This is a genomic window from Allochromatium vinosum DSM 180, assembly GCF_000025485.1.
Classification (GTDB): Bacteria; Pseudomonadota; Gammaproteobacteria; order Chromatiales; family Chromatiaceae; genus Thermochromatium; species Thermochromatium vinosum.
The window spans coordinates 55,023-102,242 of the sequence record NC_013852.1 but is presented as its reverse complement, the minus strand read 5'-3'; the positions used below and the strand labels follow the sequence as shown (position 1 = coordinate 102,242).

Sequence of the window (47,220 nt, the reverse complement as noted above, 5' to 3'; positions counted from 1 at the left end):
ACGATGGAAGCACTGGGCGATGTCTGGTAAGCATGATCGCCGAAGCGGGCCGATCAGGCCGCCGTCACAAGCTTGTCGTCGGCGACGGCGATCCGGTATTCCCCCAACCCAAAGGCCGTGCCCTGCCCGACATGCGTCCACTGCCCGAACCAGAGTGCCGGCCACAGCGCGGCGAGCGCCGGGCCGGTGAGGCTGACTTCACCGATCAGGCCGCCAAGCTGCATCAGTGCATCCTGACGCGAGGAATAGCGCGTCCAGTCGTGCCAGCGCAGCCAGTCGACCTCCAACTGAAGGGCGTCGGGATCGGTCGGCAACCGGCGATGATCGAAGGTATCGGGATCACCGCCATGCGCGGCGGCCAGGGTGCGCAGTCGGCGATAGAGGGCGTGGGCGATGTCGAGCGCCGTCAATTCGCGCGCACCGATCCGCCGACCCTCGCGCTTGAGCCGCCAGGGGGTGAGCAGATGCAGCTGGGCGCGCGCCGGGACCGGCGGCACCACGGGCGCGGCAGTCTCCAGCGGCTCATAGCGGCCGAGCGTGGCGTCATAGACCGTCTGCCAGTCCTCAGAGCCCAGCGTCAATTCGCGTTCGACGGCGGTCAGGGTGAAGCGTCCGCCCGAGCGCCCGAATCCGCGCTGGCCGGCCAGTCCGAAGGCGTGGATCAGATAGGGCATCTGCTGGATGGCCGTGCCCAGCAACTGGAGATCAAGACTGAAGACGGCGTCCGGTTCCAGCGCACGCGGGGCGCGCGGATCGATGGCGAGGATGAAGGGATGCGGTGCTCCGCCCGGTGTTCCCTGGGCGTCCGGGGTCTCGAACAGGGTCGAGTAGACGCAGTGGTGGATGAGCAGACAGCCGGTGCAGGTCGGCTGACGGGTGACACAGGCGGTGCGGCGCAGTCCGTGGCCGAGCAGTCCCCGCCAGGCCGAGCCGCTGTACTCGGGCAACCGGATCGGCTCCTGAGCCATGAAATGAACGCGGAAGCGGGCCAGTGGCGGAACTGACTCGCCCATCCGTGCCTCGGTCAACGGCTCCGGGTCGGAGTGTTCCGACCTGTCCGCCCTCCCGAGATTCGCTGTCATGGCCTGCAACGGCTCGGCCTCGACCGGCGCTCTCCAACCCATGCTCTCACTCTCCTCAAAGCTTCGATCCAATGAACGCTGTGCGCCGTGGCCTCCATGCCTCCCTAGCTTCGGACGAGCCACCGGCGCGGAGCGCATCGTCTCAGCTTCGGCGGATCATCGTCGGGGCTGCAAGCTTGTGGCCGTTTCCGTCGCGCTCCGGTGGGGACATGAGCCCCATTGTTTTCATGACGTTTAAATGGTTCGAGAGTATCGCCGCCATGGAGCGCGTGGCAAATGATCCACGTCAAGTTGTATGGCAATGTGCATTACCGCAACCACTCAGCCCGTTCCAAGCCCACCAAGCGCCGCGCCTCACCAACCGCCTCTCGCCGATACCTCCAGCCGGCTCCAAGATTTAACACTAATCGACTGAAACCGAAACGCCAATCCGAACCCGTGAGTTACTTTAAGTCAAATTGACTTGCTTTGACTTAAAATGACTTAATCTCAGTCATTTTAAACTAACTTAAGTCAAGTCGCAGTTACTTAAGTCACTGTGACTCATCGCCGCATATCCTCATAATATCAGTCATTTAGGACTACATACCCCTCCCCGCTCCTGCTTCCCGCAAGCCGTCGATCGCCTTCAGGAATCGGGTTCGAGCCGCCTTGTCGGTCAGTCCCAGCTTGTAGAGCACCTGCCCGACCTCGTTGGCCGAATACCCGCTGCCCGGCTGTAGCTTGCACTGCGCGCGCACCTGAGCGAGTAGTTTCGTGTGCGATGGAGTCGGCTGAACGGCTGGAGTTGCCGCTGTGGGCTTGGCCGTCGGTACGCTCGTCGAGGGTGTGAGCGTGGGAGCCGAGACCGTCGGCCTCATGCTTTCAGTCGGCGTCTCGGGGGCGACTGTTGCCGCCTTGCCCGTGGCCTGGTTGCGCTGGACGGCCGGCAGCAGCAACGTCGGTAGAGAGGTCTGAGCCGGCACCGCATCGTTCTCGGCATAGGCAACCCAAACCCGACAGCCCCGCGCCCGCACCGCCTCAGCCGCTCCGATCAGCCACTCGTCGCGCGAGACGACCACCACCAGATCCGGTCCCTGACGATGCCGCTCCATGTTCGCTCCCAGCTCCAGGATCACGGCCAGATCCGCCGCCTCGGGCTTTCGGGGTACGCGCAGCGCCAGAATCCGATCCTCGGCCAATCCCTCCTTGGCCAGCGCCGCCTGCCAGCGTGGCACGGTGTGACCATGATCGTTGCCGGCCAGCACCACGCGCGAGACGTCCAGACCCAAATCCTGCCGAACGCTCGCCAGAAGATCGCGCGCGATGGCGGGGTATTGGTTGTCGCCGTCGATGTAGAGGGCAACGGATCGGGGCGGCTGAAGCGGGGTGATGGGCAGGACGGGCGGGGCGAGCGCATCGGGTCGCTCGGTGAGTTCGTCCGCCGGCACTGACTCGTCGGCCACGACAGGCGCGGATGATGCGCGCTCATCCGTGGGCGATCCCTCGTCTTCGATGCTGGGTGAAGGTTCAGGTTCAGGCTCGGTCTCGACGTCGAGCACTTCGACGGGTAACAGCGCACTCTCCATCAATGTCTCCTCATGCCTCAAATTCCTCGAACCGACCCCGCGCCATCCGCCACACCAGCGGCACGCCCAACAGCGCACTGAGCGCCGCCGTCTCCGGTGTCTGCTCCAGCCGGAGCAGATGCGCCGGACAGTCGCAGTCGCTCGACCCGAAGCGCGCCAGTGGCCAGGAGGCGCCCGGCAATGTGCCGAGCAAGCGTGCCCAGACATGCTCGCGCCGCGCCAGTCCGCGTGCGACCCAGCATCCCGGAACACGACAGTGCGGGCGCAGATAATCCAGATGCCAATGCGGACGTGCGGCCTCGCGCCCATGATGACGACAGCGCGCCGCCAGTCCGCCCGGCCCCAGCGCACTGCCGACATAGAGCAGCTCCCCGCCGGCCAGCGTCAGGATGCCGAGCCGACCGATGCGCACCGGCCCCGAGTGCTCGGGGATCAGCCGCACCAGATAGGTGCCCCGATCATCGCTCATCATGCCTGGATCCAGCCGACAGGCGTTCCAGCGTCAACCGATCAGGCTGCCCTCCACAATACCGTTCCAGCAACCGATGGAACGCCGACCCCGGCGGCGAGACCTGGGCAAAGAGCGTGGCACTGGAGCACAGCTTCAGGTCGTCCGGCGATCCCAGAATCTCCCGTGCCGATCGCTCCTTGATGGCCAATAGCGCCTCGGCACAGTCGCGCAACCGCGCCCCAAGGATTGGATGGTTCAGATAGGCCCGCGCCTCGTCCAGGTCGCGGATGGCATAGCGGCACGCCATTGCGCTCGATCCGAGTCCGGCGATCTGCGGGAAGACGAACCACATCCAGTGCGAGCGTTTGCGGCCGGCACGCAGTTCGGCCAGCGCCTGGGCGTAGATGTCGCGCTGGGCCTCGACGAAGCGGTTCAGGTCATGGGCGGCGTCGTTCATCCAGCATTCTCCTGCTCCAGCTTGCGACGACAGCGCTCCCAGGCTTCCTCCCAGCTTTCTCCAGGCTGGGCGTGCCGTTCGACATAGGCGCGCGTGAGCTTGGGCTTGGCGGGTTTTGAGTTGGCCGGGGAGGCAGGCCGGCTTTCAGTCTCGGGCTTCTGCTCGGCCTTGGGGCCGAAGGTGAAGGTCAGGGCATGAACCACGCGACCACGTTTGTGCTGTTCCCATTTCACCCAGAGGTCGCTGTGGGTGTTGATCTGGTCGATGGCAATCTGGAGGACGTACCGCTTGAAATCACGAATGCTGGCGTATTTCTGACCCAGAAGAAACCGCTCGCGCAGCCAATCCAACTCGACTCGACGGGTGCCGGCATCGCGCCACTGGATCAAAAGCTCATAGAGCCGCACGGCATAGACCGAAGACATCGGCACGATGTTGGCAAGATGGTACTGACAGAACCGAGCCTTCAGTTGGCTGATGAAGGGCATGATGGGTTGCGCGAAGAACAGTTCGATTGCGCCTGTGCCCGGCTTGTAGTTGACGGCGGCGACCCAGCGCGTGACCAGTCGATCTGACTTGGGTTGGCGGGGGTCGGGCTCGTGGATCGTCACTGATCGGGTGTAGAGCCGCTCGGCGGCCTCTTCCAGGATCTGGTAAGCACGTGACTCACCGACCTGAAAGACCGTCATCACCTCGGCGGCGGTGATTGTGTGAGGAATCCTGGAATCCAGTTCAACGCGACTATCCAGCCTGGAGATGACCAGGAGAAGCAGGCGCTGCTCGGCCAAAGTGAGGTGATAAGTAGCCTCCACAAGGGAGTTCGCCTTCGTCACTGTGAGTTGGCGGCTAGACATTTGTGGAATCTCTTTGGAGGAATTCACATTATACCCAGGATTCCTCCGCTTTTGCTCCAGGATTCCTCCCACAAAGTCCAGGATTCCTCCGCTTTTGTTCCAGGATTCCTCCCCACAAAACCCAGGATTCCTCCGCTTCAGCTCCAGGATTCCTCCCTAAATATGCTTGTATGCATTTGATTTTTAAGTGATTTAGTTGCTCTAAAACTCTTAAAAGTTGAAATATATAAAAATGCGCCCCCTCGCTATACAAGCCCGGCACCTCTCGACCAGACGAGAAAAAGCAGAAAGACCGGATCACCGACAGCGATCAGGACGACGGAACATCCGTTCCACTGTCCGCTCAAGGCTCGCGGCGAAGCTGGCCTTGGCGGTAACGAATCAGGCCCGTGGTCGGAAACAGGATGGTCTCGATCTCGCCCTGACTGATCGTGCGGACCAAAGCGAAACAGCGGATGGGTACATCAGGAAAGGCAGCAACCAGATGGGGCGTAACGCCGATGAACGAGGAACCGCGCGTTACGATGTCATCAACGATCGCGATCGCTCGCGGTCGATCGACACCGTCAACCTCAACACACGTCGTCCGGCAGTGATCCTGTGGTTCAGGGCGCTCACCCTGAGCTGCTGTAGCTGCCTTGCGGATAGCGACGACACGATGCAGGCAGGGCAACACTTCGGCTCCAGCGCCATGCCGGTACAGCGCCTCGCAGATGACCAGAGCAGGCCACAGCGCCCCCGAACGCAACAGGCCGCTGCGCGGCATTGGTACGAGGGCGACGTCCGGCCCCAGACACTTTGCAAGGCAGCCTTGCTCCTGAAGGTTTTCGGCTACCCGACGTGCGGCGTGTTCGATCACGCGCGTCTGACCGATGAAGCCGTCCGTCTTGATCGCGGTTCGCACATCGCGAGACCGGCGCGACAGCTCATCCTGACCGCGAACGGAGTATTGCAGCAACGAACAGAAGGGGAGTTCAGAAGGGAACGGCGGCATCGAGTACCGGAGTCAGCCGAGACGGCAGAGCTTCCAGGAAATCGGGCAGCGTCGCATCGCTCAGGATCTGAGCGCCATGATCGAGCATCTTCGACGGCCAGCGAAGCGCCGGATCATCGGCCAGAGCGCGTGTGATGTAGAGCAGCCGCCCCAGACGAAGCGCCTCCCAACCCTGGGACAGTGAGCCGCTGGTTTCACCGGCCTCAATGATCACCGTGGCATCCGAGATCAGGGCCATCGTGCGGTTGCGCTGCGGGAAGTGGAAGCGCTGGGTCTTGGTGCCAGGCGTAAACTGTGAGATCAGCAGATGCTCGGTGGCAATGCGTGCCTGGAGCAATTCGTTCTCGCGCGGATAGGAACGATCCAGCGGTGTGCCGATCACGCCGACGGTCCGACCACCCGCCGCGATGGTGGCGGTGTGAGCCGCCGTGTCGATCCCAAGCGCAAGCCCCGAGACCACGACGATCCCCTCACCGGCCAGACGACGCGCAAGCTTGCGGGCACGGGCCAAACCTTCGGGCGACGCCTGCCGCGAGCCGACGATCGACACCCGTGCGCCCGTCTCCAGGATGGCGGGATCGCCCGCAACATAGAACCGTTCGGGCGCGTACTGGCGTTCGATCGGGTTGAGCGGGCCGAGCAGTTGGGGCGGGGTCAGGGTCTTCATCACAGGCTAGCGTATTCCAGGATCTCCTGCCCCATCAAAACACAGGAGTCCTCGAAGCGATAGTAGATCAGGCGCATCCGGTACTGGCCTTTCAGGATCATGCCTCGCACCTCCAGCACCTGGAACGACTGTTTCGGATTGGCTGGGTTGCGCAAGGGCGCTTTCTCGACGACCTCGGGGTCGATGAAGATTCGGTCATCACCGCCGACGTGGAAGTCGAGCAGACGTTGGGCCTGTTCGCGGGCCTCTTGAGCGCAGACGGGTGAGTCGGTCTGGGCGAGTGCGCTCGCCATCCCGCCAAGCATCAGGATCGAGAGGGCCAGCGGCCAACGGACAGACTGAATCATCCTGGACATGCTCAAACGCTCGCGCTGTGGTTTGCAGATGGAACCGAGTCTATCCCGTCGTCTTCACCCGCTCCAGGCGCAACGTCCCGCGCGTCTCGGGCCGTCCGCGCACATGGCGGTGCGGCAGCGAGTCGAGAAAGGCGCGCGACGGGCGTCGGTGATAGTGGCAGATCACCTGCTCCTGCCCATCGACGATGGCCACCAGCACATAGCGCGCCGGCAGGGGTTCGGCCTCGGGTGAGGCCGCGCGCGTGCTCGCAATGTGCGTGCAGCCGACCCGCTCGGCCCAGACCCGCCAGCGGGGTCCATGCCCGGCACGGGGACCGGCGAGCGCATGAGCGATCTCATGGCGGATGGTGTTGAGTATGAGCGCGGAATCCGGCTCGCGCGCGGTCAGCAGCGCCGAGAGCTCGATCCGGCACCGATCGTAACGGCACAGCCCATGCGCCCGGCGGCGACGGTTCCAGCCGAAGGACCAGTCGGCCAGCTGGGGGAAGCGGCGCAGTTCACGCTGGGCCAAGGCTTCAGCAACGCTGAGATCCATCGTTCTCCAACCGGAAGTGTCCGAGCTGGGATTGCAGCCGCCTCGCCTGATCGGCGATCTCGACGGCGACTGCGGCGGTTTGACCGGCCCCGTCGGCCGTCGTGCGTACCCCATCGGAGATCTGTTGCAGCGTGCGGTTGACCTCGGTGGTGGTCGCCGTCTGTTGCTCGGCAGCGGCGGCAATGTGCTCGACCTGGGCGCTGACGGTGTCGATCTGCTCCAGGATGGTGTCCAAGGCGCTGATCGAGGCTTGGGCCTCAGCGGTTCCGGCATCGACCTCGCCGACACTGGCATGCATCGCGTCGATGAGTCCCCGGATGTCGTGCTGCACGGCGGCGATGCGTTCGGCGATCTCCTGCGTGGCACGGGTGGTTCGCACCGCGAGCGCGCGCACTTCATCGGCGACCACGGCAAAGCCGCGTCCCTGCTCACCAGCCCGCGCCGCCTCGATGGCGGCATTGAGGGCCAGCAGATTGGTTTGCCGGGCGATGGTCTCGATGGTGCCGACGATCTGCCCGATCTCCTGCGAGCGTTGCCCGAGTTCGCCCATGGCGCCGGCCATGCCCTTGACCCGCTCACCCATTTGCCCAAGCGCGGCCATGGATTCGCGCACCACGCCCGCCCCAGTGTTGGCCGAACGGTTGGCGTGGCGCGTGCCCTCGGCGGCCTCGATGCAGTTGCGCGCGATCTCGGCGGCGGTCTGGTTCAGCGCTTCACTGGCGGCCTGGACCTGTTCGACCTGTTGGGCCACGCGCACGGCCCAGGCGGCGATGGTGTGGGCCGTGCTCGACAGCTGGGTCGAGTCTCGACCGAACTGCCCGCTCGCCTGCTGGATCTCGCCGATGAGGGCGCGCAACTGATGCGCCATGCGGTTGATGGTCCCGGCCAGTCGTCCGAGTTCATCCTTCGTGGTCTGGGGGATGCGGACGTCAAGCTCGCCCTCGGCAATGCGGTCGACCTCACGCGCCAGAACCGCGACCTCACGCCGCAGGGCGCGCACCAGAATCCACGACAGCCCGAGCATACCGACGAACATCAGCCCGGCCATCAGCAGGCAGTCCCACAGGGTTTGTCGCAACTGCCTTGCGATGTCGGCGAGCGCGATATCGGCGCCGATCACATACTCACCCCCGGCCGGCGAGCGTGCTGGGATGAAGATCGAACGGAAAGTACCCCATTCGTCGGTGTATTGATCGTACTGGATCCGGTCCTCAGTGAAAGCGGCCAACAAACCCGCACTGGGATCAGGATAAAGATCGTGGAGGGTGTTGAAGTCACCCTCGGCGGCCTCTTCGGCGGTGTAGCTCGACAGTGTGAACCCGAGACCGCCGTCATGCCGTGCCACGGTGTAGAGATATTCGATCCCGGCCTGAGCCGCCAGCGTCGACAGGGCATCGAGCCAGGCCCGATAGGTGTCTGGCGGAATCTCGGACTGGCGGGTCAGCCGATCATGGGTCTCATCGGCGATCAGACGCACGGCCTGAGCGCCGGCCTGCAAGGTCCGGTCGATCCCATCCATGATCGCCTGTTTCTGGCGGCTGTAGGTGTAGAGCGTGAAACTCAGGGTGGTGGCCAGATTCATGACCAGCATCGCCAGCAGCAGCTTGGTCGAGAGGCCGGGACGTTTTCCAGACAGGAAACTCATGCAGCACTCCAGTCAGCGGCCGCTGTGGCGAAGAATTCCATAGGCGTTTCCAGGGTGGTTGGGGTCGGAAATCATGGATGATAGCCCGAAGCCGACCCAACCCCGCGCACTGTCCGTCAGGAGATCCGTCATGCCCATCGATCAGGATGCCCTCGAACGCGCCCGCAAGCCGGTGGCTACCATGGCGGCTGGATCACCGCAGAGATCATCGGGCCGTTCAAGGGTTGGCGTCGCTTCGATGTGCTGAAGTCAGGGCTGTGTCGATGAGATGACCGACACGCCGGAGTCCATAGAGCGAATTTTGGGTCATGTGAAACATAATATTAAAATATGCTAATATAATGATTATATTACTTGAAGGGAGGATCCTCCCATGTGTACTGGCATCGACTGGCGCTTACTGACCTTGGTTCTGGCGTTCGGGCTGGCCGGCTGCAACATGAGCGCGACTGTGCTCAAGGAGAAACCCAGTCCATATGCCTTTGACGCCACCGTGACCGCCATCACCGAGAAGGCGCAGGCTCAGGGCTGGGAGGTGGCGAAGGTGTTCGACTTTCAAACCGCCCTGGTGGCTCACCAACGCCCCGATCCAGGACGCATCAAGGTGCTGAAACTCTGTTCGCCTGAATATGCCTCGCGGATGTTTTCACGTGATGAAACCAAACTCGTCGCGGTGATGGCCCCTTGCTCGATCGCGGTCTATGAGAAAGCCGATGGCCGGACCTATGTCTCAACGATGAATATGGCCCTCATGTGGCGGCTGATGGGTGATGACATTGGGCCGATCCTGGCGGATATCGCTGAAGAGGATGCGCGGATTCTCGATTTGACCTCCAGAGCACCCTGACACCCTATCGGGCGTCATGTTGAAGCCGTTCCCGGAGCTTGGTCAGCCGCCCGGCCCCGGTCTGCTTGACCGCCATCGCCAGCGCGCGCGGCTGGGCGATGAGCACTACCAGCCGCCGGCCGCGTGTGACCGCTGTGTAGAGCAGATTGCGCTGCAACAGCGTGTAGTGCTGCGTGGCCAGCGGAATGACCACCGCCGGATACTCCGACCCCTGGGACTTGTGGATGCTGGTGGCATAGGCCAAGGCCAGCGCATCGAGTTCGCCGGTCTCATAAACCACCGTCCTGCCCTCGAAGTCGATGACCACCTCGCCCTCTTCCAGGTCGATGGAGACCACACGCCCGATGTCGCCGTTGAACACCTCCTTGTCGTAGTCGTTGACCAGCTGAATCACCTTGTCGCCCGGCGCATAGGTCCAGCCGAAGCGCTCCAGGCGCGGCTGGGTCGTCGGATTGAGCGCCGCTTGCAGTGCGCCGTTGAGGGCGCGCGCCCCGAGTCCGCCCCGGTTCATCGGGGTCAGCACCTGGATGTCGGCGACCGGATCGAGACCGAAGCGCTCGGGGTCGGGATCTTCCGGGAACTGGCCGGCATTGATCCGGTGGGCATTGACCACGATGCGCGAGGCTTCGGCCTGACGGAAGATATCGGTCAGACGCGCCGTGACCACAGCCCCGGACGCGATCAGATCGGCGAGCACCGCACCCGGACCGACCGATGGCAACTGATCGACATCGCCGACCAGCAGCACCCCGGCGTGATCGGGCACGGCGCGCAGCAACTGGTTCATCAGGCTCACATCGACCATCGACACCTCATCGACCACCAGCAGATCTAGGTCGAGCGGGTTGTCGGCCGTGTGCTTGAAGCCGAAGGTCTCGGGATCGAATTCCAGCAGCCGGTGAATCGTGCGCGCCTCACGCCCGGTCGATTCGCTCAACCGCTTGGCCGCGCGTCCGGTCGGGGCACAGAGACGCACCCGCGTGTGCTTGGCCTGAAGCAGGAGCAGGAGGCTGTTGACCACCGTGGTCTTGCCGACGCCGGGGCCGCCGGTGAGGATCGCGACCTTGGCCGCGAGCACACGGGCGATGGCCGCGCGCTGGGAATCCGAGAGCTGCAATCCGGTGCGTTCTTCGACCCAGGGCCACGCTCGGTCGGTCTGGATCCGGCCCCAGGGCGGATCGCCGGGCTGGAGTCGGGCCACATGCCGGGCCACACCCAGTTCGGCGCGCTGGAGCGGTGTGAGAAACAGCGCCGCACGCGCGGTGATCGACTCGGCGATCAGACGCTCCGCATCCAATTCGGCGTCGATGGCCTGCTCGATCAGCGGTGCCGGGATCTCCAGCAGCGCCGTGGCCTGCTCGATCAGCGTCTCACGCCACGCGGCGCAGTGACCATTGCCGGCGATCTCCTGGAGCGCATGGCGCACCCCGGCCTGAGCGCGCATCAGCGAATCGCGCGGGATGCCGAGCCGTTCGGCCAGACTGTCGGCGGTCTTGAAACCGATGCCGTGGATGTCGAGGGCGAGCCGGTAGGGATTCTCGCGCACCCGCTCGACCGAGTCCTCGCCATAGGTCTTGTAGATGCGCACCGCCCGCGCCGTGCCGATCCCATGCGATTGCAGGAACACCATGATCGCGCGGATCACCTTTTGCTCGGCCCACGCCCGCGTGACCCGCTCCTGACGCTTCGGCCCGATGCCGGGCAGCGTGCGCAACCGCTCGGGCTGCTGCTCGATGACCTCGAATACCGCCTCGCCGAAGGCCCGCACCAGAGTCTTGGCGAAATGCGGCCCGATCCCCTTGACCATCCCCGACCCGAGATACTTCTCGATCCCCTCCAGCGTGCTGGGCGGGACGATCCGCAACTGCTGGGCCTTGAACTGCAAGCCGTACTGGCGATCGGTGATCCACTGGCCTTCGGCCTCCAGATACTCACCGGCCGTGACACTGGCCGCCGAGCCGACCACGGTCATCAGCTCGCGCTCGCCGCGCACCTTCACCCGCAGCACGCAAAAGCCGCTCTCGGCGCTGTGGAAGGTCACGCGCTCGACGGCGCCGGTCAGGCGCTCGGGCGCGAGGGTGGCGGGCATCATCATTCTCGGGTGTCGCTGGAAACCAGCGTCAATGGTAGCCTGAAGTGTGCTGTGATCCGATGCCCCGGAGTCCTGAACCATGCCCGCCAAACATCACCTCGCCCGACTCTCCCCCGCCCGCGATGATGTGCTGGTCATCGTCATCAGTCGCGAGTCCGTCATCGCCGGCGACATCGCCCCCATGCTCGAACAGCTGACGCCGCTCTCGGCCAGTCGCGAAGCCGCCTTGCAGTGGGAAGGTACACTCACCTTCATCTTCGAGGGCTGGGACGACGACCCGCGCGAACTCTCCGAGATCCCCGAGTTGCGAACCTATTTCCGCGCACTCACCGACGCCTGGCCCTACTGGTGGCACTATATCGAGAAGGTCGGCGAGACCTTTTCGATGGTGCTCTGCCTGCTGTGTCGCGGCACGGCCGTGCCCGGACAGGCCGGGATGGTCGGGTGGCGGTTTGCCGATCTGGGCGAGGTCCAGCGCGAGACGCTCTATCTGTTCAACGGCATGAACGGACTCTATGAGCGGCTCGGACTGCCGGAGTCCAACAACGAGCGGGTGTCGCAGGAGATCGCCGAGCTGCTGGGCTGTACGCTTCAGGCTGGATAAGCGTAACAGGCGATCGGGAATGATCCGGATTGCTCATGGGCGCTGGGCCGTGTTCACAGCCATTCTTTACGTTTGAAGAGATAGAGCATCCCAACCGCGATGGCGATCATCACCCCCCAGACCATGGGATACCCATAGTCCCAGCGCAGCTCGGGCATGGCCCAGGCACCATGGGTGTTATTGCCGAAGTTCATACCATAGACGCCCGCTACGAAGGTCAGGGGAATGAACAGCGTGGCGATGATGGTGAGCAACCGCATGGATTCATTCAGGCGGTGGCTGACACTCGACAGATAGACGTCCAGCAGGCTGGCGATCATCTCGCGATCGCTTTCCACCAGATCCAGGATCTGCGCTGTATGGTCATGGCTGTCGCGTAGAAAGAGCCGTGTTTCCGGAGTGATGCAGGCGCAGTCGCCACGCAACAGTTGGCTCAAGACCTCCCGCTGTGGCCACGCCAGACGTCGTAGCCACAGGAGTTCACGGCGGAGCCGATGCATGCCGGCCAGCGTCTGTTGGGTCGGTTGCGCCAAGATTTCATCCTCAAGCGCGTCGAGTCGTTCGCCGTAGTGTTCGAGGACAGGAAAGCCGTGGTCGACGACGAGGTCGAGCAGCCGATAGAGCAGATAATCGCTGCCGCGCCGGCGTAGGCGACCGTGATGGCGGCGCAACCGCTCACGGACTGGCTCGAAGAGGTCTTGCGCCTGGCCGTAGACGCTGACCAGCACCCCCGGAGCGAGGAAAAAGCTCACCTGATCGAGTTGGAGCGCTCCCGAGGCGTCCAGTGAGGGACAGTGCATGACCACGAACAGCTGTTCATCGTAGTCCTCCAGCTTCGCCTGCTGGCCGGTGTTGAGCACGTCCTCAAGAGCCAGATCGTGCAGGTTGAGCCGCTGTCCGAGTTGTTGCAGGACGTCCGGCGGGACATTGCCCTGAACATTGATCCAGCTCGTTGCCTCGACGTCGAGCCAGGGAACCGCATCGATCGGGTCGCTGAGTGTTCTTTCGGCGTAGTGCGTATCCGTGTAAGTGATGAGGCGGATGCTCAGCGGTACCGCCGAATCGGAAGCCACCAGCGTACCCGGTGCCGTTCCGGGCGGATGATAGCGTTTCGTAAAGGTGCTCATAAGGCGCGTGGGATCGCGCGCACGTTCCACAGCAGCCCGAGTGCGGCGGTGCCGAGACCAAGCGCGTATTCAGGACGTGCGCCCATCAGGACGGCCACCAGTCCGAGCACGATCGGGATCTCGCACAGGGCCAGCGCGATGAGATAGGTACCGAGTCCAACCGAACGGGGCGCGGGCGTCGCATTGTCCAACGGATCGTAGCGCTTCTCCAGCGGCTTGGCGCTCGGCACCAACCGGCGTGTGACGATGAGAATCAGCGGAATGGCCACCAGGCCAGCGATCAGCACAGGGACATGGATCTGCGGCAGGTCGTCGATGGCGATCAGCTCGGGCAGGAACCAGGCCAGCGCCGTCATGATGACGACGGATCCGATCTGGGCCAGCCAATAGACGCCGCGCAGACGGTCAGCATGGAGAGGCGTGTTGGATGTCATCGCAAAACCTCGGTGTGTGCTCAAAAGCCCATCGGGTGGATGCCGTATGCACGTATTCTAGAGCCAGGTCGACGCCTCCGGCGTCTATTTTGATGGAGCCGATCCGGGAGGCCGGCATGAGCCGATTCGAGCCGATGCGACGCTGGGTGAAGCGCCTTGTTCTCGGGCTGATGATGGTGCCGCTGGTGTGGCCGTTGCGGCTGATGGGCGAGCCGACCGAGAGCGACAGACCGCCCTATCAAGTCACACCCATCGGCCGGGTGCGCGTGATCGATGGACGGCCGCATCTGGACATCGATCCCCGATATCAGCCGGCCCTGCTGGGCCTGGAATCCGGCGCCCGGATCTGGGTGCTCTACTGGCTCGATCGCAACGATGCCCCGGAGCCGCGTTCGCGATTGCAGGTCCATCCGCGCGGTAATCCGGCCAATCCGCTCCAGGGCGTCTTCGCCACTCGCGCCCCGCTACGCCCCAACCCGATCGGCCTCAGTCAGTGCCGCATCCTCGCCATCGAAGGCGCCTCCATCACGGTCGACAGACTCGACGCCTGGAACGAGACTCCGATTCTGGACATCAAGCCAGTGCTCGCCGACGAATGAGACTTGCCTCTGCTCGGTGTAGATTGCAGACTTCGAACGATGCGAACACGATCGGGGACGAACACATGGATCATGCAACCTCTCAGAAACCCGCCAATCCTTACACCAACCCTATATGGCGCCAGTGGATACTGGGCGGACACCACAGCGGAGCACGCCTTCTGCAGGATCTGGCGCTCAATCTCTACAATGCGCGCGCATGGCCCAAGGTCGACATGGCTGACATCGCTCGACTCTCCAGCGATCACTGGGAGTGTGCGCAAGCCATGCTGCTCGACTATCGGCAACATGGCGAGAACAACCGACAGTTCATCGCCCTGTGCGAGAAGGTGGCTGAAGCCCGAGAACAAGAACTGAAGTGAAGTTGGTCGCCTCACAAGAACCCATCGACTGAACCATGCCCGATTCATCGTGTCCCTGCGGCTCCGGTCGCCCCTTCGAGGACTGCTGTGGTCCCCATCTGTCCGGCCAGACCATCCCGCCGACGGCCGAAGCCCTGATGCGCTCGCGTTACAGCGCTTTCGCCGTCGGGCAGGCCGACTATCTGCTCGCCACCTGGCATCCGGCGACCCGCCCGGCCAAGCTGCCCCTAGAGCCGGGACTGCGCTGGCTCGGCCTCAAGATCCTGAGCACCGAGGCCGGGCGCGCGACCGATCATGAAGGTTGGGTGACGTTCGTCGCGCGCTCCAAATTCCAGGGCCGTGCTCAGCGTCTCCAGGAGCGCAGTCGCTTCGTGCGCGAGCACGGGCGCTGGTTCTATGTCGAGGGCGAGTTGAGTTGATACGCCCAGATCAGCCGACGCTGCACGCTCCCTCCCGGCACCGCTGCCGCAAGCGCCGCCGCGCAAACCAGACGTAACCCTGTTCCAGCCACCCGGCCAGGTGTAACAGGCGCACCATCCGGCCCAGGTGACGCCAACCCGGCAACGCCGACCAGAGCAACAGAAAAGCGTGCGCGCCCGTCTGGACGTCCTCGCCATCCAACACATGGAACCGCGCCATGACTTGCTCGCGCGTGAGACCCAGCGGGAGCGGCTGATCACGGTCGGCGTCGATATCGATCCAATGAATCGCGCGCCGGGGAGAGAGGCGTTGATAGTGGGCGATCTCGCGTCGGCAGAGTGGACAACCGCCGTCGTAGAGCACCCTGAGTGGTGCTGGTGTTGAGGTCTCTGTTGGCATAGCGCTTCACGAGTAACTGGGCGTGAAGCGTTAGATGGGGGCAAATCCGCCCCCTGCACCGGACGCGATTCAATCCGCTTTGATCGGCGGTGAGTTGAGCGGGTCAGCGCGGACAGCGCACCAGATCGTGCTTCCCGCCTGATGCGAATGACAGCGTCACGCGATCGGGCGCGTTCAGCTCGAAGACCGCCCGATCCGTCCAGGTCTCCCCTTCCCCGCTACAGGCTGCATCGAAGATGAGCGTGGCTCCCACCGTCTGACCATGGCTGAGTTCGCACGAGGATTCATAGAAGCCGATCTGCTGCTCCGCGACCTTCCCGAACACCATATCGTCCGTCGACTCATCCCACGACCAACGTCCAACTGCAACCCGTGCTTGGTTGTCCTCGTCCGCACACCCGTCTTTCTGCTCGGCGAATCGCCACCAGCCCTCGAGTCCGCTCAGTTTCAACAGTGCCTCTCCCGCGACGTCTGCTGTGCCGATGGTCGGTGCCAGCGCCATGAGTAGCGCCAAACCGGCCGCGCGGCCGGCTGATCCGGGAGGCCGTCGTTCGTATCGATCGCGCATGGTGGGGATCTCCGAAGTGGGTGAGCTTCGATTATCGCAACGAAATGGAGGCCCGCGACTCAATTCGCACTGGACTTTGATAACATTTCATAACATAGTTATGTTGCTACGTTATTCATGTTATTGAAACCAGTGGAGGTCGCCATGGCCCGTCCCGGCATCACCCGTGAGCAAGTCTTCGAAGCCGCTGAAGCTCTGGCGGCTGAGGGCATCAATCCCACGGTCATCGCAGTACGCGCGCATCTGGGCAGCGGCAGCCCGAACAACATCACCCGCCATCTGAGCGACTGGCGGGCACAGCGGGAGACGGCGACGGTCGAGTCGGTGCCGGCTCCCCCAGAAGGCTTCGAGCAGGCGATACGGCAGGTGTGGGCACACGCCTGGAAAGCGGCTCAGGCGCAGCTGGTCGGCGAGCGGGAAGCGCTCAACGAGGCGCGCCGTGCCATCGAGCAGGAACGCGCCTCGATGCTCGCCGAAATCGAGCGGCTGGATGCCGCACTGGAAGCGGCTCAGGAGCGCGCGATGGCTGAAGCGCAAGCGCTCGAAACCGAGCGGCGCGCTCATGCGCAGACGCGCGAAGCATTACGCGAGGCGACGGTTCTGGCTGAGGAACGCGCGCGTCAGATCGAGCGGATGGATGTCGAGCGCCGGGAGAATCAGGTGCAGCTGACAGCACTCAGCGGGCGTATCGGCACGCTGGAAGCTGAGAATCAGCGGGCCAATGCCGATTTGGAACTGGCACGGCAGCGGCTTTCCGAATGGCGCGCACAGGCGAGCCAATCCCCCGGAACCAACGGCGCGCTGGCCAAAGAACTGGACAGCGCCCGCAACCATGCACGCGAAGCCAGACAGATCGCGGATTTGGCCGGAAAGAAGGTGGCGCAGTTGGAGAGAGATATTGAAGTCGAGCGGCGCGCGCGCGAAGAAGCCGAACGGAAGCTGGAGGTTCAGGAGCGTGAGTTGGCGGAATTGCGCAGTCGAGCATCCGACTGACGCGACGAATCAGCATCCGTCGGTCGGGTTGGTCGGTGATGAGTGCTGCGCCGCCCACCACTGAGCCATCCCACCCTCCAGTGCCGAGAGCTGCCGCAGATAGCGCTTGATCATGCGCACGTCCTTCCAGCCGCCGGCTTGCAGGATCGCCGCCGTCTCCACACCCAACGCCGCCATGTCCTGAGCCGCGCCCACGCGCAAGGAGTGCCCCGACCAAGCGGCGGCCTGGGCGCGCCGGAGCGCCGAGCGCTCGGACTCGGGTACCTCGGGCGGGATCGCCAGTTCACCACGCGACTCAGCCAGCCGCCCCACGGCGTCCTTGAGGATATCGTTGACGGCCGACACCCCGAGCCGTTGTCCGTGGGATCGACCCTGCAACCGCGCCTGACCGTTGCGTTGCATCCGCGTAAACAGCGGCCCCTCCTCCAGTCCCGACCGCTCCAGCCAGCCGCGCACCAGGGCGGTGGCGGGCGGACTCAGATAGCGCACGTCCACGCACGCCTCCAGGTCGGTCTTGGTCGGACGTAGCGCCACGGTCGCCACCCCGTCATCGAACCAGGTGAGGTCGGCGACATCAAGGGCCACGAGTTCGGCCCGGCGCGCGAGTGTGTTGTGCCCCACGGCCAGCAGCGCCCGATCCCGCCAACCGGCGAGCGTGTCGGGCAGGAGCGGCAGAATGGCCGTGATCTGGCTCCAGCGCAGCGGCGCGGCCTGTCCGGCTCCACCGCTCCCGCGCGCCTGCGCCTTGACGGTGTTCGTCACCAGCGGATGCTTGGTTGGGTCAGGAAGCTCCAGCAGACGATGCAGGGTGGCGAGCGTGCTCAGATAGCGCCGCAGCGTCGTCAGGCGCCGTGGGCGGCCGTCAACTGTGCCTGCACCGGTGGTCTGATCGCGGACGAAATGAGCCAGCAGTTCGGGTGAGACTGGCAGGGTGACGCGCGCGTGACGCTCAGGGACGTACCGCGTCGCCGGTCCCAGACACCAGTCGCGGAACACGCCCCAGTCAGCGGCCCAAGCGTGGCAGGTATTGGGCGCGGCGGCGGCTAGGGCGCTCGCGATCAAAGGCGATGGAGCCTGCATCCAGCCGTCGGCAAACAGCGGCTCAACCAGACTCGACGGCAGACGCGCGCCCACGGGGAACCGGGTGCTGTCGGTCAGCGCGTGCGGAGTGCTCATCGCTCCGGCTCCCGATCCGGGTTGATCGGCGGCGGTGCGCTCCGGCGGCGGATCTCTTCGAGCAGCGCCGTGCGTTCCTGATTCCAGCGCCGCTCGCGCTCACGGGCTTCGGACAACGCCTGCCGCTGGTCGTCGATCTGAAGCAGCCAATGCGCGGATTCGGCCTCATGCGTGGCCTGCGTGCGCTCCAGGAGATCGGTCAGGGTCGTGATCCGGGTCTCGCGCTCGGCCAGTGCCGCGCGTCCGGTTTCCAGATTCGACCGACTCTGAGCCAGCGCCTCGGCGAGTCGGGCGCGTTCGCGCTCGCTGTCCTCCCGCGCCTGCTCCAGCCGGGCGACGCTCTGCTCGGCGGTACGCGCCTGAACCTGCCACTGATCGCACTCGCGCTCACTGCGCTCCAGGGCTTCACTCAGACGCTGCTCGCTGTGCTCCAGCGCGCGGACCCGCGCGGCCAGTTCCGCGCCGCTCTGCTCCAGCTGCTCGGTGCGCGCTTCGGCATCGGCCAGGCGCTGCGCCAGATCCGCGCGCTCGGTCTCCAGGGCACGGGTGTGCTGGTGAGCGACGAACAGTTCGCCCTGGGCCTGCTCGAGCGCCTGGGTACGCTCATCACGCTCGCGCTCCAGGGCATCGCGCTCCTGCGTGCGCTCGGCCAGCTGCTGATCGCGGCCCTCCAGCTGGCTAAGGAGCGCCGCGCGTTCCCCATCCCACTGCGTCTTGGCCGTCTGACAAGCCACGTCCCAGAACGCGATCACGGCCATTTGCAGGGATTCCGGCAAGCCTGGCAGTTGAAAGCGTTTCGCCGCCTCGGCGATCCAGTCATTCAATCCAGCCTGGACCGCGTTTTGGCCACCTTTGCCGCCGAGCTTCGCGCGCACGGCCACGACGGTCGGACGCTCGCCGGCGGCGGCCAGTTGGCAGGCGGCTTCAAACGCGGCTGTTCGGGTATCGCCGTGGGCACCCATGCTGGACCTCGCTGCTGGATGGGCTGGAAGGCCATTCTAGCATCGATCTTGGGATGAGTATATTTTTCGCGTAAACCGTTTTATGTAAATTTTAAGACGGTTTTAGGGTGCTGAGATCACTCACGATAATGGCAATTATCGTGAGTGATCGCAGGCGAGGGACCGATCCGCTGGGGAGGTCGGCGGCGACGCAACGGCCGTGGAACAGCATCGGTGCGGGGCGGCGGAACGGGTTGGACGGCTGGCCGGGAAATAGCAGTTAAGCGCCTCGGGAGGCGGATCCAGACAGGATGGGCGCAGGCGCGTGGAACATCGTGGAACGCTGGAAAGACGGATGGACCGTGCTAGACTTAGTCCATTAACTCAACCTATGTGCGAGCATCACAGTGACCCTGACCGTCAATGTTCATGAAGCCAAGACCCATTTTTCCCGCTTGCTGGAACAGGCCCATGCCGGACAGGAGATCATCCTCGCCAAGGCCGGCAAGCCCTATGCCCGGCTCATGCCGCTCTCCCCGCGCGAGACAAGCCGCCAACCCGGACGTCTGAACGCACGCCTGAGCGATGCCTTCTTCGACCCGCTCCCGGAGGATGAATTGACCGCGTGGGAGGACGGCCAGTGAGGCTGCTACTCGACACCCATGCCTTTCTGTGGTGGGTCACTGACGATCCGCGTCTCTCTGATCGGGCGCGGGAGGCCATATCCGATGACGGCAACCCGGTGTTTGTGAGCGCGGCCAGCGCTTGGGAGATGGCCACCAAGCATCGCCTGGGTAAGCTCGGGGAGGCTGAGGGGGCGATCGAACGCTTTGCCGAGCTCGTCGCGGCCGATGGATTCACGCATCTGGCGATCAACTATTTCCATGCACTCAAGGCCGGACGCTATGCGGTAGAACACCGCGATCCCTTCGACCGGATGCTGGCGGCGCAAAGCGAGTTGGAAGGACTCGTTCTGGTGACACGCGATCCGGCATTCGAGACCTTTGCGACCAAAACTCTATGGTGATACTGGCAAGGGTGTGCGGTCTTGTACTCCACGGCTAAAGCCGCGGGCTTCTCGCGCCAAGTTGGCGAGCTTGGTCCTTTGTCTTTTCAAAATGTCGGTAAAAATTGATCCCGATACTGAAGAATACTGGGACGCGAAGATCGAGGCGCTTGAAGCTGCGCAGAAGGAACGCGAGGCCATCATGCAGTTCGACGGCGGACTCGGCGAAGAGGCGGCCTACCGTGCAGCGGATCGGCTCTACTGGCCGCGCATCCGCTTTTGTGAATGCCGGATCCGTCGGCTCTGGGCGATCGGCCGCGGACGGACGCCAGAGGACTGCGAGGCGATCAAGCCCGATCCGTATCTGTAGCACCACTACCACACCGATAGAGACACCCCGTGATCGCCGAGATCGATAGCCTTGTCCTGGAGCACCTGCGCCATATCCACGCCCGCGTTGACCAGATCGCTGAGGATGCGGTGCCTATAGCCACACACGCATACAAGGTCTTTCTCACCGCCATTGCTCAATGCTGCAACGCGCCGACGGCTATTCCACTCAACACCAAAGGAGGAGGAGGACGCGAGACGGGCGGCCTGACGGCGCTGCGTGCCGTGCGCTGTCCCTCCCCGTCCTTCAGGACGGGGTTTCTCGCGCAAGACTGATGATGCCCCCCGCACCCCGGTGAACTGCTGCGCGAAGATGTCTTGGCCGAGCTGGGTTTACCCATCAAGGACGCAGCCGAACGACTCGGGATCTCGCGCATGACGCTCTCGCGCGTCCTGCACGGGCAGGCTGCCATCAGCCCAAGCCTCGCGCTGAGACTGGAGCGGGCCGGTGTCGGTACGGCGCGCGCCTGGCTGGCCATGCAGGCCAATTACGATCTCGCACACGACCTCCAGCAAGAACAGCCTCCGGTCCGGGCCTTGAACTATGGGCACAAGCACAAGCGCGCTCCCATAGCCTGATGCCCCGAAGTTTTTTCCAAAATTAGCGTTCGATAATCACAAGCTCCTTATCATCGCGGTGCTTGATAGCCAGACGCGGCGAATTTTCGCCATCGATAAAAACCAGTCCAATGATCCACTGGGCATCGGTTCCCCAAAAACGTACAAATTCAGTGTTTGTATTCAAAAGCAGAGAATATTTTTCGTCGGCCTTTTCACCATGTAACACTTCGATTTTCATGTCACGTCACCCATGCTTTTGGAGTTTGGATGCGTCCGGTTCGGACGATAAGCCCACGCTCGATGACACCCTCACTTAGCTCCAATGCGAGGTCTGCTCGCTGCCCGTTTTAGATCGCCGTCACGACGATGACATTCTCGGCTATAACGCGCGTGCATGGCTACTATAATTGATCTGACCGTCGACACTAGGCGCTGACCAGGATCAATCTGGTGATGTAGTTTGTGGTGGACCCAAATCCTTGGACCACTGAGGACTTGAGAGAAGTAAAGTCAGAGCTATCCATCGGGTTTCATGGATCCGGCCTGCAAGCCCAGTGGACCTCGGCCGGGGTTTGTCGGTCAAGAGCGCTATGAGGGTGCTGTTCGTTGTAGAAATGGAAGTAGCGCTGGAGGCCGTGTTGGAGCTGAGGCGGTGTTTCGTAGGCGTGCAGGTAGATGTCCTCGTATTTGAGGGTGCGCCAGAGTCGCTCGACGAAGACATTGTCGAGGGCACGCCCGCGCCCATCCATGCTGATGAGTACCCCGGCGTGCTGGAGTCGGGTCGTCCACTCGCGGCTGGAGAATTGAGCGCCCTGATCGGTATTAAATCAACTCTCGAGCCGCGATTTACTCGCATTGTGAGCCAGAACTAGTAATTGGTAAAAGCCGCTACGCGCCAACTGCCATGCGCACCGGCTTACGCGCTGTACCGATGGGCCGAAGGTGCTGTATATTCATGCTTTGAAAGACTTTAGGAGCGATGATGGCAGACAGGTTACTCTCGAAGGATGCACGATTTTTACGACGACGAAAGCGCACAACAATGGGCCATACCTTGAGTCTCGAATCTTGAAGGCCAGCTGTAGCTCGGTAACCGTGTTCATTTTTAATTGCCGAGCGAACAGCGTCCGCGAGAATTTTGAACTGCTTTCCGTCTGAACCGCGAAGATCGAGTTGCAGGCTACACTTGTAGGACTGTGGCATAATAATAAACCTCATCATCTGATGAATGCGTAATCGTAGGGGCGCTGCTCTTTCGACCCTTAAGAAGCAACTCAGCTTGGTGCAAATCCGCTTGGCGCAGACGCCAAGAATGCTACTCGTCGTCCTCCCAAAAAATCTCGTCGGTCGCTTTCACGAGGAGGATGTCATCCCCCACCTCGCCAATCTTGAGTGTTGTATCGGCGATAAAAGTCAGTTCTCCTGACAGTTCGTCCCACCTTTCGCGTAAGTCGCGGCGAATATTCACTGAAAACCTGTCCTGCGTGTACCAACGAGTCAGCTTCCAGCGGGGAATAATGCACCAGCCCCGGTAAGCAACATTCTCCAAAGACTCAGCTAGGTCATTTGCGTGACGTCTTAACATCATTGTCTCCTGGGGTAGATCCAACAGCTCTGTCACAAGCCGCCACTTCCCGTCTGAAAACCATGTCAGACATGGTTTCAGGTCACATCGGGTTTCCGACAGTGTTTTCTGGCTATGTTTGAGGTCGCTTTCTCGGCATTTTTGAGGTCATTTCGGTGATGTCGGAAATCATCTGTTTTCCGACAAGCCGCGCCGTTACTGGCCTTGCGCGAAATGGCGGCTCATGACACGACTGCTGGGTCTAGCCCCCCCTGCAGTTTGCGACGCGCATTGCACTAATCTAGCGCGTACTAAGATTTTAGTAGGCGCTAAATATTTTGCAAGCACAAGTTGGTTTGCAGTTCCTATCCTTGAGAGAGTGCTTTAGGTTGGGAGCGCAAGACCGTGCTGCTCTCACTCGAAGCGATGGCCGTCATTGAGCGCGAGAAAGCCCGCTATGGCCGGATCTCGAATGTCATCATCGAAGCCCTGATGCGCCTGGCCGGGCGATCACCCGACCCGACCGACACAAGGCGCGACGACAACCGCGATGGAGGTTCTTGATGTCGACTCCGGCCCCGAGCCACGTCCCGAACGCGCTCGACCAGCAACAGATACCCGCCGGCGATGCACTGCGTCTGACCGTGATGATCAGCCGTGGATCGGTCGAGGCGTGCGACATCAAACTCGTGCTGGCACGGCTTGCACCGTTGGCTGATAGCCGCAAGGTGGCGCTGTACTGGCAGGGAACGCTGAGCTTCTACTTCGAGGGATGGGAGCAGGATCCGCGCGAACTCTACGAGATCCCCGAATTTCGCGCCTATTTCCGCGCACTCACCGACGCTTGGCCCTACTGGTGGCATTACATCGAGAAGGACGGTCAAGCTTTCTCACTGGTGCTGGGCCTACTGTGCCGGGGGCACATCGAGTTCACCGGCGATGTGTCGATCGGCTGGCGATTCGCGGACCCGGACGAGATACGACGCACGATCCGGGCGCTGCACGAAGGTGTAAGCCGACTCTATGCCTGGCTGAAGCTCTCGGAAGAGGACAGCCGGCAGATCGAGCAGCAGATCGATACTCTGGCGCGCTATCGCTAGGCACGCGCTTCAGTGACAACGCAGGCTGTTCAGAAGAAACACCGCCAAGGATAGGATCCGCGTTCGACGAGCAGGGATCACGCGATTGCGCTCAATGGCCATGCGGTTGGAATAACGGACGTGGATGCGAGAGCAAGAAACCGGCGACATCCCACGCCTCATCATCGCTGAGCGAATCATCGGCACCGAACGGCATCTTGTGTTTGATGAACCCGGCAACCGTGCTCTGACGGCTCATCCCCGCACCGCTGTTGAATGACTGCGGTCCCCACAGCGGAGGGAACATATAGCGTCCATCGCTATCCAGCGTGCCGCTCCCGTCGGCTCCATGACAGGCCAGACACTTGGCCTGATAAAGCGTTTCCCCGTGCGCCACATCCGGCTCGCGCTCCAAGGGCAGCGCCGGGATACCGTGTCCCTGAACGACCGTGCCCACGGGCACTCCCTGAGACAGCCAGCGCATGTAGGCCAGGATGTCGATCAGGGCCGGATGATCGAGCGGAAGCGCTTACCGTTGAGGCTGCGCTCGAAACAGTCGTCGATGCGCTTTTCCAGGGTGATGAGACCGCCATGCCGGGCACTGTACTGCGGAAAGCGCCCGACGACGCCGACGAAGGGAGCGGCATTGACCTCTGTGCCGACCTCACCGTCCTGACCGGCATGACAGTGTCGGCAGGCCGGCCCATTGCCGACGAACTCGGGTAGCTGCGCCGGAGTGTCCGACAGGAAGCGCCGGCCACGGGCGATGCGCTCACCGAGTGGTCCATCGGAAAGCATTGCGGCCGTGGGAACCGTCAAGGCCACGCTCGGCGACGCTTCGGCGTTGGCCACCAAGCCGATAGCCGGCAGACAGGCCATAGCTATCAGACGTGCGCCGTGCACCTCACATCACCGCGCGCTCGCGCTTCTTGGTCTGCTTGATCTGACGCCGTTCCTTCGGGTTCAGCGCGGGTTTCTTTTTCGCTTCTTTGTGGGCTTCGTGTTCTTTGGACATGACTATGCTCCTCATATGACGAGGGTTCGCGCGTCAGCGCCGATGCCGTGTCGGCGACCGACACCCCCGCCTCCAGGCACCGTTGAACCGGTGCGGAGGCGGCTTGCACTCAGAAGTATAGATCTCAGCGGTTGCCCGAGTGATGGGGGCGGTGGCTGATCGTTCGGCTCAGGCCGCACGTTGCAGCTGGGCGCGACCGGAAAGGCGTGGCCGGTGTTCGCGTTCGGCGCCCGGCTCGCGGAAATAGCACCGCTCGGCGTGCTCGGCCTGCTTGCCGACGTTGAAGCTGTCGATGGGCCGGTGATAGCCCATGACGCGCGTCCAGACCTCGCATCGTGTGCGTTCGGTGTCATCCAGCGGGATAGTGGATCGGCTCATGCCCTGACTCCTCGTCTCCGGATGTCGAATCTTTTCGTATCGGATCAGCGCACCGCCATTGACTCGGCGAGCGGATAGACCCAACCGGCGATGAATCCGCCATCGGGATTATCGACCCGATCCGGGGCAACGTCGAGCAGGCTGTAGCGTTCGCCGATTCGTGCAATCCGGATACGCCGTGCATGGCGCTCGGGATCGCTCCAGGGACGGTTGTCGTAGTTCTGCTCGGCCAGTGCGACCCAGCCCTGTTCGAGATCGGTGTCGACCACAACGGCGACATGCCCGGCGCGCCACTCCGGGTCGTTGGGATCGGCGGCATAGATCACCAGATCACCGCGTTCGGGGGCGCGGCGGGCGTGTCCGTTGAGCGACCGACCGAGCGGAATGACCGCCTGATCAGACAGACGCCGGCCCTCGGTGAGGCGCAGGATGTCGGCGGCCGTCGGCACGTCGCCGAAGGTCAGGCCGAGCGTCTGGATCCACCAGCGCCGCGCATACTCGACGCACTGATAGGCCAGACCGGAATATTCCAGCGGCTCGGGGTGCTCGCCCGAGCGGGCGATCCAGATCCGGCCAGAGTCGGGATCGACAAAGCTCGATTCGAGCCGCACGCAGAGCGAGGCACAGTTGGAGCGGGCCTCGACGCCGTTGGCGCGACCCAGTGGTGTGCCGAAGTCGGTGACACAAGGACCATCGCACGCGCGCCGGGCGGCCTGGAAGCGTTCCAGGCTCAGGGCTTCGCTGACGGGTGGCGGAACCAGCCTCTCGGTGCCGTCGGTATGTGGCAGATACTCGACCGTGGAGGCTGGCGGTGGGCGCATCAGCCAGTCGGTCAGATTCAGCGTCCAGACGAACACCCCGACGGCCACCAGTATGGCGGCGAGAATCGGGAACGGCTGAAGGCGCCGGGGCCGGTCAGGATCGGGTGTCATAGCTCTCGGTCAGCTGGATCAGACTCGCGATTCGGCGCTCATGCAGGGCCGGCATGAACTACAGGAATCGAACACGATATAAAAACCCTTCTCGTATGCAGATGATCTCCTTGCCGAAGAGCCGGCCGGCGAATAACGGCGTCTCGTCGGCGCATTTATTACCCATCGATCTTTCACAAAAATGGCTGAAGCGCTTTGGGAATCGTCTCGACTTTCAGCGGTTCTTCTATCGCCAGCGTCACGGGTGGATCGCCCTCATGCAGCCAGGTTTGAATGACGACCTCTCCCTCGGCGGCAACGCGCACTCTGTAGGGTTCGAGGTCGGCGGGTCGGGCATAGTGCAGAACCAGGATCGATCCGGCCATCCAGGCCGGTCGATATCGCATGAGATCGTTGATCGGTTCCTCGCGTCCACTGCCCAATCGCAGTTCACCTGAAATATAGAGGGTGCGGTCGGCCTCCAGCTGATCGATGAGCCATCCAACCGGCCTGCCCTGCATCTCCACCTGCCGCGAAACCACTTTCAGCGGTTCGCCCTCGATCAGCTCCACATGGATCGGTCTCAGATTATGCGCATCGAGGTTGTGACCAATGGCTCGCAGTCGTCCGCCCTGCTTGATGATCATCCCGTTCTTCCAGACTCCGACCACAGGGAACTCGCCCTGAACGCGCTCCAGCGTCAGGTTGTCGATCGCGTCCGTGCGCAGACTGTACCAATTTTGCCCCGCGTGCTTGATGAACTCCTCCTGAGCCATGTCGAAGTTGCCCAGCAGATGCGCCAGTCCGGTTCTGAAGCCCTGACCGCTCACCGGATAGAGCAGGAGCGCAAACCCGATCAGACAGACCAACAGGATCATTTCGGCTTTGCTGCCGACCTCCATGCGATAACGCCGGTTGCCGGGCATCACGAAGCGCGCCGGACTCGGCCAGAACAGATCCGCCCCGCGCAGATTGAGCATGTCGATCCAGATGTGCGACCAGTAGCCGCCGATGATCGCCCACCACCACGCGCCCCGCTCGAAGACGAACAGCGGCGAGATCAGTAGCCCGAGCATGAACAGGGCGAAAAAGGAATGGGTGATGGTGCGATGCCCGAAGCGCCGCTCCAGGCGCGTGGAGAGAAACCAGACCGCGCGCCCGACCTTCGAAGTTGGCAGGTCGATATCCGGCAGCAGCGAGGCCGTGGCTGCCAGCGCCCAGCCGGTGAGATCCGGCCGGTACTCGAACAACGCCGCGCCGCCCAAATACAGCACGGACGCGAAGGCGACATGGGTTCCAGCGTTCATCCGCCGGTCTTCCCCCTCGATCCCTTGAACATGAACACGCGCAACGAGAGAAAGAGTGCCGCGCCCATACCCGCCATGACATAGAGCGCGGTGTCGCCAAGTCCGATGGCCAGATAGCGCGTGCCGATGATAGCCGCGCCGGCGATGAACATCACTGGGGTGAAGTCGACATAGGTCAGGCCGGCGGCGTGGCGCATCTCGCGGATCTGACGCTTGTCGAGCCGCTTCTCGCGCGCGGAACTCTCCAGCATGTCCATGATCGCCTGCGGATTGCCGTTGGCCTGCTTGACGACATGACCGATGTAGAGACCCGGCGACTCGATTAGCACGCCATGTCGGGCGATGTAGTCGCGTACCAGATCTGTGGCGGCGCGGCAATCGAGCGGGGGAACCGCGACGTGCTTCATCTTCCACCACAGCTTGCTCAGTCCGCTCTTGCGGCTGCTCGCGCACCCGATGACCTGAGCATGTTCGAGGATGGCGAGCCAGAATGCCTGCTGGGTCGGAGTCAGTGAGGTGAGGTCATCGACCCCGATGAGGATGCGTCCCTCCCATTCGTAGATGGCTGGGATGATCGCCTGCGTCAGATCGCGCATCGAGAGCCGGTTGACGTTGCGCCGGATCTTTTTCCACTCGATCGCGGAGGGAGGGAGGTCGTCGTACTTTTTCGCCAGCTCCAGGGTAGAGGGCTTGAGGATGCCGGTCTCGAGCAAACGTCGCGCGATCTGCACGAACTGCGCTTTTCCCTGGTGTTCGGACAGATAGATCATCACCTGGTCGTGCCGGCCCGGCGTCTCGGGCAGCGGGGCGGGTTCGATCGGCTCATCCTCGGCGTCGCTGGCCACCGGGTCGAACTGATACCACTCCGACTCGCGCGGCTCAATGCGCTGGAGAACGGCCACCAGCAGTGCACTCTTGCCCACTCCGATCGGGCCGGTCAACAGCACATGATGACCCTTCTTGATCTCGCGTTCGAGATCATTGAGCAGAGCGTCACGTCCAAAGAGTTGGGAGCGTGGTGACATCATCACCTTCCTCAATCGCCCGTATCCATGATCGGAGTGCGTCCGTCCAGATAGGCCAACAGCCGATCGTGTTCGTCTCCGGCCTGACTGGCGAGCTGATAGCGTTGGGTCTTGATGAGTGCGCGCAGCCGGTTCGCCGTGGCACGCTCTTCGTTGAGCTGCTTACCGAGCGTCCACAGCTCTTCAATGTCACTGTACCCTTCAGTCACCCGCTTCTGAAGCCAGTCGGATTTCTGCTCCAGAAACTGCCGCCGCTGTTCGCATGCCTCAAGGTCGGCCTCCTGCTGGCGAAGCTGCGCAATGTCGGCGAGCACCTTGCCGCGTAGGGTCTCGATAGCCCGCACCTCTTCGACCGCCTTCAAAGCTTGCTCGCGCCGTTCCTTCGTTGCGGTCAGCGGGATGGTGATCTGGATCCCGGCCTGGAGGACGAAGGGATCGCTGTCTCCGCTCAGGTAGTCGGTTCCGCCGGCTCCTGCGCGTCCATAGATGGAGCTGTACTCCTTAACGCGGGCCATGACACCCGAGGGCGGTGTGTAAGCGCTGGTCACGAGCCGCTGGGCGCGCAGAGTTGGGTTGTGCGCCACAATGAAGTCCATCACCGTTCTTTCGTCCCAGGCAAGCGCGACGCTCGTCCAGAACCCAAGTCCGATCAATAACCATCGCGTCTGTTGCGCGCTCATCGCAATCACCCCTACGACAGTCTGTCGAGCTGTGAGTCCGGCAGCTTGCACCTTCTGGTCTCCGCTTGTCTGGGCGAGCTGGTGCGAGCCCTTTTCAAAGCGCGTAGCCGAAGGCTAGCGCCCCTTGTGGTTTGATTATATGAACGGTTTGATATGTTCCGCCACTTATCGTGTTTTAACTACGACACTTATGCTGTTTTTTTGTGTATTTCTCGGTTTTTCGTTCCAATAACGACACTTATTTTGTTGGGGCGCTTTGAGATCGATATCGAATCGCGCCCGAGCAGGCGTTCGCGAGACGCAGCGATCGCATCCGGGATGGAAATCCGGCCTTTTCAACGGGATCGGACACCGTGGGTGCAAGTGGTGACGGCGCGCTGGTGTGGACCGGCCCGCTGGATGAAACATCAAATGGTGTGAACGCTAGGACGTATCCTGAGTGGTCGAAGGCCGGGGTCTGATGTTCTGGAGCGGCGGCCGACGGCCCAGACGTTGGCGCGCGAGCCGCAGATGGTATTCGGCGACGCTCTCGTCAGGTTGCCGTGGCGGCAGTGCAGGTTCAGGCAACTCGATCGCGGGGCGGGATGGTGGAGCGGTTGGACCAGGCGGTGGACGGATGACGGCGGCGGCGGGCTGGAGCTTGGGTGATGTGCTCGTAAACTGGCGGGGGGCGATCTGACCACCCAGGGTCAGACGCCCCCGAGCTTTCTGCGTTGGCGTCGGCTCCTGGGTCTCGCGGGCCTTGATCCGCGCCTGACTGATCCGTTCGCGCTCATACTCCAGCCGCTTTTCCTGACCGAAGAGCCCGAAGACTGCTGTGGGCACCACGCGGATGGCCGCACGCCCGCGATAGCTCCCATCCTTCATGCGCTCGGCGCGCGTGAAGGTGCGCAGCAGCCCGGCGCTCTGAATGTCGCGCATCGCCCGCTCGGCGCGGCGCAGTCCAAGTCCGGCGGCATCCGCGAGCGTCTCCAGGCGAACAGGCAACCGGGTCTTGCCGTCCGGCTGCGGCACCGAAAGCGTCATCGACGGAAGGTCGCAGTAATGGGCGATCGCGCCAAGCAGGGCACAGCACGCTTCGCGGCGCTCGGAGCGCATGCGTCGGGGCGGATGGATCAAGGCATCGGGAGGTCGCCGCCCCGAATGCGCGTAAGCGAGTGACGGAATGCAGTCGGGGTTGTCGTAGAACTCGTTCAGACGCTTGATGTGGGTAACGATGATCGGAGGCCGGGCCGCATGCTTTGGCGGGGGCTGAAAGAAGCGCGGCGCACGCAAATCGTGACCGCAGCGGTTTCCGTTGCCTACCCTGACTGGCATCCTGTCACCTCAAATCAAAAACGCTCCATTGCGGCCACGAACCAACTGTATTGTCGTCGTTGGCTCCATGCCCTCGCACTTCGTATCCTCTCGTCAAATCAAAGAATTACAGTTGGTTATTCAACGCGCCCCATTGCGTCATGAATTGTTAACCAAATCGTCAAAATTCTGCAATAAGATTTAGCCGGAATGTGAAGCTTGTCACTTTTGCTTCATTCGATTCGTGTTGGGTTGTGATTGTCGAGACACGTATTGGCGCCATTCAGGATCGGACTGTCAGGTCGAGCCAGCTGTCGATGGCTGTGGCGGCTTCCCGGCTCCGCGTCAGCGGGGCCGGTCACGCCCTCGACGATCCTGACAAGCTTCCCGCGCGACGGTGCTCCTTTACGGCTCCGTCACGCTGTTGGAACCATCCATGGATGGACGCCGGGCAGCCGGCGGCGACCTGCTGTCCATGATGGGCCGGCTGGAATGCAAAGAGACCGGCCTCGCTTGGGCAGTGAGCCAAAAGCCTGATGGTGCCGAATCGCCATGCCTGATCTTCGCTACAACTCCAATTGGCTCAGATTGTCCTCGCCAACCAAAGCACCCAAGGTGGTATTCAGCGCCTGTGTCAGAACGACCGCCTGCTCAATCCGCATGGCGCGCGTCCCAAGCTCCCACTGTGAAATGTATGCTTGGGTGAGCCCGATCCGCTCGGCTAGTTCGGTCTGATTCAGCCCGAGTTCAGTTCGTCGAACTTTGAGTCGGTGGCCAAGTTCTTTGCGAAATTCCTCGATGTTCATAGCATATAACCATATGTTTTTTTATGCATATAAGTTATATCAGAAACTGGGCCATAGCCGATAGATCGCGCCGTAGATCGTCGTGCGGATCAGTCTTGTATTGAGGATCAGCGCTCTCACGGCCTGCGACGAGTGCTCGAACCGCGCAACATCGCCCAGATTTCAGCGCCGCCCCCCCGGCATGTCTCGGGATCGTGGTGCACGCCGCCGGCTCTGAGATAAGCGCCGATCAGGTCGGTTTGCTCGATAGCGAACAGGGTTGGACTCGTGCAGGTCGAACAGGCGCGCAGTTCAAGGTACAGGTCGCGGTCCAGGTGCATGATGGTCTCGATCAGTTGGCGTGCTTCGGTCTTCATCCGTTCCTCCATGGGTCGCGATGGACTGTGGCTAGCTTCTTGGATCGTGCGATGCGGCCGATCCCAGGGCAGCTGGAACCGACCGTTCGATGTAACCGGGATCCGGATCCCGCGCGGGCCGCGCTCGGCTGGTCGACTTCAGAACGGGATGTCGTCTTCCAGCGCCGGTTCAGGTTCGCGTTTGGCGGCGGGCGAAGTCGTGGCCTGGCGGCGGTTCGCGGATTCGGCGGGGCGTTGGTACTCTTCGCCGCTGTCCGGGCGTCCATCGAGCATCTGCATGGTGCCGTTAATGTCAATCACGACTTCGGTGGTGTAGCGGTCCTGGCCGTCCTGAGTCTGCCATTTGCGGGTGCGCAGCTTGCCCTCGACATAGATCCGGCTGCCCTTGTGCAGATAGGTTCTGGCGATCTCGGCGAGCTTGCCGAAGATGACCACGCTATGCCACTCCGTGCGTTCCTGGGTCTCTCCGGTATTGCGATCCTTCCAGCTCTCGCTGGTGGCCAAGCGCAGATTGGCCACGGGGTCGCCGCTGGGCAGGTATCGAACTTCGGGGTCGGCTCCAAGATTGCCGATCAGGATGACTTTGTTGATTCCACGACTCATGGCTGGTTCTCCTTGGGTTACGCCGTCCCTGGCGTGGCGGGCTTGATGGTCGATCGATGGACTACTGGATGACGAGCCGGCGGCTCTGCTCCAGGCGCGCGCCGGGGATCTCGACGCCGGCCTTGAGGGCATTGCTGATCTCGCTCTTGAGGATGCGCGTCACCGTCTCGGTGCTGCGGTAGTCGTCCGGGATCCGGTTTTCATCTTCCAGGATCACGGCCGGGGGGTTGCTGCGCAGACTCAGGGCGAGATCAGGAGCCTTGGGCTTGAGGCCCGTGCGCTCCAGTTCGGCCTTGAGATACTCCTTGAGTCTGGCGGCGCGGTTGGCCGCTGCCTTGGCGCGGATCTCCATCCGCTTCTTCGCCTCCTCGATGGCAGCGGCTTCCGCTTCCAGGTTGCGGATGTAGCGCGCGACGTTCAGCGCCTTTTCCTCCCAGACTCCGGCCAGTCCTTCGAGTGTGTCGGCGATGACTTCGGACGGCAGATCATCCAGATCGACCAGCGCATCCAGGGCGGTCAGGTAGTCGGCGCTCAGTTCGTACAGGCGGATCGTGGCTTTCATGGCTGTTGCTCCGTGTTCCTTGGGCGCGACCCGTCACCGGGCCGCGCGGCCGTTGGTGATCAGTGGGTCGGTACACCGGCATCGATGCCGCCGGCGTCGTGATCCTGGCCATTGCCCCGGATCTCATCATCCTGGTCGAAGTCGGGAACGTCGTTTTGGACCTTGGACTCGGCTTCGAGAATCGCGAGCTTGCGATCCGAGCAATGCGCGGCCAGCGCCTCACGATCGGCGGCGGTCAGTTGGGCGATGTCGGCGCCGTGACCCCGCCACCATTTGGTGAGATCCGGTACGTTCTTGACCTTGCTCGCACTCGCCTTGAGCGTCTTGAGGATGGCCTTGGACTCGGCGACCGGATCCTTACCAGTCATGAGCCAGTCGCGCAGTGCTTCGCCCGTTTCGGGCGTGGGAACGAAGTGCTCGCCGTCGAACAGCCGCGTGCGATCCTTCGTGGCCGTGGCAACGTGCGACTCGACCGACAGATCGACGACCGTTGTGAACTCATACTCCATACCGTCGCGTTGGACGGGAGACAGGCCGATCTTGACCGGCTTCTTGCCGCCCTTGCCGTCATCGACCATGTCATAGGCGGTTTTGGTCCGCATGGTGACGATGATATGCAGATTGGCCCCAATGATCGCATCGACCAAAGCGTTATGGTGTGGCGTGACCTCGCGCCAAGCGGCGAAGCTGTTACCTGAGCGGCTGGCAGACGTGGCGCGGTCATGCATCTCCAGTACACCGCCCTCCCCTGTCCAGGCATGGGACAGGCTGTCGATGATGAGGACATCGTACCCGGCGCTCTCGGCGGCCTTGATAATCTCGATATAGCGCGTAGGCGTATAGGGAGGATTCAGCGGGGCCACGTCATACGCGGTCAGGTCGGCATAGAGTTCACCGCTACCGCGCTCGGTATCGATGAGCGCAATCTTGCCGCCGGGAGCCAGCCCCTGGGCGATCAGGAGAGCGCTATAGGTCTTACCGGACCCTGACGGGCCGCACAGGGCCAGACGGAGCTTGGCTTGTTTGCGTTCGGCTTTGCGGAACATAATCCGATCTCCTACGTTGTGAGTGCTTCGCATCTAGGAACCGGACGCTCGGGAGGGGGCAACCTCCCAAGCGTCCACCCATCAAAACGGGGCGATCTCGCCCACCTCAAGCGCCGACATCCGGCGCGGATCAAACCCGAAATACGGCGGCTGCTCGCCAAGCGGCAGAGCGGCGGCCGCATCGGCAAAGTGCAACGTCACCTCGCCAAGCAAGTCGCCCTTGCTGTCGAACAGCGACAGCGTTTGCCACCAACGCACATCTTTTCCATTCTCGGTCTGGCCATCGGCTCGGACCTGGATGCGCTGTACGCCGTGAATGCTGAGATAAGCGGCCATGATTCAATCCTCCTCGGGTTGCATGATGGTGATGACCGGTTCGCCGACATCGCCGGGGCCGATCTCGATGGCCAGCCGCACCGGCTCTGGCAGCTGACCACCGCGCGGGATGCGCAGAACAGTAAAGAGCACGCGGTTGGAACCCCGGCGACCACGGGCGGCGAACAGGGCCATCGTGAGTACATCCCACAAACGCCCCTGCTCGTCCTGGTAGACAGGCTGAAATTGATCCCAGTGGACGCAATCACCCCAGACAGCGGCCGTGACCGCGACCGGAACACGCCAACCGGCTTCGCGGGCCGTTGCCGACACGTCGATCAAACCGCCATCTGCGATGGCCTGGGCGCGGCTATAGACGTGGATCAGATCGGCGTTTTCAAACAGGGAGGACAAGGGCATGACTATTTCTCCAGAGTGCGGCGGATGAGCTGACCGAACGGCAGGGGGCCGCAATACCCCGCCGGCGGCTCTTGGACAGTCCAGTGATAGACGAAGCCATCACCGGGACCGGGAGGGAAGGACCGCTGATGCTCCAGGCCGAAATCAAGCGGGAGCTGACGGACACCATAGCGGGCCAGCGCCTGTGCGCGGATCACTTCAGGCAGGAACGACCAGGGCGAGCGCTTGAGCATGACGAACCTCACCAAGTCAGATGGAAGAAAGCGGCGCGGAGCTGATCGCGCGCGGCAGATGACGACAGACCAGCCGGAAGCCAGACCTTGACGGCATAAGGAGGAATGCGAGCCGCCAGCGGGCCAGACTGGTAAACCGCGAAAGTCTTGCCGGGGCGAATCTCGGTACGCCAGGCCCAAACCGAACCTTTTGCACGCATATTAAACACAAAAAGACCGCAAAATCGGGCAGCGACTGAGAAGAAGCGGGAGAGGGTCGGGGCCATGACACACTCCTAAAATAAAACTCTTATGATTATTATATAACTAATACGATTATTTTCAAGGCAAAAAGGCGAAAAAACAGCGGCTGTTGGCGCTGGCTAGTGGCTGAAGTAGGACAGAAAGCAGACAACAAAGCGAGGATAAGAAGAGGGCGCTGGAAGTGTGATTTACACTAAAAGATAGATTTGATGCCGCTTGGCCTTGCCGACCAGCCGGAGCCAGACCGACCAAACCACTGAGACCACCAAGGCCGGTGCGCGAAAGGACGCGCTGGCACGACACCCAAGCACAGGCCGAACCCCCGCCTTGGTGACTAATTTGCGGAGCTAGCAGCCGGAATGAGGTGGCAGAGTCACTGCGCGCTTTCTGTTGGCACGCCCTATCAAATCCCCAGCCGTGACCGGTGGTGCGTCCGCGCCCATCAGGAAGCGATGAACTTGCAGCCGGTAGGAGCTTGCAGAGGGAGGTGACACTGAAATTGGAAAGCGCGGCCCCCGGTTGCCCCGCCCATCAGAAGGCGATGAACCGGCAGCCGGTAGGAACTTGCAGAAGACCGCTTGGCGATGCATACCACGCGGGGCAGAGGGCGAGCACGCCGCGCGCGGGATGAGGTTGCATGGGCCAATACGCTATGGCGCGCGGACGCGGAAGGGAACGCAATGAGGCTGAAAGAACCGTCATCAAAGGTCGTGACCTTGGAGCGCAGCGACCCCCGAAGGGTCTATGAAAACCGGGGCTGACGGTGTAGGGAAGGAGCAACCGGCGCTGTTTGCCGGTCGCGCCCTGGAGCCGTCGGCCCCTCAACGCCTGAGTGCTCGCCGTCTCTGATGTGCTCGCTGTCCGAACGCTCCGCGCGTCGTTGGCGCGGGGCGTTCGGGCCGGTACGCCGTCTCGATCACCGCCATCCGAATCTTCAGCCATGGCACAAAGGCAGGAGCCGAAGATCGGTCGCGCCATGGATGGCGCCTCCACCCCGGCTCCGCGTCAGCGGGGCCGGTCACGCCCTCGACGATCCTGATCGGCTCATGCGCAACGGTGCCGCGTCGTTGGCGGCTCCGTTGCGCCGGTAGGAGGGTGCGACTGGGAGCGTCCTGCTCGCCGCCGGGAGCGGCGAGCCCTCCATGGATGGACACCGTCTCAGGATACCTGGGATCTCGCGGCTGGTGGCGGCAGCAGCCCGCTGTCAGTGATGGGCTCTCAGGAATGCAGAGAAGCCGGCATCACCCGGACGTCGATCCAACCCAGACAAGAAGCCTGCAACAGACCTCAGCCTCGCCCGTATTCGTAGCGCGTCGGATTGATGCTGACTTCCGACATCAGGAGAACTGTCTCCGGCTCGAATGCCATGAGCGCGTCTTCCGACACAGGTTCCATCTGCCCGTGAAACGCCTCCAGCGCCTGCCGCACGTCCTCAATGCCATGCGCGAGAATCCCCAAGCCACCGGCCGTACCGACCTGATCGAGAAAAGCCGCGTGTCCAGAACCAAGCGGCTCGCCCAGGCGCTTCACCTTCACCGCCATGAAATGGCCCGTCTCCAGCTGCCCGAGGATATCCGAGCATCCCCGAAAGGCGCGAACATGGACTCCAGCCGCCCAGGCCACCCGGCCATCGCTCTTGAGATAGCGCAGGATCTCGGCCCGGATGTCACGTTGCGCTCGATCGCGCTCCTTGTCCTGAACATTCATCAGCGTCTCCAAGGGAATAATTTATGACCTATAGGGATTATTCTGATGCTAGACTGATACCAGATCCAGCCGGAAAACCCCCAATGTTACACGCTCGACTGAAATCCGCCCGAATCGCTCGTGACCTGTCTCAGGCTCAGGTGGCGACTGCGCTCGACCTTTCCCAGGGGTTCGTCTCGAAGCTGGAGTCCGGCGATAAAACGCCCAGCGTCGAACTGCTTCAGAAGCTCGCTAAACTTTATGAGGTCACGGAGTCGCATTTGCTCGGTTCAACGATCGAGGGATCAGGCGATGAGTCTTCGGGATCCAAGACGCCGGCGGAAATCATCGCCCTGCTGCTCGATCCCAACCTGCCTTCGGGACTGCGCGCACTCGCTGAAGACCCCACGATCAATGCTCTGAAGATCACGCTTCAGGAGTGGCGGATGCTGTGCTCGATCGCGCTTCCGCGCGAGATCGACAAGGCGGGCTACATCCAGATCCTGCTGGCGATCCGGGGCGTCCTCGGTTCCTGAGCATCGCGCGTTCGCGTCGCGGCTCGATCTGTGGCCTCCCGGCGCGTAGCCGGGAGTTCCTTCGTGGCGGTCTCTATGCATCGGCTCCCGCCGGCCGGCTTTTGAAATCAGTCCTCCCGTGCGTCCTGAACGGGCGGTTCCGGGAGCGGCGTCCAGTGCGTCGGCGGCGCTTTCCAGCGGCGCAATGCAAACGGGCCGAATTTGCCGTCATCGATGACCCGTGATTCTTCTTCCGAGTCCCAGGCAACCTGGTGGACCCCGAAATCTGGAAAAACACCAGAATGTCGACATCCGGCGGCGTGGTTTCAATAGAGTGCTATACGTATTCCACACATCCTCCATGCCCGGCGCTGGGCCGGTCGGAAGCGGTTATCAATCACAACGCGCAGTAAACCGCGCGTCGTATTTCGTCGACTTCAAAAGGGAATGTCATCTAAATCCGGGTTGCTTTCGATCTCCAGTGCTCGAATTTTCCGCCGTAGCCGGACAGAACGCGGGTCTAGATCCCATTCGCCAGCTGGATTCAGGCGCTTGATGAATGCGCGCAGACATAGGGGCGCGCTATCGTTCATGCCTTGCCAATGCCAAACCAGCCGGGCCGTTCTCCGCAATGCCGAATATTGCTCACGGGTAAGGGACCGATCATCGAAGATGAATCCGATTGAAATGGCTTTCAGCGCACGCTCTGACATTTGCTGAAACGTGTTTTCAAACTGAGCGGGTACAGCGATCGTAACTAGTCTCTGCCGTATCGGTTTGGGTTTGCGCATCTCTGATTCCTCTAATAAAAACCCGGCGTTGTTCCGGGTCTGTTTCGTTTGCAGGATCACTCCGCAAAACTGATATTTGAGCCATTCAAAAACGCCACTCGGCGTGCGGCGCTTTCGCGATCCCCATGATCGCTGTCGGTGTGCCATTTGCCGTCCGGATCAAAAAATCCGACGGTCCATAAACCCATCGCATTCTACACATCTCTGTAAGTCGTTGAATTTCATAAAACACAGCCTGGAGCGTGCTCTATAAAAAATCAGTGACTTACAGACTTGCGTGTAATGCGATGCCATAAACCAGGCTCGGTTTGGATATAAACGTACATTGCGCGCTCCTGCCCGGCTCGAAGCCGTGCGTTGGTGGATTTATTCCTCGTCCGGGTCAGGTTGGCCGGTTCCGCACTCATCGCACCCCTCATTGAGGTCGTCGATCTCGGCTCCGCAGTCGTTGCAGAACCAGGCGGATCGGCCTTCTTCCTGGCTTTGATCGCCGATTGCATAACGGCTGAAACGTCCGCCGCGCGCGTCTTCCAGCCAAAGCGCGTCATTCTCAAGGGCTTTTTCAAGCGGGCTTAATTCGTTCATGCTTTGCTCCTGCCCGGCACCGGTCCGGGCGTTTGTCAGTGGTTAGGCGGCGCTGCCGGGGAAGACGCGATGGAGCGCTTCACGGGCTTCGTCGAACGACTGCGGCCCGAATTCGCGAGCCAGAAACTCGTAAAGCTGCTGTGCAACGTCAAGCGGCATCTCAATACTGTCGAGCGGGTAATAACCGTTGCAGCGCTTGATGTGTAGCTGGCCCTGGCGGGTGATTGTCGCGCCAAACTCGTGACCATCTTTCGATGGCATGATCTGATTGATCATTCAAAACCCCTCCCAAGTTGATCCAAGACCGGGGCGGCTGCCACTCAAATCCGCATCGCGGCGCATCGACTCGGCATCCTCCATCGTGGCCAGCCACGCCAGACCGGCGGGAGATTCAACCCAGTCGTCCAGGCTCATCCACCAATCATCGAAAGAAGAATCGGGGCGGTTGATGTCAAACTGGCTTTCGTCGTACACTTGAAACACCTCATTGTCCGTTCCAAAGCGTGAGGGTTTGGCGGCTTGTCGGAGTGCCATCCGGCAAGCCGTTTTCTGTTACCAGCATCGGCGATCCAAGTACCGCATGATCGCCGACTCTGTGCGCCGATCCTTTGCTTCTCTCTCCATGTAGCTGTCGATCTCATGCTCGATACGCGCCTTGTCATGCGCGGTCATCTTGCACTCCAGCCATTCGGCGATCCGTCCGCGACGGTCGAGAATGCGCCAGTCCGATTCGGTGTGACCGAGATAATCCCAGTCCGACCAAATGGCATTTGGATCTGGGCTGTAATGGCTGTAGCTCTCAACGCCGATCAGGCAAGGAATACCGGATACGCGCGTGTCAATCTCCGTTATGAAATACGGCTGCTTGCTCATTGCGCTTACCTCATAGAAAAAGGGTTGATTGGTAACTGGGGGGTCGCTTGCGCGGTAGCCGCTAGCCCAGCGCGTGATCCCGAGGCCGTCTCGGGAAGTCCGCGATAATCCTTTTTATGATGCTCCTTGGTAATATTTTATTACCTATAGGGAATATTTCAAGGTAAAAAGTGAATATTTTATTCCCAAAAAAAGCCGGGGAAGGAATGAAAAAGCGAGAGGGAGGCGGGAGCGGAGGCGAGCGGAAGCCAGCGACCGCGCGGGGACAGAAGAGGCAGGGAAGCGCCGGGGGAAGAGGGGAACGCGACCACGGGCAGACCGCGCGCGGCGACGGAGCGCGCGAGGGAAAGCGAACCGCGCGAGCTGGCGGACAGGAACACCACAGCACCGGACGAAGCGGCGGCACCAACGGCGCCAGTGCGCGCGGCGAGCCGGACAGAGAGGGGCACGGACGGGCCGCCACCCGCCCAAGACCGAAGCGAGGCGCCCGACAGGACGGCGCGGCGCACCTGGGCGACAGCTGACAGAGAGCAAACACCGGCGGGCGAACCGGAACCCAACGGGCCAAAGGCGGAAAAAACCGAGAGACGGGGAGCCAGACCAGCCGAGACGGCCGCCGCAAGCACGACCGAATCCGCCCCGACACAGCACCCGACAGACAAGCCGGCACCTGACCGCAACACGGCCAACGCGACCGAGGACGCCAGCGCAGACGCCGAGGGCGACAACGAGCGCGCGCCGCCGAATGCCCAAACAGGAGGGACCGAAGGGGACAGGGATGGGAACAGGGACAGCTGGGACACGGGACACCCCCAGGGAGAAAGGGCGACCCCCAAGGGACGCCCTGGGAACCGACCGACTAGCGCGAGCGGAACCAGCCGGCGACGGGCGCGACGGGCAACGGCGGCGCGAGCCGAAGCGACGGCGGCACGGCGACCGGCACCGAGACGCCCCAGACCGCGCCGGACACCCCACGGAAGCGGCGCACGGCCAGCGACACGCCGACCCACCAACCCCACGCGGACGCGAACACAGCAGCCGGGCCAGGCTCGGCGAAGCCAACCACGACCACAGCACCGGAGAAGGAGCGCGAGGAAGCACGGACCCGCCAGCGACGGCACCCGGACGCCAAGGCGGAGCCGACCAGCACACGCCACCACGGAGCGGAGCCGGGCCGACCACCAAGACCGGCACCACGGCACACCAGCGCGCGGGAGCAAACGACGGACGAAGGACCAGCAAAGGAAGGCAGAGGCAGGGAAGACACGGGACACCCCCCGAAGGCCAGAGCCGGGAGACCACCCCCCAGCGCACACCACAATTTGAACACAAAAAGAAAGAAAAAGCAAGAAAAACAACGAGAAAGGAGAAAAAAGAACACAAAAAGGAAGAGGAAGCCAGACCGACCAGACCACGGCGAGCCACCCCGCCGGACACCGAGACCAGCCAGACCCGGCCAGCCCAACGGGGCCACCAAGGCCGATGCGCGAAAGGACGCGCTGGCACGAGGCCCGACAACAAGCTGACACGCCCCCTTGGCGACCTGTTTGAGGAGCCAACTGCCGGAATGAGGCCGGCAGGCTAACCGCGAGCTTTCTGTTGGTACGCCCTATCGAATCTTCAGCCGTGACCGGTGGTGCGTCCGCGCCTATCAGGACGCGATGAACTGGCCGCCGGAAGGAACTTGCAGAGGAAGGTGATACTGAAACTGGAAAGCGCGGCGCCCGGTTGCCCCGCCCATCAGGAAACGATGAGCCAGCTGTTGGAAGGAGCTTGCAGAGTGCTGCTTGGCGATGCATACCACGCGGGGCAGAGGGCGAGCACGCCGCGCGCGGGATGAGGTTGCATGGGCCAATACGCTATGGCGCGCGGACGCGGAAGGGAACGCAATGAGGCTGAAAGAACCGTCATCAAAGGTCGTGACCTTGGAGCGCAGCGACCCCCGAAGGGCTTGTAATCAATCGGGCTGGCGTGGCGCGCTCCCGCCACGATAGCCCCACAACGCCTGGACCTTGCCGTCACTGATGCACTCGCCGCCTGAGCGTGCCGCGCTGTTTGCGGGACGCTCAGGCCGGTACATCGTCTCGATCACCGCCATCAAAATCTCCAGCCGTGGCAACAGGGCGGGCGGGTGGGTATCTGATCAAACGGGCTGCCGTGCCGGGAAAGGAGCGAACGGCGTCAGCCGGACGCGACCCCGGCACGGCAGCCCCACCTTGGAGCGTAGCGACCTTCAGGGGGGCGGGGCGCTCCCCACATGAGACTCGACTGCGCCCGTCCGGCATCCGGCGCTGTTTGCCGGTTGTCGGGCGGGCGCAGTCAAAACCCGAGCTTGAAGATCGCGCTGAGGCTTGTGCGTGCCGGTGCCGCGCTATTTGCGGCTCCGGCATGCTGGTAGGACGCTACGGCTGGGTGCAACCTGCCCGCCGCCGGGAGCGGCGTGCGCTCCATGGATGGATACGGCTTCAGGATACCTGGGAGTTCGCGGCCGGGAGCGACAGCAGTCCGCTGGCCGTGATGAGGCTGATGGAAGCCGGCATCACTCGGACGTCGATTCCACCCGGACGAAAATCATCTATCCACAGAATCTGTCGATAACTTCGCATCCAGGCCACTCGATGCAGTGAAAGAATCTTCAGTGGCGCGGCCCGCTGTTAGATTGGTCAGGAATTTACCATCCTGCCCGAGCCCCTCATTCTCGATCGGCGTATCGGCTGGAGCCGACTCGTCAGCGAGCGGCGGGAAGAAGACGGGATCATCGGTCACGCTATCGAGGATGGCGGCACCGGCACCAAACCCGCCAATCAACTCAGGGATCTGAGACATCAGAGGTTTGCTCGCGCGTATTCGAAGCCAAGGCGGCCGATAACTGAAAAATCAACCCCCGGCCCCGCTCATCAGTTCGCCTGAAGTGGCGAATCAGCTCGCGCTCGTGCTCATCCGGCGGCGGTCGGTCATCGATGCACAGCAACCATGCCGGCGAGACCTCGAAGATCGCGCTCAGTTGCATCACCTCTTCGATTCCAGGGCGGCGCAGACCGATCTCGTAATTGTTGAGCGCCACCGAGGAAATGGCTCCGTCAATGCGCTCGGAGAGCTTGCGCAGCGACAAACCGAGTTGCTTGCGTCTCGTGCGGATACGAGCTCCGATTGATCGGTTCAGTCGGCGCCCAATCTCCACTGGCGAAGACGGCTCCGAAGTCGAATGTGTGCTGATCCAACAGCGGAATCGCTCAATCTGATAAGCCACCTGATTCTTGGTCGAGCGAAATTCGTCGGCGATCTCTTGGTACTTTGCACCATCACGCCAACGCCTGATCACGTCGAGATCCTGCGCCTCGCACTGTGCTTCGTACAACCGCAGTCGTTCATCGGTGGCGATCAGCGATCGCTTGGCACGGAGACGGTCACTCAAGATTTCGGTTCGGCACTGTGTGCATATTCCAGCCAGCGTGCCATGAAGCATATTGCGGGCAGACACCGTGAAGTCAACGTCATGGCGAGTGCAATGCCAGTTTGCATCCTGGCATGTCTGCGAATAGCTTTCACGATCCAGCGTGAATTGGGGAAATTTTTCAGCGATCCGGCGCTCAATGTTCTCGACATCAAGGACCAGATTATGTTTCTTCATCAATGCCAAGTCCTTTGTCCGATCAATCAATGAACCGTCCGGTTACTCCACCCATCGCGATGGGCTAGAAGTTGTTGCAGCAGCACAGAGTGTCCCTTCAAAGCGGAGGCCAAGGCGTCATGGAGCGATTCGCCGCCCATGCCGTCGCCGATAAGAATCGAGGCTGAACCGTCTGCGTCCGAATATTCGACCCAAGCCGCACCGAATCCGCCGAGCCAGGCGCGCTGGGCATCGATATCGTTGAGGGGAGGAAAGCAGTCATCGCCCATGCTGCCCTTGTAGACGGCCCAACCCGCGCCGAACCAACGATCCTGTTCGCGGCTCTCCATGTCGCCCTCCTATTTTCCAGAACTCAGTTCCCGCGCCTTTTCCTCGATCTGAGGACGCAGGATCCTGTTCATCACCTTTTGTTGGCTGACATCCATCTGTTTTGCCAGATACCTGAGCATGGCCATGTGGTAATCGTTCAGCCGAACCGATACGTTGTATTTGGGTTGTTCTTCCGGGTCGAACTTCTCCCACGGAAGCGCGTCCTGACCCGCGCGATGATCCTTGGCGCCGGCGGTGAACTGGCGCAGTGCGTCGGGATCGACCGGCGGCAACTCCTGCTGGGGTACAGACTTGAGTTGGGTCGGTAGTTGGAATTTGCTCATCGAATGTCTCCGTAGATCTCGTGGGCCAGTGCTGTGATCTCAGCCGTAGCCTTTTCATTACCCATCTCGATGACGCCCCGGCCTTCGACCATCGCATCACGATAGATCTTGCGCTCGAAGATCGAAACGTCGGACTGCACGAACTCGGGCAGTTCCTTCAGGATCTCGCGCGCCTCGAGCGCTTCCTGAACGACCGGGTTGGTCGACGCCATCGAGATCACCAGCCGCGCCTGTAGGATCGGGTTCAGCGCGCGCGCAAGCTTCACCAGCTCGTTCATGTGGACCGTGGTCTCGATGTCGGGCTGGCTGGCTTTGAGCGGGCAACAGACCAGATTCGCTGCCACCAGGGCGCTGCGCAATTCCTCCGAATCCCGTCCGCCTGCATCGACGATGACCTCGTCATAGCGCCCGGCAAGATCACGAACAGCGTCCAGAACATTGCCGTATTTCTCGACACAGTGGATGCGTGGCAGGTCGTTTTGGCTGTTGCGCCGATCGATGAAGTTGCTGGCCGTGCGCTGGTGATCCGTGTCAACCAGCATGACATCGACACCCTTGGTCGCCAGCCAGACCGCCAGGTTAACGGCCAGCGTGCTCTTGCCCGTGCCGCCCTTCTCGCCACCAAGAAGTAAAATCATATATTTTTCCGTTGGTTATAAACGGCAAGTCAACTTGACTTACTTTAAGTCAAGTTGACTTGACTTGATGCAAGTCATTCTATCTGATTTCAGATCAGTGGGATAGGGAGCGCGCGTTGGCGAGCACGCGCGAAAAACGGGACTCATGACCCCTAGCGGATAGGGTCGACCAGGCGGTGGCGATCCGGCTTCAGCGCCGCGCGTAGGGCTCAGGGGGAACAGGCTGATGGCGACGATGTACCAGGGCGAGCCGTCACGCGGCTTCGGATGCAGCATCGAGGTCCGTGGCTATCAGGGGGCGGGTGGGCGTCCAAATCAATCGGGCTGACGCATCGCCCCTGTCAGCCACAGGGCTACCCTGACATCATCGATTCAGTAAACAGGAAAACCGCTCATCCTGACATTCAGGATAAGCCGCCGCCCTTGAGATTGTCCCATTCGTTTTCGAGTGCCGGCAGTATGACATTGGCCATGAATTTTTGCTGACTGACGCCGTGCTGTTTGGATATGTAGCGCAGCATCGACAAATAATAGTCGTTCAATCGCAGCGAGACATTGTATCTCGCAACATCGTCCTGATCGAATCGCGACCATGGCATTCTGTCATTACTGGTACGATATTTGGCTCCAGCGGTAAAAGCGCGCAGTTTCTCCGGATCGATGGCAAGGTTTTCGCCGGAAGTCATGCGTTCCGTGGTAGGCTGTGTTGGGTTGACTTGTGTTTCCATCATGCGCTCCCATCGAGGTCGAAAGCCAACATGGCCGATAGAGAACTCCGAGTTTAGACGCTTCGCAGCAATCATGCTGATCCGACATCGCATTCCATACCGCTGCTTGAGACCAGCCGATGACGTCAGCCTGTGAATAGCGCTGAGTCAGCGCCACAGGATAACGCTTTGGTCACAACCGTGCGACTGCTCTCAAACTCAATTTGTGATGCTGACCAAGGCAGAGGCAAGGTCTGACGCTGCCGGCCGCTCCGTTCGTGCCCGAGTTGAACCCAGATGCATCGTCCAAATCCAAGCGCTAAATCGCTATTCTCGCGCAGCCATAATGACTTAAGTTAAGTCATTTTAAGTCGCAGCAACTTAAATTAAGTTATTTTAAGTCAACTTGAAACATACACTTTATGGGCTTTTTTAGCCATCGTCTACGACGTCCAGGACGGCGCGCGAACCTCGCCCATCAACGTCACTCGACTTGTTTCAGGAAAGGTTGGACGAAAGTCCGAAACACGCTCCCCAGACGCCCCCCGATGATATAGCCTATTTTTTGCGAATGCCGTCACATAGCCGAAAACCTCTTTCAAATCGGATCAACACAAATATCAATTTCAGGTGATCGAGCCAGCCTCCAAATTCGTCTCCTTTTTGTAACAAGAGGCCAAAGGGCCGATGGAGAGAGAATCGGCGTTTCCGATCTGTCGATGGATTTGCCCCTGGAAACCGGGGCGATGAATCCTGATCAACCACTCGGACACTGAAGTCAAGTCGACTTGACTGAAGTCAACTGAAGTCACGCTCGCCTCACATCCAGACGCGCAATCCGGACGATTAACGGCTAGGCTTGGGAGGTCGTCAGAATCAGTCACATTGACTTGACTTCAGTCACTTTTCGACCGGGGAACCCTTATGATCGACAAGACGTTCTGGGATGTACGCAAGGATTTCATGAGCCACTTGCGCTACACACGCGGATGCGCCGAGAGTACCTGCTACGGCTATCACTCCGATCTGGGGATATGGGGCCGTTGGCTGGATGAATCCGAGCACGACTGGCGGGAATGTTCGCATATCGAGGTCGAGCAATGGATCAACGTCCAGACGCGAGAGCGCAAGGTCAAGCCTCATATCATTTCGCGCCGGGTCAGCGCGCTCTCGACATTTTATAAGTGGGCGCTCAAGAGTAAGCTTGTCGAGACTGATCCGGTCTATTTGGCCGAGAAGCCGAAGACGCCTCAACGTATTCCAATTTGGCTGGAACGGGATGAACAGGATCGGCTCAAAGAAGCGCTTCGGGACATCAGCGATCTGCCCGAGAACATTTTCGGCAACACGCCCGAGACGATCATGCTTATTCGCCAGCGCTATCAGGTGCTGTTCGATCTACTTCAAAATTCAGGGTTACGTATTAGCGAAGCACTCGCTTTAAGAGTCCGGGATGTACGTGTGACGGGTCAGATCGCACGCTCGGTGCGCGTGATCGGCAAGGGTAATAAGGAACGAATGGTACCATTGCCTGTCGCTTTTGGTGAAGAACTCGCCGCCTGGATCTCCGATCTGCCGAGTGATGAATTCATCTTCGCCAAAGAATCAGGTGGCGATCCACCAAAGCCGCGCACGGTTCGCGACTATTTGAGCAAGATCATCAAGAAGGCTGGTCTCGATAAAAAGATCACGCCGCACAAACTACGCCATACTTATGCCACCCGCTTACTGGAATCGGGGGCCGAGTTGATCGACATCCAAGCCTTGCTGGGGCATGCCAATCTGGCGACCACGCAGATGTATACCCATGTCAGCGACGATCGTATGGCGTCCGTGGTCGCCAAATTATGAGCCATCCTTTCAGCATGGCGGCTATCAGGGCCGGTTGCATCGGTTTATGGCTGATGTCCAATTCGACCTGCGGCGCGGGAGCGCCATTGGAGCCGCCTGTGTGGGACACGGAAGGCCCGATGGTTTGGGAGCAGTCCGCCGATGAACTGATCGCGAGGGGTTCGACTACCGATCCTGGATACTTGGTTTCGCGTGAGCTCTATGGTTCACTGCGTTTGCGCCTGGAGGTTTGGATCGAGCCCGAGACCAACAGCGGTGTCTTTGTCGGCTGCACGCCGGGCGAAGCGATCTCACCGACGGCCTGCTATGAGATCAATCTGTGG

At 61.7% G+C, this 47,220-nt stretch carries 65 protein-coding genes and 2 pseudogenes (1 of these 67 cut by a window edge); 16 read left to right on the top strand and 51 right to left on the bottom strand.

The window, feature by feature from the left end; all coding sequences use genetic code 11:
- Window positions 1–53: 53 nt before the first annotated feature.
- The 10 genes from cas6 to ALVIN_RS16120 form a co-directional block, all read right to left on the bottom strand.
- On the bottom strand, window positions 54–1,124 hold the full coding sequence (gene cas6 / locus ALVIN_RS16165; protein WP_012972408.1) for a CRISPR system precrRNA processing endoribonuclease RAMP protein Cas6: 1,071 nt from the start codon (window positions 1,122–1,124) through the stop codon (window positions 54–56).
- A 539-nt stretch (window positions 1,125–1,663) separates the two neighbouring features.
- Entirely contained in the window at window positions 1,664–2,650 is a 987-nt protein-coding gene (locus ALVIN_RS16160; RefSeq protein ID WP_012972406.1) for an NYN domain-containing protein, read from the bottom strand.
- Window positions 2,651–2,660: 10 nt separating this feature from the next.
- The gene (locus tag ALVIN_RS16155) at window positions 2,661–3,122 is read right to left on the bottom strand and encodes a GIY-YIG nuclease family protein (RefSeq protein WP_012972405.1); all 462 of its coding nucleotides are present in this window, start codon (window positions 3,120–3,122) and stop codon (window positions 2,661–2,663) included.
- Complete coding sequence (locus ALVIN_RS16150) at window positions 3,109–3,558, bottom strand: DUF1810 domain-containing protein (RefSeq protein ID WP_012972404.1); 450 nt, start codon at window positions 3,556–3,558, stop codon at window positions 3,109–3,111. The genes ALVIN_RS16155 and ALVIN_RS16150 overlap by 14 nt, the downstream gene beginning before the upstream one ends.
- The gene (locus tag ALVIN_RS16145) at window positions 3,555–4,412 is read right to left on the bottom strand and encodes a RepB family plasmid replication initiator protein (protein ID WP_012972403.1); all 858 of its coding nucleotides are present in this window, start codon (window positions 4,410–4,412) and stop codon (window positions 3,555–3,557) included. Before ALVIN_RS16145 ends, ALVIN_RS16150 begins: the two co-directional genes overlap by 4 nt.
- A 343-nt stretch (window positions 4,413–4,755) precedes the next feature.
- A complete protein-coding gene (locus tag ALVIN_RS16140; RefSeq protein WP_148217650.1) occupies window positions 4,756–5,406 on the bottom strand; it encodes a hypothetical protein in 651 nt (216 codons plus the stop codon).
- Window positions 5,387–6,073: a DNA processing protein DprA gene (locus ALVIN_RS16135; protein ID WP_012972401.1), complete on the bottom strand. Its 687-nt coding sequence runs from the start codon at window positions 6,071–6,073 to the stop codon at window positions 5,387–5,389. Before ALVIN_RS16135 ends, ALVIN_RS16140 begins: the two co-directional genes overlap by 20 nt.
- Window positions 6,073–6,429: a hypothetical protein gene (locus tag ALVIN_RS16130; RefSeq protein WP_012972400.1), complete on the bottom strand. Its 357-nt coding sequence runs from the start codon at window positions 6,427–6,429 to the stop codon at window positions 6,073–6,075. Before ALVIN_RS16130 ends, ALVIN_RS16135 begins: the two co-directional genes overlap by 1 nt.
- A 40-nt stretch (window positions 6,430–6,469) precedes the next feature.
- Complete coding sequence (locus ALVIN_RS16785) at window positions 6,470–6,964, bottom strand: SprT-like domain-containing protein (protein ID WP_012972399.1); 495 nt, start codon at window positions 6,962–6,964, stop codon at window positions 6,470–6,472.
- The gene (locus ALVIN_RS16120; RefSeq protein WP_012972398.1) at window positions 6,945–8,609 is read right to left on the bottom strand and encodes a methyl-accepting chemotaxis protein; all 1,665 of its coding nucleotides are present in this window, start codon (window positions 8,607–8,609) and stop codon (window positions 6,945–6,947) included. The genes ALVIN_RS16785 and ALVIN_RS16120 overlap by 20 nt, the downstream gene beginning before the upstream one ends.
- Window positions 8,610–8,982: 373 nt before the next feature.
- Here ALVIN_RS16120 and ALVIN_RS16115 point away from each other — a divergent pair, with 373 nt between their 5' ends.
- Window positions 8,983–9,456, top strand: coding sequence for a DUF302 domain-containing protein (locus ALVIN_RS16115; protein WP_012972397.1), 474 nt, complete (start codon window positions 8,983–8,985; stop codon window positions 9,454–9,456).
- A gap of 4 nt (window positions 9,457–9,460) precedes the next feature.
- Here ALVIN_RS16115 and recD2 read toward each other — a convergent pair whose 3' ends face one another.
- On the bottom strand, window positions 9,461–11,545 hold the full coding sequence (gene recD2 / locus ALVIN_RS16110; RefSeq protein WP_012972396.1) for an SF1B family DNA helicase RecD2: 2,085 nt from the start codon (window positions 11,543–11,545) through the stop codon (window positions 9,461–9,463).
- Window positions 11,546–11,627: 82 nt separating this feature from the next.
- On the opposite strand from recD2, the gene ALVIN_RS16105 reads away from it, so the two are divergent.
- Window positions 11,628–12,152, top strand: a complete 525-nt coding sequence (locus tag ALVIN_RS16105; RefSeq protein WP_012972395.1) for a chlororespiratory reduction 6 domain-containing protein — start codon at window positions 11,628–11,630, stop codon at window positions 12,150–12,152.
- Window positions 12,153–12,205: 53 nt separating this feature from the next.
- On the opposite strand, the gene corA is transcribed toward ALVIN_RS16105, so the two are convergent.
- The gene (corA, locus tag ALVIN_RS16100) at window positions 12,206–13,279 is read right to left on the bottom strand and encodes a magnesium/cobalt transporter CorA (protein WP_012972394.1); all 1,074 of its coding nucleotides are present in this window, start codon (window positions 13,277–13,279) and stop codon (window positions 12,206–12,208) included.
- A complete protein-coding gene (locus tag ALVIN_RS16095; protein WP_012972393.1) occupies window positions 13,276–13,713 on the bottom strand; it encodes a hypothetical protein in 438 nt (145 codons plus the stop codon). The genes corA and ALVIN_RS16095 overlap by 4 nt, the downstream gene beginning before the upstream one ends.
- A gap of 116 nt (window positions 13,714–13,829) precedes the next feature.
- Here ALVIN_RS16095 and tsaA point away from each other — a divergent pair, with 116 nt between their 5' ends.
- The 3 genes from tsaA (at window position 13,830) to ALVIN_RS16080 (ending at window position 15,093) form a co-directional block, all read left to right on the top strand.
- Window positions 13,830–14,312, top strand: a complete 483-nt coding sequence (gene tsaA / locus ALVIN_RS16090) for a tRNA (N6-threonylcarbamoyladenosine(37)-N6)-methyltransferase TrmO (protein ID WP_012972392.1) — start codon at window positions 13,830–13,832, stop codon at window positions 14,310–14,312.
- Between the two features lie 65 nt (window positions 14,313–14,377).
- Window positions 14,378–14,674 carry a hypothetical protein gene (locus ALVIN_RS16085; RefSeq protein ID WP_012972391.1) on the top strand — a complete coding sequence of 99 codons (297 nt, stop codon included), beginning with the start codon at window positions 14,378–14,380 and terminating at the stop codon, window positions 14,672–14,674.
- Window positions 14,675–14,709: 35 nt separating this feature from the next.
- Window positions 14,710–15,093: a YchJ family protein gene (locus ALVIN_RS16080; protein WP_012972390.1), complete on the top strand. Its 384-nt coding sequence runs from the start codon at window positions 14,710–14,712 to the stop codon at window positions 15,091–15,093.
- Between the two features lie 10 nt (window positions 15,094–15,103).
- On the opposite strand, the gene ALVIN_RS16075 is transcribed toward ALVIN_RS16080, so the two are convergent.
- Both ALVIN_RS16075 and ALVIN_RS16070 read right to left on the bottom strand, forming a co-directional pair.
- Window positions 15,104–15,493, bottom strand: a complete 390-nt coding sequence (locus ALVIN_RS16075) for a thiol-disulfide oxidoreductase DCC family protein (RefSeq protein ID WP_012972389.1) — start codon at window positions 15,491–15,493, stop codon at window positions 15,104–15,106.
- Between the two features lie 103 nt (window positions 15,494–15,596).
- Window positions 15,597–15,995 (bottom strand): hypothetical protein, encoded by a 399-nt coding sequence (locus ALVIN_RS16070; RefSeq protein WP_148217647.1) that lies wholly within the window; start codon window positions 15,993–15,995, stop codon window positions 15,597–15,599.
- A 210-nt stretch (window positions 15,996–16,205) separates the two neighbouring features.
- Between ALVIN_RS16070 and ALVIN_RS16065 the strand changes: the two genes are divergently transcribed.
- Entirely contained in the window at window positions 16,206–17,054 is an 849-nt protein-coding gene (locus tag ALVIN_RS16065; protein WP_012972387.1) for a DNA-binding protein, read from the top strand.
- Window positions 17,055–17,063: 9 nt separating this feature from the next.
- Here ALVIN_RS16065 and ALVIN_RS16060 read toward each other — a convergent pair whose 3' ends face one another.
- Together ALVIN_RS16060 and ALVIN_RS16055 are read right to left on the bottom strand one after the other, a co-directional pair.
- The gene (locus tag ALVIN_RS16060; RefSeq protein ID WP_012972386.1) at window positions 17,064–18,230 is read right to left on the bottom strand and encodes a tyrosine-type recombinase/integrase; all 1,167 of its coding nucleotides are present in this window, start codon (window positions 18,228–18,230) and stop codon (window positions 17,064–17,066) included.
- Window positions 18,227–19,192, bottom strand: a complete 966-nt coding sequence (locus ALVIN_RS16055) for a DNA-binding protein (RefSeq protein WP_012972385.1) — start codon at window positions 19,190–19,192, stop codon at window positions 18,227–18,229. Before ALVIN_RS16055 ends, ALVIN_RS16060 begins: the two co-directional genes overlap by 4 nt.
- A 386-nt stretch (window positions 19,193–19,578) precedes the next feature.
- Between ALVIN_RS16055 and ALVIN_RS16050 the strand changes: the two genes are divergently transcribed.
- The 5 genes and pseudogenes from ALVIN_RS16050 to ALVIN_RS17720 all read left to right on the top strand — a co-directional run.
- Complete coding sequence (locus tag ALVIN_RS16050; RefSeq protein ID WP_012972384.1) at window positions 19,579–19,815, top strand: type II toxin-antitoxin system Phd/YefM family antitoxin; 237 nt, start codon at window positions 19,579–19,581, stop codon at window positions 19,813–19,815.
- Window positions 19,812–20,198 (top strand): type II toxin-antitoxin system VapC family toxin, encoded by a 387-nt coding sequence (locus tag ALVIN_RS16045; RefSeq protein ID WP_012972383.1) that lies wholly within the window; start codon window positions 19,812–19,814, stop codon window positions 20,196–20,198. The genes ALVIN_RS16050 and ALVIN_RS16045 overlap by 4 nt, the downstream gene beginning before the upstream one ends.
- Window positions 20,199–20,259: 61 nt before the next feature.
- Window positions 20,260–20,547: a hypothetical protein gene (locus tag ALVIN_RS16040; protein WP_148217645.1), complete on the top strand. Its 288-nt coding sequence runs from the start codon at window positions 20,260–20,262 to the stop codon at window positions 20,545–20,547.
- 29 nt (window positions 20,548–20,576) lie between these two features.
- A complete protein-coding gene (locus ALVIN_RS17725; RefSeq protein ID WP_012972381.1) occupies window positions 20,577–20,843 on the top strand; it encodes a hypothetical protein in 267 nt (88 codons plus the stop codon).
- A gap of 6 nt (window positions 20,844–20,849) precedes the next feature.
- Window positions 20,850–21,146: pseudogene (locus ALVIN_RS17720) on the top strand (HigA family addiction module antitoxin); the annotation flags it as partial.
- Window positions 21,147–21,168: 22 nt separating this feature from the next.
- Here ALVIN_RS17720 and ALVIN_RS16030 read toward each other — a convergent pair.
- From ALVIN_RS16030 to ALVIN_RS17865, 4 genes and pseudogenes are all read right to left on the bottom strand, one after another.
- Window positions 21,169–21,366, bottom strand: a complete 198-nt coding sequence (locus ALVIN_RS16030) for a hypothetical protein (RefSeq protein ID WP_043796467.1) — start codon at window positions 21,364–21,366, stop codon at window positions 21,169–21,171.
- A 292-nt stretch (window positions 21,367–21,658) separates the two neighbouring features.
- A pseudogene (locus tag ALVIN_RS17340) lies at window positions 21,659–21,955 on the bottom strand (transposase); the annotation flags it as partial.
- Between the two features lie 61 nt (window positions 21,956–22,016).
- A complete protein-coding gene (locus ALVIN_RS17715; RefSeq protein ID WP_148217644.1) occupies window positions 22,017–22,331 on the bottom strand; it encodes a hypothetical protein in 315 nt (104 codons plus the stop codon).
- A 112-nt stretch (window positions 22,332–22,443) separates the two neighbouring features.
- Window positions 22,444–22,596: a hypothetical protein gene (locus tag ALVIN_RS17865; RefSeq protein ID WP_190275547.1), complete on the bottom strand. Its 153-nt coding sequence runs from the start codon at window positions 22,594–22,596 to the stop codon at window positions 22,444–22,446.
- A gap of 501 nt (window positions 22,597–23,097) precedes the next feature.
- Between ALVIN_RS17865 and ALVIN_RS17860 the strand changes: the two genes are divergently transcribed.
- Entirely contained in the window at window positions 23,098–23,256 is a 159-nt protein-coding gene (locus ALVIN_RS17860) for a hypothetical protein (protein ID WP_012972379.1), read from the top strand.
- Window positions 23,256–23,792, top strand: coding sequence for a hypothetical protein (locus ALVIN_RS16015; protein ID WP_012972378.1), 537 nt, complete (start codon window positions 23,256–23,258; stop codon window positions 23,790–23,792). The genes ALVIN_RS17860 and ALVIN_RS16015 overlap by 1 nt, the downstream gene beginning before the upstream one ends.
- A 91-nt stretch (window positions 23,793–23,883) precedes the next feature.
- On the opposite strand, the gene ALVIN_RS16780 is transcribed toward ALVIN_RS16015, so the two are convergent.
- From ALVIN_RS16780 to ALVIN_RS15935, 18 genes are all read right to left on the bottom strand, one after another.
- Window positions 23,884–24,228: a c-type cytochrome gene (locus tag ALVIN_RS16780; protein ID WP_190275546.1), complete on the bottom strand. Its 345-nt coding sequence runs from the start codon at window positions 24,226–24,228 to the stop codon at window positions 23,884–23,886.
- 44 nt (window positions 24,229–24,272) lie between these two features.
- Window positions 24,273–24,590 (bottom strand): c-type cytochrome, encoded by a 318-nt coding sequence (locus tag ALVIN_RS16775; RefSeq protein ID WP_148217643.1) that lies wholly within the window; start codon window positions 24,588–24,590, stop codon window positions 24,273–24,275.
- Between the two features lie 364 nt (window positions 24,591–24,954).
- Window positions 24,955–25,164 carry an anaerobic ribonucleoside-triphosphate reductase gene (nrdD, locus tag ALVIN_RS16005; RefSeq protein WP_012972376.1) on the bottom strand — a complete coding sequence of 70 codons (210 nt, stop codon included), beginning with the start codon at window positions 25,162–25,164 and terminating at the stop codon, window positions 24,955–24,957.
- Between the two features lie 44 nt (window positions 25,165–25,208).
- Window positions 25,209–26,096, bottom strand: a complete 888-nt coding sequence (locus ALVIN_RS16000) for a CHAP domain-containing protein (RefSeq protein ID WP_012972375.1) — start codon at window positions 26,094–26,096, stop codon at window positions 25,209–25,211.
- Between the two features lie 173 nt (window positions 26,097–26,269).
- Entirely contained in the window at window positions 26,270–27,382 is a 1,113-nt protein-coding gene (locus tag ALVIN_RS15995) for a metal-dependent hydrolase (protein WP_012972374.1), read from the bottom strand.
- Window positions 27,379–28,410, bottom strand: a complete 1,032-nt coding sequence (locus ALVIN_RS15990) for an ATP-binding protein (RefSeq protein WP_012972373.1) — start codon at window positions 28,408–28,410, stop codon at window positions 27,379–27,381. Before ALVIN_RS15990 ends, ALVIN_RS15995 begins: the two co-directional genes overlap by 4 nt.
- Before the next feature lie 8 nt (window positions 28,411–28,418).
- Window positions 28,419–29,138 (bottom strand): hypothetical protein, encoded by a 720-nt coding sequence (locus ALVIN_RS15985; RefSeq protein ID WP_148217641.1) that lies wholly within the window; start codon window positions 29,136–29,138, stop codon window positions 28,419–28,421.
- 372 nt (window positions 29,139–29,510) lie between these two features.
- A complete protein-coding gene (locus ALVIN_RS16770) occupies window positions 29,511–30,185 on the bottom strand; it encodes a hypothetical protein (RefSeq protein WP_050750384.1) in 675 nt (224 codons plus the stop codon).
- Between the two features lie 764 nt (window positions 30,186–30,949).
- Window positions 30,950–31,189: a helix-turn-helix domain-containing protein gene (locus ALVIN_RS15975; protein ID WP_012972370.1), complete on the bottom strand. Its 240-nt coding sequence runs from the start codon at window positions 31,187–31,189 to the stop codon at window positions 30,950–30,952.
- A 116-nt stretch (window positions 31,190–31,305) separates the two neighbouring features.
- Window positions 31,306–31,545, bottom strand: a complete 240-nt coding sequence (locus ALVIN_RS15970; protein WP_012972369.1) for a hypothetical protein — start codon at window positions 31,543–31,545, stop codon at window positions 31,306–31,308.
- Window positions 31,546–31,683: 138 nt separating this feature from the next.
- Complete coding sequence (ssb, locus tag ALVIN_RS15965; RefSeq protein ID WP_012972368.1) at window positions 31,684–32,148, bottom strand: single-stranded DNA-binding protein; 465 nt, start codon at window positions 32,146–32,148, stop codon at window positions 31,684–31,686.
- Window positions 32,149–32,209: 61 nt separating this feature from the next.
- Window positions 32,210–32,710, bottom strand: coding sequence for a siphovirus Gp157 family protein (locus tag ALVIN_RS15960; protein WP_012972367.1), 501 nt, complete (start codon window positions 32,708–32,710; stop codon window positions 32,210–32,212).
- Window positions 32,711–32,769: 59 nt separating this feature from the next.
- Window positions 32,770–33,756 (bottom strand): ATP-binding protein, encoded by a 987-nt coding sequence (locus ALVIN_RS15955; protein WP_012972366.1) that lies wholly within the window; start codon window positions 33,754–33,756, stop codon window positions 32,770–32,772.
- An 81-nt stretch (window positions 33,757–33,837) separates the two neighbouring features.
- Entirely contained in the window at window positions 33,838–34,092 is a 255-nt protein-coding gene (locus ALVIN_RS15950; protein WP_012972365.1) for a hypothetical protein, read from the bottom strand.
- 3 nt (window positions 34,093–34,095) lie between these two features.
- Window positions 34,096–34,491: a DUF6573 family protein gene (locus tag ALVIN_RS15945; RefSeq protein ID WP_012972364.1), complete on the bottom strand. Its 396-nt coding sequence runs from the start codon at window positions 34,489–34,491 to the stop codon at window positions 34,096–34,098.
- Between the two features lie 2 nt (window positions 34,492–34,493).
- Complete coding sequence (locus tag ALVIN_RS15940; protein WP_012972363.1) at window positions 34,494–34,724, bottom strand: hypothetical protein; 231 nt, start codon at window positions 34,722–34,724, stop codon at window positions 34,494–34,496.
- An 8-nt stretch (window positions 34,725–34,732) separates the two neighbouring features.
- Window positions 34,733–34,990, bottom strand: coding sequence for a hypothetical protein (locus ALVIN_RS17335; protein ID WP_012972362.1), 258 nt, complete (start codon window positions 34,988–34,990; stop codon window positions 34,733–34,735).
- Window positions 34,991–36,254: 1,264 nt separating this feature from the next.
- Complete coding sequence (locus tag ALVIN_RS15935; protein WP_043796462.1) at window positions 36,255–36,686, bottom strand: hypothetical protein; 432 nt, start codon at window positions 36,684–36,686, stop codon at window positions 36,255–36,257.
- Window positions 36,687–36,697: 11 nt separating this feature from the next.
- Here ALVIN_RS15935 and ALVIN_RS17330 point away from each other — a divergent pair, with 11 nt between their 5' ends.
- A complete protein-coding gene (locus tag ALVIN_RS17330; protein WP_148217640.1) occupies window positions 36,698–37,189 on the top strand; it encodes a helix-turn-helix domain-containing protein in 492 nt (163 codons plus the stop codon).
- A 416-nt stretch (window positions 37,190–37,605) separates the two neighbouring features.
- Here the strand turns inward: ALVIN_RS17330 and ALVIN_RS17710 are convergent, their stop codons facing one another.
- From ALVIN_RS17710 to ALVIN_RS15875, 12 genes are all read right to left on the bottom strand, one after another.
- Window positions 37,606–38,106 carry a hypothetical protein gene (locus ALVIN_RS17710; RefSeq protein ID WP_190275545.1) on the bottom strand — a complete coding sequence of 167 codons (501 nt, stop codon included), beginning with the start codon at window positions 38,104–38,106 and terminating at the stop codon, window positions 37,606–37,608.
- Between the two features lie 219 nt (window positions 38,107–38,325).
- Complete coding sequence (locus ALVIN_RS17705; protein WP_148217638.1) at window positions 38,326–38,544, bottom strand: hypothetical protein; 219 nt, start codon at window positions 38,542–38,544, stop codon at window positions 38,326–38,328.
- 42 nt (window positions 38,545–38,586) lie between these two features.
- Complete coding sequence (locus ALVIN_RS15920; protein WP_012972358.1) at window positions 38,587–38,820, bottom strand: hypothetical protein; 234 nt, start codon at window positions 38,818–38,820, stop codon at window positions 38,587–38,589.
- Window positions 38,821–39,018, bottom strand: a complete 198-nt coding sequence (locus ALVIN_RS15915) for a hypothetical protein (protein WP_190275544.1) — start codon at window positions 39,016–39,018, stop codon at window positions 38,821–38,823.
- 78 nt (window positions 39,019–39,096) lie between these two features.
- Entirely contained in the window at window positions 39,097–39,417 is a 321-nt protein-coding gene (locus ALVIN_RS15910) for a hypothetical protein (RefSeq protein WP_012972356.1), read from the bottom strand.
- Between the two features lie 1,957 nt (window positions 39,418–41,374).
- Window positions 41,375–41,515 carry a hypothetical protein gene (locus ALVIN_RS17855; RefSeq protein ID WP_012972354.1) on the bottom strand — a complete coding sequence of 47 codons (141 nt, stop codon included), beginning with the start codon at window positions 41,513–41,515 and terminating at the stop codon, window positions 41,375–41,377.
- A 473-nt stretch (window positions 41,516–41,988) separates the two neighbouring features.
- Window positions 41,989–42,243, bottom strand: a complete 255-nt coding sequence (locus ALVIN_RS15900) for a hypothetical protein (RefSeq protein ID WP_012972353.1) — start codon at window positions 42,241–42,243, stop codon at window positions 41,989–41,991.
- Window positions 42,227–43,048, bottom strand: a complete 822-nt coding sequence (locus ALVIN_RS16765; RefSeq protein ID WP_012972352.1) for a helix-turn-helix domain-containing protein — start codon at window positions 43,046–43,048, stop codon at window positions 42,227–42,229. The genes ALVIN_RS15900 and ALVIN_RS16765 overlap by 17 nt, the downstream gene beginning before the upstream one ends.
- Window positions 43,049–43,074: 26 nt before the next feature.
- Window positions 43,075–43,377 (bottom strand): hypothetical protein, encoded by a 303-nt coding sequence (locus ALVIN_RS15890; protein WP_012972351.1) that lies wholly within the window; start codon window positions 43,375–43,377, stop codon window positions 43,075–43,077.
- A 9-nt stretch (window positions 43,378–43,386) separates the two neighbouring features.
- Window positions 43,387–43,701, bottom strand: coding sequence for a hypothetical protein (locus ALVIN_RS15885; RefSeq protein WP_012972350.1), 315 nt, complete (start codon window positions 43,699–43,701; stop codon window positions 43,387–43,389).
- Complete coding sequence (locus ALVIN_RS15880; protein ID WP_012972349.1) at window positions 43,698–44,339, bottom strand: division plane positioning ATPase MipZ; 642 nt, start codon at window positions 44,337–44,339, stop codon at window positions 43,698–43,700. Before ALVIN_RS15880 ends, ALVIN_RS15885 begins: the two co-directional genes overlap by 4 nt.
- 404 nt (window positions 44,340–44,743) lie before the next feature.
- The gene (locus tag ALVIN_RS15875; protein WP_043796458.1) at window positions 44,744–45,070 is read right to left on the bottom strand and encodes a hypothetical protein; all 327 of its coding nucleotides are present in this window, start codon (window positions 45,068–45,070) and stop codon (window positions 44,744–44,746) included.
- Window positions 45,071–45,970: 900 nt separating this feature from the next.
- Between ALVIN_RS15875 and ALVIN_RS15870 the strand changes: the two genes are divergently transcribed.
- Together ALVIN_RS15870 and ALVIN_RS15865 are read left to right on the top strand one after the other, a co-directional pair.
- Complete coding sequence (locus ALVIN_RS15870; RefSeq protein WP_012972347.1) at window positions 45,971–46,897, top strand: tyrosine-type recombinase/integrase; 927 nt, start codon at window positions 45,971–45,973, stop codon at window positions 46,895–46,897.
- Window positions 46,894–47,220 carry the 5' portion of a 3-keto-disaccharide hydrolase gene (locus ALVIN_RS15865; RefSeq protein WP_148217637.1) on the top strand. It continues 252 nt past the right edge of the window, so 327 of the gene's 579 nt are visible here — the first part of the coding sequence; the start codon lies at window positions 46,894–46,896; the stop codon falls past the right edge of the window. Before ALVIN_RS15870 ends, ALVIN_RS15865 begins: the two co-directional genes overlap by 4 nt.

Bases quoted from the DNA above. Each gene is read 5' to 3' on its own strand.
- ALVIN_RS17715 (WP_148217644.1), bottom strand. From the start codon at position 22,331: ATGCCACAGTCCTACAAGTGTAGCCTGCAACTCGATCTTCGCGGTTCA.
- ALVIN_RS16085 (WP_012972391.1), top strand. From the start codon at position 14,378: ATGGATCATGCAACCTCTCAGAAACCCGCCAATCCTTACACCAACCCT.
- ALVIN_RS15885 (WP_012972350.1), bottom strand. From the start codon at position 43,701: ATGAGCAAATTCCAACTACCGACCCAACTCAAGTCTGTACCCCAGCAG.
- ALVIN_RS17330 (WP_148217640.1), top strand. From the start codon at position 36,698: ATGACCTATAGGGATTATTCTGATGCTAGACTGATACCAGATCCAGCC.
- ssb (WP_012972368.1), bottom strand. From the start codon at position 32,148: ATGAGTCGTGGAATCAACAAAGTCATCCTGATCGGCAATCTTGGAGCC.
- ALVIN_RS15875 (WP_043796458.1), bottom strand. From the start codon at position 45,070: ATGATGGAAACACAAGTCAACCCAACACAGCCTACCACGGAACGCATG.
- ALVIN_RS16160 (WP_012972406.1), bottom strand. From the start codon at position 2,650: ATGGAGAGTGCGCTGTTACCCGTCGAAGTGCTCGACGTCGAGACCGAG.
- ALVIN_RS16070 (WP_148217647.1), bottom strand. From the start codon at position 15,995: ATGGCGCTGGCACCGACCATCGGCACAGCAGACGTCGCGGGAGAGGCA.
- ALVIN_RS15970 (WP_012972369.1), bottom strand. From the start codon at position 31,545: ATGAAGACCGAAGCACGCCAACTGATCGAGACCATCATGCACCTGGAC.
- ALVIN_RS16015 (WP_012972378.1), top strand. From the start codon at position 23,256: ATGTCGACTCCGGCCCCGAGCCACGTCCCGAACGCGCTCGACCAGCAA.
- ALVIN_RS16150 (WP_012972404.1), bottom strand. From the start codon at position 3,558: ATGAACGACGCCGCCCATGACCTGAACCGCTTCGTCGAGGCCCAGCGC.
- ALVIN_RS16060 (WP_012972386.1), bottom strand. From the start codon at position 18,230: ATGAGCACTCCGCACGCGCTGACCGACAGCACCCGGTTCCCCGTGGGC.
- corA (WP_012972394.1), bottom strand. From the start codon at position 13,279: ATGAGCACCTTTACGAAACGCTATCATCCGCCCGGAACGGCACCGGGT.
- ALVIN_RS16115 (WP_012972397.1), top strand. From the start codon at position 8,983: ATGTGTACTGGCATCGACTGGCGCTTACTGACCTTGGTTCTGGCGTTC.
- ALVIN_RS16080 (WP_012972390.1), top strand. From the start codon at position 14,710: ATGCCCGATTCATCGTGTCCCTGCGGCTCCGGTCGCCCCTTCGAGGAC.
- ALVIN_RS17855 (WP_012972354.1), bottom strand. From the start codon at position 41,515: ATGGCGGTGATCGAGACGATGTACCGGCCTGAGCGTCCCGCAAACAGC.
- ALVIN_RS15990 (WP_012972373.1), bottom strand. From the start codon at position 28,410: ATGATGTCACCACGCTCCCAACTCTTTGGACGTGACGCTCTGCTCAAT.
- ALVIN_RS16095 (WP_012972393.1), bottom strand. From the start codon at position 13,713: ATGACATCCAACACGCCTCTCCATGCTGACCGTCTGCGCGGCGTCTAT.
- ALVIN_RS16145 (WP_012972403.1), bottom strand. From the start codon at position 4,412: ATGTCTAGCCGCCAACTCACAGTGACGAAGGCGAACTCCCTTGTGGAG.
- ALVIN_RS17335 (WP_012972362.1), bottom strand. From the start codon at position 34,990: ATGGCCCCGACCCTCTCCCGCTTCTTCTCAGTCGCTGCCCGATTTTGC.
- ALVIN_RS17710 (WP_190275545.1), bottom strand. From the start codon at position 38,106: ATGGCACACCGACAGCGATCATGGGGATCGCGAAAGCGCCGCACGCCG.
- ALVIN_RS15995 (WP_012972374.1), bottom strand. From the start codon at position 27,382: ATGAACGCTGGAACCCATGTCGCCTTCGCGTCCGTGCTGTATTTGGGC.
- ALVIN_RS15870 (WP_012972347.1), top strand. From the start codon at position 45,971: ATGATCGACAAGACGTTCTGGGATGTACGCAAGGATTTCATGAGCCAC.
- ALVIN_RS15880 (WP_012972349.1), bottom strand. From the start codon at position 44,339: ATGATTTTACTTCTTGGTGGCGAGAAGGGCGGCACGGGCAAGAGCACG.
- ALVIN_RS16065 (WP_012972387.1), top strand. From the start codon at position 16,206: ATGGCCCGTCCCGGCATCACCCGTGAGCAAGTCTTCGAAGCCGCTGAA.
- ALVIN_RS16130 (WP_012972400.1), bottom strand. From the start codon at position 6,429: ATGTCCAGGATGATTCAGTCTGTCCGTTGGCCGCTGGCCCTCTCGATC.
- ALVIN_RS16155 (WP_012972405.1), bottom strand. From the start codon at position 3,122: ATGATGAGCGATGATCGGGGCACCTATCTGGTGCGGCTGATCCCCGAG.
- ALVIN_RS16055 (WP_012972385.1), bottom strand. From the start codon at position 19,192: ATGGGTGCCCACGGCGATACCCGAACAGCCGCGTTTGAAGCCGCCTGC.
- ALVIN_RS15890 (WP_012972351.1), bottom strand. From the start codon at position 43,377: ATGGAGAGCCGCGAACAGGATCGTTGGTTCGGCGCGGGTTGGGCCGTC.
- ALVIN_RS15950 (WP_012972365.1), bottom strand. From the start codon at position 34,092: ATGGCCGCTTATCTCAGCATTCACGGCGTACAGCGCATCCAGGTCCGA.
- ALVIN_RS16785 (WP_012972399.1), bottom strand. From the start codon at position 6,964: ATGGATCTCAGCGTTGCTGAAGCCTTGGCCCAGCGTGAACTGCGCCGC.
- ALVIN_RS16030 (WP_043796467.1), bottom strand. From the start codon at position 21,366: ATGAAAATCGAAGTGTTACATGGTGAAAAGGCCGACGAAAAATATTCT.
- ALVIN_RS15910 (WP_012972356.1), bottom strand. From the start codon at position 39,417: ATGAGCAAGCAGCCGTATTTCATAACGGAGATTGACACGCGCGTATCC.
- ALVIN_RS15960 (WP_012972367.1), bottom strand. From the start codon at position 32,710: ATGAAAGCCACGATCCGCCTGTACGAACTGAGCGCCGACTACCTGACC.
- recD2 (WP_012972396.1), bottom strand. From the start codon at position 11,545: ATGCCCGCCACCCTCGCGCCCGAGCGCCTGACCGGCGCCGTCGAGCGC.
- ALVIN_RS16770 (WP_050750384.1), bottom strand. From the start codon at position 30,185: ATGCGCTCCGAGCGCCGCGAAGCGTGCTGTGCCCTGCTTGGCGCGATC.
- ALVIN_RS16000 (WP_012972375.1), bottom strand. From the start codon at position 26,096: ATGACACCCGATCCTGACCGGCCCCGGCGCCTTCAGCCGTTCCCGATT.
- ALVIN_RS16765 (WP_012972352.1), bottom strand. From the start codon at position 43,048: ATGAAGAAACATAATCTGGTCCTTGATGTCGAGAACATTGAGCGCCGG.
- ALVIN_RS15955 (WP_012972366.1), bottom strand. From the start codon at position 33,756: ATGTTCCGCAAAGCCGAACGCAAACAAGCCAAGCTCCGTCTGGCCCTG.
- ALVIN_RS16120 (WP_012972398.1), bottom strand. From the start codon at position 8,609: ATGAGTTTCCTGTCTGGAAAACGTCCCGGCCTCTCGACCAAGCTGCTG.
- ALVIN_RS15945 (WP_012972364.1), bottom strand. From the start codon at position 34,491: ATGCCCTTGTCCTCCCTGTTTGAAAACGCCGATCTGATCCACGTCTAT.
- ALVIN_RS16140 (WP_148217650.1), bottom strand. From the start codon at position 5,406: ATGCCGCCGTTCCCTTCTGAACTCCCCTTCTGTTCGTTGCTGCAATAC.
- cas6 (WP_012972408.1), bottom strand. From the start codon at position 1,124: ATGGGTTGGAGAGCGCCGGTCGAGGCCGAGCCGTTGCAGGCCATGACA.
- ALVIN_RS15920 (WP_012972358.1), bottom strand. From the start codon at position 38,820: ATGATCAATCAGATCATGCCATCGAAAGATGGTCACGAGTTTGGCGCG.
- ALVIN_RS16075 (WP_012972389.1), bottom strand. From the start codon at position 15,493: ATGCCAACAGAGACCTCAACACCAGCACCACTCAGGGTGCTCTACGAC.
- tsaA (WP_012972392.1), top strand. From the start codon at position 13,830: ATGAGCCGATTCGAGCCGATGCGACGCTGGGTGAAGCGCCTTGTTCTC.
- ALVIN_RS16135 (WP_012972401.1), bottom strand. From the start codon at position 6,073: ATGAAGACCCTGACCCCGCCCCAACTGCTCGGCCCGCTCAACCCGATC.
- nrdD (WP_012972376.1), bottom strand. From the start codon at position 25,164: ATGAGCCGATCCACTATCCCGCTGGATGACACCGAACGCACACGATGC.
- ALVIN_RS15975 (WP_012972370.1), bottom strand. From the start codon at position 31,189: ATGAACATCGAGGAATTTCGCAAAGAACTTGGCCACCGACTCAAAGTT.
- ALVIN_RS17705 (WP_148217638.1), bottom strand. From the start codon at position 38,544: ATGAACGAATTAAGCCCGCTTGAAAAAGCCCTTGAGAATGACGCGCTT.
- ALVIN_RS15900 (WP_012972353.1), bottom strand. From the start codon at position 42,243: ATGTCTCAGATCCCTGAGTTGATTGGCGGGTTTGGTGCCGGTGCCGCC.
- ALVIN_RS16105 (WP_012972395.1), top strand. From the start codon at position 11,628: ATGCCCGCCAAACATCACCTCGCCCGACTCTCCCCCGCCCGCGATGAT.
- ALVIN_RS15940 (WP_012972363.1), bottom strand. From the start codon at position 34,724: ATGCTCAAGCGCTCGCCCTGGTCGTTCCTGCCTGAAGTGATCCGCGCA.